The 54,502-nt window shown below is 63.9% G+C and carries 50 protein-coding genes and 2 pseudogenes; 31 read left to right on the top strand and 21 right to left on the bottom strand.

What is annotated here, in order from left to right:
* Position 1 precedes the first annotated feature (1 nt).
* A pseudogene (locus JWQ24_RS16460) lies at positions 2 to 520 on the top strand (DDE-type integrase/transposase/recombinase); the annotation flags it as partial.
* A gap of 63 nt (positions 521 to 583) precedes the next feature.
* On the opposite strand, the gene JWQ24_RS16455 reads toward JWQ24_RS16460, so the two are convergent.
* The gene (locus tag JWQ24_RS16455) at positions 584 to 835 is read right to left on the bottom strand and encodes a hypothetical protein (RefSeq protein ID WP_299810098.1); all 252 of its coding nucleotides are present in this window, start codon (positions 833 to 835) and stop codon (positions 584 to 586) included.
* A 332-nt stretch (positions 836 to 1,167) separates the two neighbouring features.
* Between JWQ24_RS16455 and JWQ24_RS16450 the strand changes: the two genes are divergently transcribed.
* A complete protein-coding gene (locus JWQ24_RS16450; protein ID WP_299810096.1) occupies positions 1,168 to 1,359 on the top strand; it encodes a hypothetical protein in 192 nt (63 codons plus the stop codon).
* Positions 1,360 to 1,784: 425 nt separating this feature from the next.
* Here JWQ24_RS16450 and JWQ24_RS16445 read toward each other — a convergent pair whose 3' ends face one another.
* The gene (locus tag JWQ24_RS16445) at positions 1,785 to 2,222 is read right to left on the bottom strand and encodes a PaaI family thioesterase (RefSeq protein ID WP_299810094.1); all 438 of its coding nucleotides are present in this window, start codon (positions 2,220 to 2,222) and stop codon (positions 1,785 to 1,787) included.
* A 187-nt stretch (positions 2,223 to 2,409) separates the two neighbouring features.
* Here JWQ24_RS16445 and recA point away from each other — a divergent pair, with 187 nt between their 5' ends.
* Positions 2,410 to 3,504 carry a recombinase RecA gene (gene recA / locus JWQ24_RS16440; RefSeq protein ID WP_299810091.1) on the top strand — a complete coding sequence of 365 codons (1,095 nt, stop codon included), beginning with the start codon at positions 2,410 to 2,412 and terminating at the stop codon, positions 3,502 to 3,504.
* Positions 3,505 to 3,650: 146 nt separating this feature from the next.
* Here the strand turns inward: recA and JWQ24_RS16435 are convergent, their stop codons facing one another.
* The 5 genes from JWQ24_RS16435 to JWQ24_RS16415 form a co-directional block, all read right to left on the bottom strand.
* The gene (locus JWQ24_RS16435; protein WP_299810089.1) at positions 3,651 to 4,634 is read right to left on the bottom strand and encodes an oligopeptide/dipeptide ABC transporter ATP-binding protein; all 984 of its coding nucleotides are present in this window, start codon (positions 4,632 to 4,634) and stop codon (positions 3,651 to 3,653) included.
* On the bottom strand, positions 4,631 to 5,620 hold the full coding sequence (locus tag JWQ24_RS16430) for an ABC transporter ATP-binding protein (protein ID WP_299810086.1): 990 nt from the start codon (positions 5,618 to 5,620) through the stop codon (positions 4,631 to 4,633). The genes JWQ24_RS16435 and JWQ24_RS16430 overlap by 4 nt, the downstream gene beginning before the upstream one ends.
* Complete coding sequence (locus JWQ24_RS16425; RefSeq protein ID WP_299810082.1) at positions 5,617 to 6,561, bottom strand: ABC transporter permease; 945 nt, start codon at positions 6,559 to 6,561, stop codon at positions 5,617 to 5,619. The genes JWQ24_RS16430 and JWQ24_RS16425 overlap by 4 nt, the downstream gene beginning before the upstream one ends.
* Positions 6,558 to 7,538: an ABC transporter permease gene (locus tag JWQ24_RS16420; RefSeq protein WP_299810079.1), complete on the bottom strand. Its 981-nt coding sequence runs from the start codon at positions 7,536 to 7,538 to the stop codon at positions 6,558 to 6,560. Before JWQ24_RS16420 ends, JWQ24_RS16425 begins: the two co-directional genes overlap by 4 nt.
* Before the next feature lie 233 nt (positions 7,539 to 7,771).
* On the bottom strand, positions 7,772 to 9,376 hold the full coding sequence (locus JWQ24_RS16415) for an ABC transporter substrate-binding protein (protein ID WP_299810076.1): 1,605 nt from the start codon (positions 9,374 to 9,376) through the stop codon (positions 7,772 to 7,774).
* 248 nt (positions 9,377 to 9,624) lie between these two features.
* On the opposite strand from JWQ24_RS16415, the gene JWQ24_RS16410 reads away from it, so the two are divergent.
* From JWQ24_RS16410 to JWQ24_RS16400, 3 genes are all read left to right on the top strand, one after another.
* Positions 9,625 to 10,878, top strand: a complete 1,254-nt coding sequence (locus tag JWQ24_RS16410; protein WP_299810074.1) for an FAD-dependent oxidoreductase — start codon at positions 9,625 to 9,627, stop codon at positions 10,876 to 10,878.
* Between the two features lie 108 nt (positions 10,879 to 10,986).
* On the top strand, positions 10,987 to 11,238 hold the full coding sequence (locus JWQ24_RS16405) for a DUF6489 family protein (RefSeq protein ID WP_299810071.1): 252 nt from the start codon (positions 10,987 to 10,989) through the stop codon (positions 11,236 to 11,238).
* 66 nt (positions 11,239 to 11,304) lie between these two features.
* Positions 11,305 to 12,267, top strand: coding sequence for an alpha/beta hydrolase (locus JWQ24_RS16400; RefSeq protein ID WP_299810068.1), 963 nt, complete (start codon positions 11,305 to 11,307; stop codon positions 12,265 to 12,267).
* Here the strand turns inward: JWQ24_RS16400 and JWQ24_RS16395 are convergent.
* The 3 genes from JWQ24_RS16395 to JWQ24_RS16385 form a co-directional block, all read right to left on the bottom strand.
* Positions 12,224 to 13,171: an alpha/beta hydrolase gene (locus JWQ24_RS16395; RefSeq protein WP_299810104.1), complete on the bottom strand. Its 948-nt coding sequence runs from the start codon at positions 13,169 to 13,171 to the stop codon at positions 12,224 to 12,226. The two genes, JWQ24_RS16400 and JWQ24_RS16395, sit on opposite strands and share 44 nt — an antisense overlap.
* A 361-nt stretch (positions 13,172 to 13,532) precedes the next feature.
* Positions 13,533 to 15,107: a fatty acid--CoA ligase gene (locus tag JWQ24_RS16390; RefSeq protein WP_299810065.1), complete on the bottom strand. Its 1,575-nt coding sequence runs from the start codon at positions 15,105 to 15,107 to the stop codon at positions 13,533 to 13,535.
* 140 nt (positions 15,108 to 15,247) lie between these two features.
* The gene (locus JWQ24_RS16385) at positions 15,248 to 16,120 is read right to left on the bottom strand and encodes an SDR family oxidoreductase (protein WP_299810063.1); all 873 of its coding nucleotides are present in this window, start codon (positions 16,118 to 16,120) and stop codon (positions 15,248 to 15,250) included.
* Between the two features lie 127 nt (positions 16,121 to 16,247).
* Here JWQ24_RS16385 and JWQ24_RS16380 point away from each other — a divergent pair, with 127 nt between their 5' ends.
* The 3 genes from JWQ24_RS16380 (at position 16,248) to ppc (ending at position 21,734) form a co-directional block, all read left to right on the top strand.
* Positions 16,248 to 17,060 (top strand): crotonase/enoyl-CoA hydratase family protein, encoded by an 813-nt coding sequence (locus JWQ24_RS16380; protein WP_299810102.1) that lies wholly within the window; start codon positions 16,248 to 16,250, stop codon positions 17,058 to 17,060.
* A 167-nt stretch (positions 17,061 to 17,227) separates the two neighbouring features.
* Entirely contained in the window at positions 17,228 to 18,769 is a 1,542-nt protein-coding gene (locus JWQ24_RS16375; RefSeq protein WP_299810061.1) for an acyl-CoA synthetase, read from the top strand.
* A gap of 166 nt (positions 18,770 to 18,935) precedes the next feature.
* Positions 18,936 to 21,734 carry a phosphoenolpyruvate carboxylase gene (gene ppc / locus JWQ24_RS16370; protein ID WP_299810059.1) on the top strand — a complete coding sequence of 933 codons (2,799 nt, stop codon included), beginning with the start codon at positions 18,936 to 18,938 and terminating at the stop codon, positions 21,732 to 21,734.
* Positions 21,735 to 21,906: 172 nt separating this feature from the next.
* Here ppc and JWQ24_RS16365 read toward each other — a convergent pair whose 3' ends face one another.
* The 3 genes from JWQ24_RS16365 to JWQ24_RS16355 form a co-directional block, all read right to left on the bottom strand.
* Entirely contained in the window at positions 21,907 to 22,830 is a 924-nt protein-coding gene (locus JWQ24_RS16365; RefSeq protein WP_299810056.1) for an SDR family NAD(P)-dependent oxidoreductase, read from the bottom strand.
* Between the two features lie 179 nt (positions 22,831 to 23,009).
* On the bottom strand, positions 23,010 to 24,149 hold the full coding sequence (locus tag JWQ24_RS16360) for a thiolase (RefSeq protein ID WP_299810054.1): 1,140 nt from the start codon (positions 24,147 to 24,149) through the stop codon (positions 23,010 to 23,012).
* 4 nt (positions 24,150 to 24,153) lie between these two features.
* Complete coding sequence (locus tag JWQ24_RS16355) at positions 24,154 to 24,567, bottom strand: Zn-ribbon domain-containing OB-fold protein (RefSeq protein ID WP_299810100.1); 414 nt, start codon at positions 24,565 to 24,567, stop codon at positions 24,154 to 24,156.
* A 201-nt stretch (positions 24,568 to 24,768) separates the two neighbouring features.
* On the opposite strand from JWQ24_RS16355, the gene JWQ24_RS16350 reads away from it, so the two are divergent.
* The 6 genes from JWQ24_RS16350 to JWQ24_RS16325 all read left to right on the top strand — a co-directional run bounded on the left by JWQ24_RS16350 (position 24,769) and on the right by JWQ24_RS16325 (position 30,701).
* Positions 24,769 to 26,112, top strand: a complete 1,344-nt coding sequence (locus tag JWQ24_RS16350; protein ID WP_299810051.1) for an acyclic terpene utilization AtuA family protein — start codon at positions 24,769 to 24,771, stop codon at positions 26,110 to 26,112.
* Positions 26,109 to 26,441 carry a hypothetical protein gene (locus JWQ24_RS16345; protein ID WP_299810048.1) on the top strand — a complete coding sequence of 111 codons (333 nt, stop codon included), beginning with the start codon at positions 26,109 to 26,111 and terminating at the stop codon, positions 26,439 to 26,441. The genes JWQ24_RS16350 and JWQ24_RS16345 overlap by 4 nt, the downstream gene beginning before the upstream one ends.
* 39 nt (positions 26,442 to 26,480) lie before the next feature.
* Entirely contained in the window at positions 26,481 to 27,830 is a 1,350-nt protein-coding gene (locus tag JWQ24_RS16340; protein WP_299810045.1) for an amidase, read from the top strand.
* Between the two features lie 148 nt (positions 27,831 to 27,978).
* Positions 27,979 to 28,668, top strand: coding sequence for a DUF2848 domain-containing protein (locus JWQ24_RS16335; RefSeq protein WP_299810042.1), 690 nt, complete (start codon positions 27,979 to 27,981; stop codon positions 28,666 to 28,668).
* A 7-nt stretch (positions 28,669 to 28,675) separates the two neighbouring features.
* A complete protein-coding gene (gene alkB, locus JWQ24_RS16330; protein ID WP_299810040.1) occupies positions 28,676 to 29,326 on the top strand; it encodes a DNA oxidative demethylase AlkB in 651 nt (216 codons plus the stop codon).
* A 124-nt stretch (positions 29,327 to 29,450) separates the two neighbouring features.
* Positions 29,451 to 30,701 (top strand): MFS transporter, encoded by a 1,251-nt coding sequence (locus JWQ24_RS16325; protein WP_299810038.1) that lies wholly within the window; start codon positions 29,451 to 29,453, stop codon positions 30,699 to 30,701.
* Between the two features lie 71 nt (positions 30,702 to 30,772).
* Here the strand turns inward: JWQ24_RS16325 and JWQ24_RS16320 are convergent, their stop codons facing one another.
* Positions 30,773 to 31,582, bottom strand: a complete 810-nt coding sequence (locus JWQ24_RS16320) for a class I SAM-dependent methyltransferase (protein WP_299810036.1) — start codon at positions 31,580 to 31,582, stop codon at positions 30,773 to 30,775.
* Positions 31,583 to 31,846: 264 nt separating this feature from the next.
* Here JWQ24_RS16320 and JWQ24_RS16315 point away from each other — a divergent pair, with 264 nt between their 5' ends.
* Positions 31,847 to 33,067, top strand: a complete 1,221-nt coding sequence (locus tag JWQ24_RS16315; protein WP_299810034.1) for an ABC transporter substrate-binding protein — start codon at positions 31,847 to 31,849, stop codon at positions 33,065 to 33,067.
* Between the two features lie 154 nt (positions 33,068 to 33,221).
* Here the strand turns inward: JWQ24_RS16315 and JWQ24_RS16310 are convergent, their stop codons facing one another.
* The 6 genes from JWQ24_RS16310 to hpaH all read right to left on the bottom strand — a co-directional run bounded on the left by JWQ24_RS16310 (position 33,222) and on the right by hpaH (position 39,763).
* Positions 33,222 to 34,847: a thiamine pyrophosphate-dependent enzyme gene (locus JWQ24_RS16310; protein WP_299810032.1), complete on the bottom strand. Its 1,626-nt coding sequence runs from the start codon at positions 34,845 to 34,847 to the stop codon at positions 33,222 to 33,224.
* A gap of 28 nt (positions 34,848 to 34,875) precedes the next feature.
* Positions 34,876 to 35,745, bottom strand: a complete 870-nt coding sequence (locus JWQ24_RS16305; RefSeq protein WP_299810029.1) for a fumarylacetoacetate hydrolase family protein — start codon at positions 35,743 to 35,745, stop codon at positions 34,876 to 34,878.
* 135 nt (positions 35,746 to 35,880) lie between these two features.
* Entirely contained in the window at positions 35,881 to 36,864 is a 984-nt protein-coding gene (gene hpaD / locus JWQ24_RS16300; RefSeq protein WP_299810026.1) for a 3,4-dihydroxyphenylacetate 2,3-dioxygenase, read from the bottom strand.
* A gap of 141 nt (positions 36,865 to 37,005) precedes the next feature.
* Positions 37,006 to 38,547 (bottom strand): 5-carboxymethyl-2-hydroxymuconate semialdehyde dehydrogenase, encoded by a 1,542-nt coding sequence (hpaE, locus tag JWQ24_RS16295; protein ID WP_299810023.1) that lies wholly within the window; start codon positions 38,545 to 38,547, stop codon positions 37,006 to 37,008.
* Positions 38,540 to 38,938: a 5-carboxymethyl-2-hydroxymuconate Delta-isomerase gene (locus JWQ24_RS16290; protein WP_299810020.1), complete on the bottom strand. Its 399-nt coding sequence runs from the start codon at positions 38,936 to 38,938 to the stop codon at positions 38,540 to 38,542. The genes hpaE and JWQ24_RS16290 overlap by 8 nt, the downstream gene beginning before the upstream one ends.
* A gap of 18 nt (positions 38,939 to 38,956) precedes the next feature.
* Positions 38,957 to 39,763, bottom strand: coding sequence for a 2-oxo-hept-4-ene-1,7-dioate hydratase (gene hpaH, locus JWQ24_RS16285; protein WP_299810017.1), 807 nt, complete (start codon positions 39,761 to 39,763; stop codon positions 38,957 to 38,959).
* Between the two features lie 123 nt (positions 39,764 to 39,886).
* On the opposite strand from hpaH, the gene hpaR reads away from it, so the two are divergent.
* From hpaR to JWQ24_RS16225, 12 genes and pseudogenes are all read left to right on the top strand, one after another.
* Positions 39,887 to 40,390 carry a homoprotocatechuate degradation operon regulator HpaR gene (gene hpaR / locus JWQ24_RS16280; protein WP_299810015.1) on the top strand — a complete coding sequence of 168 codons (504 nt, stop codon included), beginning with the start codon at positions 39,887 to 39,889 and terminating at the stop codon, positions 40,388 to 40,390.
* A 151-nt stretch (positions 40,391 to 40,541) separates the two neighbouring features.
* The gene (locus tag JWQ24_RS16275) at positions 40,542 to 41,687 is read left to right on the top strand and encodes an ABC transporter substrate-binding protein (RefSeq protein ID WP_299810012.1); all 1,146 of its coding nucleotides are present in this window, start codon (positions 40,542 to 40,544) and stop codon (positions 41,685 to 41,687) included.
* 92 nt (positions 41,688 to 41,779) lie between these two features.
* Positions 41,780 to 42,655, top strand: coding sequence for a branched-chain amino acid ABC transporter permease (locus JWQ24_RS16270; RefSeq protein WP_299810009.1), 876 nt, complete (start codon positions 41,780 to 41,782; stop codon positions 42,653 to 42,655).
* Entirely contained in the window at positions 42,652 to 44,430 is a 1,779-nt protein-coding gene (locus tag JWQ24_RS16265) for a branched-chain amino acid ABC transporter ATP-binding protein/permease (protein ID WP_299810006.1), read from the top strand. The genes JWQ24_RS16270 and JWQ24_RS16265 overlap by 4 nt, the downstream gene beginning before the upstream one ends.
* Positions 44,430 to 45,167, top strand: coding sequence for an ABC transporter ATP-binding protein (locus tag JWQ24_RS16260; RefSeq protein WP_299810003.1), 738 nt, complete (start codon positions 44,430 to 44,432; stop codon positions 45,165 to 45,167). Before JWQ24_RS16265 ends, JWQ24_RS16260 begins: the two co-directional genes overlap by 1 nt.
* A 16-nt stretch (positions 45,168 to 45,183) precedes the next feature.
* Positions 45,184 to 46,269: a malate/lactate/ureidoglycolate dehydrogenase gene (locus tag JWQ24_RS16255; protein WP_299810000.1), complete on the top strand. Its 1,086-nt coding sequence runs from the start codon at positions 45,184 to 45,186 to the stop codon at positions 46,267 to 46,269.
* A gap of 172 nt (positions 46,270 to 46,441) precedes the next feature.
* Positions 46,442 to 47,218: an aldolase/citrate lyase family protein gene (locus tag JWQ24_RS16250; protein ID WP_299809997.1), complete on the top strand. Its 777-nt coding sequence runs from the start codon at positions 46,442 to 46,444 to the stop codon at positions 47,216 to 47,218.
* 176 nt (positions 47,219 to 47,394) lie between these two features.
* Complete coding sequence (locus tag JWQ24_RS16245; protein ID WP_299809995.1) at positions 47,395 to 48,393, top strand: tripartite tricarboxylate transporter substrate binding protein; 999 nt, start codon at positions 47,395 to 47,397, stop codon at positions 48,391 to 48,393.
* Positions 48,394 to 48,519: 126 nt separating this feature from the next.
* A complete protein-coding gene (locus JWQ24_RS16240) occupies positions 48,520 to 49,197 on the top strand; it encodes a nitroreductase (RefSeq protein ID WP_299809992.1) in 678 nt (225 codons plus the stop codon).
* 152 nt (positions 49,198 to 49,349) lie between these two features.
* On the top strand, positions 49,350 to 49,958 hold the full coding sequence (locus JWQ24_RS16235) for a TetR/AcrR family transcriptional regulator (protein WP_299809989.1): 609 nt from the start codon (positions 49,350 to 49,352) through the stop codon (positions 49,956 to 49,958).
* A 70-nt stretch (positions 49,959 to 50,028) separates the two neighbouring features.
* Positions 50,029 to 50,895 carry an EamA family transporter gene (locus JWQ24_RS16230; protein ID WP_299809986.1) on the top strand — a complete coding sequence of 289 codons (867 nt, stop codon included), beginning with the start codon at positions 50,029 to 50,031 and terminating at the stop codon, positions 50,893 to 50,895.
* A 75-nt stretch (positions 50,896 to 50,970) separates the two neighbouring features.
* A pseudogene (locus JWQ24_RS16225) lies at positions 50,971 to 51,162 on the top strand (nitroreductase); the annotation flags it as partial.
* Positions 51,163 to 51,238: 76 nt separating this feature from the next.
* Here the strand turns inward: JWQ24_RS16225 and JWQ24_RS16220 are convergent.
* On the bottom strand, positions 51,239 to 51,703 hold the full coding sequence (locus JWQ24_RS16220) for a hypothetical protein (protein ID WP_299809983.1): 465 nt from the start codon (positions 51,701 to 51,703) through the stop codon (positions 51,239 to 51,241).
* 256 nt (positions 51,704 to 51,959) lie between these two features.
* Between JWQ24_RS16220 and JWQ24_RS16215 the strand changes: the two genes are divergently transcribed.
* The 3 genes from JWQ24_RS16215 to JWQ24_RS16205 form a co-directional block, all read left to right on the top strand.
* Positions 51,960 to 52,535: a GNAT family N-acetyltransferase gene (locus JWQ24_RS16215; protein ID WP_299809981.1), complete on the top strand. Its 576-nt coding sequence runs from the start codon at positions 51,960 to 51,962 to the stop codon at positions 52,533 to 52,535.
* A gap of 51 nt (positions 52,536 to 52,586) precedes the next feature.
* Positions 52,587 to 53,060 carry a GNAT family N-acetyltransferase gene (locus JWQ24_RS16210; RefSeq protein WP_299809978.1) on the top strand — a complete coding sequence of 158 codons (474 nt, stop codon included), beginning with the start codon at positions 52,587 to 52,589 and terminating at the stop codon, positions 53,058 to 53,060.
* A 689-nt stretch (positions 53,061 to 53,749) separates the two neighbouring features.
* Positions 53,750 to 54,502 (top strand): UxaA family hydrolase (locus JWQ24_RS16205; protein WP_299809975.1); only part of this gene is annotated, 753 nt, incomplete at its 3' end.

The following is a 54,502-nucleotide window of genomic DNA, read 5'->3' as shown; positions in this document are numbered from 1 at the left end:
GATGGAGAGACGGAAGTTCACGCGAGAGTTCAAGCTTGAGCCGGTCAAGCTGATCACGGATCGTGGCGTATCGTACGCCAGTGCCGTAGAGGATCCAGGCGGTCATCCGACGCAGCTGCGTGAGTGGATGAAGAAGCTTGCCGACGATCCGCAACATGCATTTCCCGGCCAGGGTCAGATGAAGCCGGAGCAGCAGGAGATCACGCGTCTCAAGCGCGAGGTTGCCAGGCTGAAGGCTGAACGAGGACATCCTAAAAAAAGCCGCGGCCTACTTCGCGAAGGAATCGATGTGAAGTTCGGTTTTATTACCGCAAATGGATCGCCGACTTCACTTATGTCCGGACGGCGGAAGGCTGGCTCTATGTGGCAGCCGTCCGCCGTCCTGTTCTCTCGGCGCGCGGTCGGCTGGTCGATGCAAACCGCGATGGCGGCGCAATTCGTTGCCGGCGCCCTCGTGATGGCAATCTGGCGACGAGGCAAACCTGATGCGCTGCTACACCATTCCGACCGGGGCAGCCAGCCAGCGCGGCCATGACGGACAAGCGAAATGAAAGAGGCCGCCAACTGAGGCGACCTTACTTCCTTAGAGCCGCTCCGCCTTAAATGAAAACCGGTAGATCACTTTGCCGGTTTCGTCCGCGACCTCCAAGCACCAGTCCAAATCGGATTCGATCCGCCCGTGCATGCCGCGGATGATCTCGCATGCCGACATTGCTCCCTCGTGCCAAACCTCTTCAAGGTTGTCAAAGTCGAGCGCGTCGGATTCGTGGGGCTGCTCGCCGTCAGTAAAAATTCGGAAATGAAATTTAGATGTATGCGATTGGGATCCGTGCATCAAATACCACCGACGATCAGGCGGAGGCACAATAGCCCCCTGTCACCGACTGTTCCCGAGGTCCACGCGGCTATGCCAAATCATAGCGATTAGTCACGTCTCGGCTGTCCAATATTGACCATGTTCAAAGTAGGCCACTGCCTAAATCAAACCAGGCCACTGCGCTCGGAAACAGGCCATGGAAGACCATTCTCGCGCTTATCGACGCGCGAGACGAGCGCAAGGTGCGCCGGATTAAATGAAAGAGGCCGCCAACTGAGGCGGCTCACTTTTTTGGGATGTTGAGACTTTGAGCCGGCTCCGTGTTACGGTTGCGCTTACTGGAGCCATCTATGTCAACCTGGGTGATCTTCCAACTTTTCGCGATGGCGACCATGCCGGCCGCTTTTGACATGGCTCGTAGCCGCGGCAGATCAACTTATCTGTGGCTCAATGCGGCGATGATTTTTGGACCGTTTGCGCTCCTCGCGCTCCTCATTCTCGGCGAGCGGCACGCCAGCAAAACCAGCCCGACCTCAAACTAGGCCACTGCGCTCGGAAACAGGCGAGTACCCAGGTCCGGATGATGAAGACATCACGGACGCCAGCGAGCGCGGCCATGACGGACAGACAAAATGAAAGAGGCCGCCCACTGAGGCGGCCTTACTTCCTGATGTCCGAAATTCCATCGATCCAGCCGCGCCAAATGGGCGACTTCATCGGGTCTTCTAAAGCGCAGGCTTTTATGACCGTTGATTTGGGGCAGTCTTCGCACCAGGGAAATTCAAAAGCGCAAAGCTCTTCACCGGGCAGACATCCCCCTACGGTCGTCTTAAATCGGCATGTGAATGGTGCGGGAACCTGTTCCATAGAACTTTGTGGCACGTCCGATATCGGACATGGTGGTCAATCAAGCTCATTAATGAGAAATTCACAAACCAGGCCACTAAGGCCGGAAACAGGGCAGTACCTACTCGTCCATGCCCTCTCGGCCAGCGATAGACATCATCGTAGCGGTGAGGAGGGCAATCAGTTTTTCCTGACCGCCCGTCTCCGCGAAGACGTCGGTTTGCGTTAAGGTGAGGGTTCGGCCAGCTTTTACCACGCGCCCGCGCGCGATGATCCGCTCGCCTGCCGCGGGCGCAACAAAATTGATTTTGAACTCGGTGGTCAAAACACTGATGCCGACTGACATCAGACTCATGGCTGCATAGCCAGCCGCGCTGTCTGCGATTGCGCTTACCGCGCCGCCATGAACGAAACCATGCTGCTGAGAAATGGCAGGATTGGGCCGAAGGACAATCTCCACCGCGCCCGGCGAGATATCGCCAAGCGTTGCTCCTAATGTCGCCATCAGCCCTTGCTTCGAAAAACTCACACGGACGCGCGCTAAGGGGTCTGCATTCATGCGCCAAATCTAAATTAGGCCACTGCAAGAATCAAACTAGGCCACTGCGGTTGGAAACAGGCCAGTACCTGAATTTTAAAAAGAACATATTGCGAACATAGAACGAATGGTGTACGGTTGGTTTCAACAGATCGCCTGACTGCCTTTGTTTGTCCGCCGCGCGAATCCCGTTCATAAGGAGCTTGATATGGCCTCGACCCCGACTGCCCTGCGTATCGTTGAAGGATCCTCCATGGACAAGACCAAGGCCCTTTCCGCCGCGCTGTCGCAGATCGAGCGTCAGTTCGGCAAGGGCTCGGTGATGAAGCTCGGCAAGAACGATCGTTCGATGGATATCGAGACGATCTCGTCGGGTTCGCTGGGTCTGGATATCGCGCTCGGCGTCGGCGGCCTGCCGCGCGGCCGCGTGGTGGAAATCTACGGGCCGGAATCCTCGGGGAAGACCACTCTGGCGCTGCATACGGTGGCCGAAGGCCAGAAGAAGGGCGGCATCTGCGCCTTCATCGACGCCGAACACGCGCTCGACCCCGTCTATGCCCGCAAGCTCGGCGTCAACATCGATGAACTGCTGATCTCGCAGCCGGATACCGGCGAGCAGGCGCTGGAAATCTGCGACACGCTGGTGCGTTCCGGCGCGGTCGACGTGCTGGTGATCGACTCGGTGGCCGCCTTGGTGCCGCGCGCCGAGCTGGAAGGCGAGATGGGCGATGCGCTGCCCGGCCTGCAGGCCCGCCTGATGAGCCAGGCGCTGCGCAAGCTGACCGCATCGATCAACAAGTCGAATACGATGGTGATCTTCATCAACCAGATCCGCATGAAGATCGGCGTGATGTACGGCTCGCCGGAGACCACCACCGGCGGTAACGCGCTGAAGTTCTACGCCTCGGTCCGCCTCGACATCCGCCGCATCGGCGCGATCAAGGAGCGCGACGAGGTGGTCGGCAACCAGACCCGCGTCAAGGTCGTCAAGAACAAGCTGGCGCCGCCGTTCAAGCAGGTCGAATTCGACATCATGTATGGCGAAGGCGTCTCCAAGATGGGCGAGATCCTCGATCTCGGCGTCAAGGCCGGCATCATCGAGAAGTCCGGCGCATGGTTCTCCTATGACAGCCAGCGCCTCGGCCAGGGTCGCGAAAATTCGAAAGCCTTCCTGAAGGCCAATCCGGACATGACTGCCAAGATCGAAGCCTCGATCCGGCAGAATTCCGGCCTGATCGCCGAACAGATCCTGGCCGGTTCGCCGGAGCGCGATGCCGACGGCGAAGAGCCGATCGAGGAATAGAGCCACGCGGCGGCTACAGGCTGGGTCCCTTCTTCGCTTGCGGGGGAGGAGGGAGCCGTCTGGGCCGCGCAGCGAAGGCGACCCCCGCGTCGCCAGCGACGCGCACTGGCCATTGCCGTTGATAGTAACGGTAGCGCTGCTTTGGATTATCCCCGCGGTGGCCCGTTGACCGCGTGGCACGCCACGCCGTCGATCAGCGCCGGCGCCAGGCTTCGGCACGGCGCGAACACTTCCGGGCAGCGCGGATGAAATGCGCAGCCGGACGGCGGATCGATCGGATTGGGAATTTCGCCGGTGACCGCGACCCGCGCGCGACCGGACATGGCCAGATCCGGCACCGCGCCGAGCAGCATCCTTGTATAGGGCATGCGCGGCTGGCTGAACAATTCACGGCCCTCCGCGATTTCCACGATACGGCCGAGATACATCACGCCGATCCGGTCCGCCATGTGCCGGACGACCGCGAGGTTGTGGCTGATGAACAGATAGGTCAGACCGAACCTGTCCTGCAGGTCGCGCATCAGATTGAGGATCTGCGCCTGCACCGAGACGTCGAGCGCCGACGTCGGCTCGTCGCAGACGATGAAGTCGGCCTCCGACGCCAGCGCCCGCGCAATCGCGATGCGCTGACGCTGGCCGCCAGAGAACTGGTGTGGAAATTTTTCGCCGTCATCGGGGTGCAACCCGACCAGTGTCAGCAATTCTCCAACCCGGCCGCGGATCTCGCGCTCGCCGCGCAACAGTTCGAACGCGCGGATCGGTTCGGCGACGATGGCGTCGACCCGCATCCGCGGATTGAGGCTGGCATAGGGGTCCTGGAAGATCATCTGGATGCGCCGCCGCAGCGCCTGCCGCGCGCTGGCCTGCCGGGGATCGCTCATCGAGACGCCGTCGATCAGCACATCGCCGGACGACGGCGGCAGCAGCCCGACCACCATCCGCGCCACCGTGGTCTTGCCGGAGCCGGATTCACCGACCAGCGCAAAGGTCTCGCCGCGGGCAATCTTGAATGACACGCCGTCGACCGCGCGCAGAAATTCCATTGGCGCGCGCTCCAGCACGCGGTTCAGCCACGGCTTCGAGACATCAAAGGCGCGGCGAAGATCGCGCACCTGCACCAGCGCGCTCATCTCGGGCTCTCCGCGTGGGCGGTGTCGTAGAGATGGCAGGCGACGCGCTGCGCGCCGACCGCGATCGGCTGCGGCCGCTCGATCCGGCATCGATCGAAAGCGAACGCGCAGCGCGGGTTGAAGGCGCAGCCCGGCGGAATCGCCGACAGTCGCGGCATCGAACCCTCGATCTGCACCAGACGTTTCGAGGCATCACCTGACAGCGTCGGGATCGCGCCCATCAATCCCTTGGCATAGGGATGCAGCGGGTTCTGCACCACGTCGCGCACGGGGCCGATCTCGGCGATGCGCCCGGAATACATCACCGCGACGCGGTCCGACGTCTCCGCAATCACGCCCATGTCGTGGGTCACCAGCATCACCGCGGTGCCGTGATCGCGGCCGAGCCTTCGCAGCAGCGCGATGATCTGCGCCTGCACGGAGACGTCCAGCGCGGTGGTCGGCTCGTCGGCGATGATCAGTTCGGGCTCGGCCGAAATCGCCAGCGCGATCACCACGCGCTGCCGCATCCCGCCGGAAAATTCATGCGGATAAGCCTCCATGCGCTTGTCGGGCGCGGGAATGCCGACTTCGGCGAGCAGCTCGATGGCGCGTTTGCGCGCCGTGCTTTCCGACAAATCGAGATGGGTGCGGATGGTCTCGATCAGCTGGTCGCCGATCCGGTACAGCGGGTTGAGGCTGGTCAGCGGGTCCTGAAAGATCATGCCGATCCGCTTGCCGCGGATTTTCCGCATCTCTTCGGGCGGAAGGTTGTCGATGCGCAACCCGGACAACAGGATCTCGCCGCCGCTGATGCGGCCGGGCGGATCGATCAGCCCGATGGCCGCCAGCCCGGTCACCGATTTGCCGGCGCCGGACTCCCCGACCACGCCCAGCACTTCGCCGCGCGCGATATCGAACGAGACGCCGTCGATCGCCCGCAGCACGCCGCGCCGGCCGGCGAATTCGACGCGCAGATCGCGCACGGAGAGCACGGGTTCGCTCATTGCAGTTTCGGATTCAGCGCGTCGCGCAACCAGTCGCCGAGCAGGTTGATCGACAGGATCAGCGACGCCAGCGCAAGGCCCGGGAAGGCGATGACCCACCATTCGCCGGAGAACAGATAGTTGTTGCCGATCCGGATCAGCGTGCCCAGCGACGGCATGGTGTCGGGCATCCCGGAGCCGAGGAACGACAATGTCGCCTCGGTGATGATCGCGAGCGCGAGGTTGATGGTGGCGATCACCAGGATCGGCCCCATCGTGTTCGGCAGCACGTGGCGCATCATGATGATGCGCGCCGGCAGCCCGATCAATTGCGCGGCCGCGACATAGTCCTTGTTCTTCTCGACCATCACCGAGCCCCTGACCGTGCGGGCATATTGCACCCAGAAGCTCAGGCCGATCGCAACCACCAGCACCAAGGGCGTGCCCATCGAATCCAGACGGTTGCTGAACACGGACTTGGCGACGCCGTCAATCAGCAGCGCAATCAGGATCGCCGGGAAGGTGAGCTGCACATCGGCGATGCGCATGATCAGGCTGTCGACCGCGCCGCCGACATAGCCGGCGACGAGCCCGAGCCCGATGCCGAGCACCGCGGCGAACGACACGCCGAGAACGCCGACCGCAAGCGAAATCCGCATGCCGTAGAGGATCGCCGAGAAGATGTCGCGGCCCTGCTCATCGGTGCCGAACAGGTAGGGCCGCTGGCCATCCGCCGTCCACAGCGGCGGGATGCGCGAATTGATCAGTTCGAGCTGGCGCGGGTCGAACGGGTCCTGCACGGAAAGCAATGGCGCAAACAGCGCCATCACGATCAGCAGCAGCGCGATGAAGGCCGCAGCCATCGTCAGCTTCGAGCGCCGAAACGAATAGAAGATATCGCTGTCGATCGCACGCGCGATCAGGGACGACTTGGAGCTTGTTGTTTCTAAAATCTGGCTCATGCGGTGCGGTTCAAGCTGGCGCGCAGGCGCGGATCGACGACCGTGTAAAGGATATCGACGATCAGGTTGATGGTGACGAAGATCAGCGAAACCACCAGCAGATAGGCGGCCATGATCGGGATATCGACATTCTGCACGGCCTGCACGAACAGCAGCCCCATGCCCGGCCACTGGAACACCGTTTCGGTGATGATGGCGAAGGCGATCACCGAGCCGAACTGCAGCCCGGCGACGGTGATCACCGGCACCAAAGTATTTTTCAACGCATGGCCGAAATGGATCGCGCGGGTGGTGAGGCCGCGCGCCCGGGCAAAGCGGATATAGTCGGTGCGCAGCACTTCAAGCATTTCGGCGCGCACCAGCCGCATGATCAGCGTCATCTGGAACAGGCCAAGCGTGATCGAGGGCAGGACAAGCGCCTTCAACCCGGACAGCGTGAGCAACCCGGTCGACCACCAGCCGAATTTCACCACGTCGCCGCGGCCGAAGGACGGCAGCCAGCCGAGCGTCACGGAAAACAGATAGATCAGCAGGATGCCAATCAGGAAGGTCGGCAGCGAGATGCCGACCAGCGACACCGCCTGCAGCACCTTGGCGAGAAACGAATCGCGTCGCAGCGCCGAGTAGATGCCCATCAGAATGCCGAAGCCCATCGCCAGCACGGTGGCGCAGGTGGCGAGTTCGAGCGTTGCCGGCATGCGCTCCTGCAGCAGCGCCGAGACCGGCTGGCGAAACTGGTAGGACACGCCGAATTTGAACTTGATGGCATTGCCGAAATAGCGCGCGAACTGCACCACCACGGGATCGTCGAGCCCGAGCGACGCGCGGATTTCCGCGCGTTGCGCCGGCGAGGTGTCGAGCGCCACCATCTGGTTCACGGGGTCGCCGGCGAAGCGGAACATCGTAAACGAGATGATGCCGACGGCGATCATCACGCCGATCGACTGCAGCGCGCGGCGCAGGATGAAAGCGAGCATGGGATCCTTTCGCTTTCGTTATTGGTTCAGCGTTCAACTCGTGCGGGTGTCGTCGGACCTGTCGCCGTCCTCATGGTGAGGAGCGCGCCGTTGCGCGCGTCTCGAACCATGCGGCGCTTGCGGCCGATCCTTCGAGACGCCGCGCGAAACGCGCGGCTCCTCAGGATGAGGGGAGTGTGCGTGGCGCGCGAGGCTCCTTGCCATGACGCTGATGCCTTCAAGGTAACGACGTCCTAATCCTGCTTGACGACCCAGTAGGGCAGCACCTGGTTGTCCGGGCGTTGTACCAGCTTGACCTTCTTTGACACGCCCCAGGCCAGCGCCTGCTGGTGCAGCGGGATGTAGGCAAAATCCTTGTTGGCGATCTCGTAGGCGGCCTTGATCAGCAGGTCGCGCTTCGTCGTGTCAGTCTCTTGCAGCACCTTGTCGGTCAGCGCGTCGAAATCCTTGTTGCAGTAGCCGGCGACATTGGTGGCGCCGCGCGAGCTGGCCGGATTGTCGCGGCAGCCCATGATGTCGAACATCACGTTGTGGGAATCCTGCGTGCCGGGCGTCCAGCCGAGCAGATAGAACGAGGTCTGGTAGCCGCCCGACTTGAATATCTTGCCGAAGAACAGCGCCTTGGGCTGCGCGTTCAGCGTCACCTTGACGCCGATCCGCGAGAGCATGCCGACCACGGCCTGGCAGATCGCGGCGTCGTTGACGTAGCGGTCGTTCGGGCAGTCCATGCCGAGTTCGAAGCCGTCGGGATAGCCGGCTTCGGCGAGCAGTTTCCTGGCGCCCTCGGCGTCATATTTCGGCCGCGTGAAGTCGCCCGACAGCTTGAACAGAGGCGGCGCGATCATCAGCGCCGACGGCGTCGACAGCCCGCGCATCACGCGGGTCTTGATCAGCTCGATGTCGATGGCCTTGTAGAAAGCTTCGCGGACGCGGATATCCTTGAACGGGTTCTTGCCCTTGACGTTGGAGACCAGAAGCTCGTCGCGGATCTGGTCCATGCCGAGAAAGATGGTGCGCAGTTCCGGCCCCGCCAGTACGGTGGCGTTGGCGCTGCCGTTGACGCGCGCGATGTCCTGCACCGGCACCGGTTCGATGATATCGACCTCGCCGGACAACAGCGCCGCGACGCGGGTGGCGTCCGAGGAGATCGGCGTGAAGACGATTTCCTTGAGATTGTGCTCGGGCTTGCCCCACCAGTTCGGATTGACCTTGAACACGGTCTTGACGCCGGGCTGGTGGCTTTCGATCGTGAAAGGCCCGGTGCCGTTGGCATTCAGTGAGGCGAAGCTCGGCGAGGTCGCCGCGGCCGGCGTGGGCGACACGGCGTTGTTCGCCTCGGCCCACTTCCTGTCCATGATGTACCAGACATCCCACTGCGAGGTGAGGATGGGATTGGGCTGGGTGAGCACGAAATCGACCGTGTACTCGTCGATCTTGATCGCCTTGGCATCGGCGGGCACCACGGTCTGGAAGTCGGAGCCCTTGGCGCGGACGCGGTCGGCGGAGAACACCACGTCGTCGGCGGTGAAGGGATCGCCATTGGCGAATTTGACGTTCTTGCGCAGGTGAAAGCGCCAGCGCGTCGGCTCCGGGGTCTCCCAGCTTTCGGCGAGCGCGGGAATGATCTCGAGATTCTTGCCGCGACCCACGAGGCCTTCATAGACTTGGCCGTGATGCGCGATCGTGGTGGTCTCGCGCAGCGTATAGGGGTCGAGAGATTTGAGGTCGCCCTGGTTGGCGTAGCGCAAGGTCTGCGCGGAGGCGGGCACGAACGCGGTTGCGATGAGTGCGGCGACCGCTGCAAGATGAAGCTTGATGCAAACCTGGCGTATGGACATCTGGCGAGGCTTTCCTGCAGCTGCCGGCGAGGGGTACCCGCGCCGTGGTTGCATTGTTGGCAGAGTTCGTACTCTGCGCAAGCGTGATTTACCGGCGCTGGCCGCCGCAAATCAGGGCAGCTGGCGCGATCCTTGCTTCGATGCAGGGTCGGCATCTCGCTATGCATGGTGGCTTCACGGTGTTGCCATCACCCCGCGCTAAGAGATCGCCAAGGCGGTCGATCTGACAATCAATCTTCGGGGTACGGATGGCGGAATTGAAGGCGGACGTGCTGGTGCTCGGCGCCGGCATGGTGGGCGTGTCGGCGGCGCTGCATTTGCAGGCGCGCGGCCGCAACGTGGTGCTGGTCGACAGACACGAGCGCGCTGGCGAGGAGACCAGCTACGGCAATGCCGGCCTGATCGAATGCACCTCGGTATTCCCCTATATGTTCCCGCGCGATTTCGGCCAGATCCTGAAATATGCGCTGAACCGTTCGGCCGATGTGCATTACCATTTCGGCGCGCTGCCGGACTTTCTGCCGTGGATCACGCGCTATTTCCTCAATTCGTCGCCGGCCGGAACGCTGCGCAGCGCGCTGGCTGCGCTGCCGCTGATCCAGCGCAGCCTCGGAGAGCACGAGGCGCTGATCGTGGAAGCCGGCGTGCCCGAACTGCTGCGCCGCACCGGCTGGATCAAGCTGTTTCGCTCGCAGGCGACGATGGACAAGAGCCTCGGAGAACTCGCGCGCGATCGCGACTATGGCATCAATGGCGACGTGCTCGACGCCGATGCCATCGCGGCCCGGGAGCCGAACCTGTCCGGCGGGTTTGTCGGCGCGATTCACTGGCCGGCGCCCGGCTTCATCTCTGATCCCGGCGCGCTGGCCAAGGCCTATGCCAAACTGTTCATTCGCAAGGGCGGCCGCTTCCTTGCGGCTGACGCGCGGACTTTGACGCAAGGCGACGGCGGCTGGCGCGTCGCCGGCCCCAATGGCGCGCTGGTGGCGCGCGATGCGGTCGTGGCGCTCGGGCCGTGGTCGGACGAGGTGTACCGGCCGCTCGGCTACAACATCCCGATGAAGACCAAGCGCGGCTATCACATTCACCTCGCGCCATCCGGCAATGCCGTGCTGCATCACCCCGTGCTCGACACCGACCGCGGCTATCTGCTGGCGCCGATGAACCGCGGCATTCGCCTCACCACCGGCGCCGAATTTGCCCGCCGCGACGCGCCGCCGACGCCGGTGCAGATCGCGCGCACGCTGCCGGTCGCGCGCACGCTATTTCCGCTGGGCTTGCCGATCGAGCCGCAGCCGTGGATGGGCTCGCGGCCATGCCTGCCGGACATGCTGCCGGTGATCGGCCGCGCGCCGCGCCACAAGGGGCTGTGGTTCGATTTCGGCCACCAGCATCACGGCCTGACGCTCGGCCCGGTCAGCGGCCGTCTGCTCGCGGATATGGTGACGGGCGTGGCGCCGTTCACCGATCCCACGGCCTTCGCGGTCGAACGCTTCGGCTGATCCTTCGCACTGCACTCTATATTTCACTCGGCTTGCATCGCAGCGCTGACCGTGGCGATACTGCGGATGCTTCGCCATGCGCGGGGCGAGTTGATTAAGGAGCGTTCGATGAAAGTAACCGTTGTCATGGACTGCACGCCCGAAGAGGCGCGGGCGTTCCTGGGGCTTCCCGACGTGCAGCCGATGCAGGCCGCGATGATGGATCAGCTGCAGGGAAAGATGATGGCCAACATCGACAAGTTCTCGCCGGAATCGCTGATGCAGAGCTGGTTCACGTTTGATCCGAAGATGGGCGAACGTTTCCAGGAGATGTTTTTGAACATGGCCAATCTCGGCACGCGGCCGAAGGAGAAGAAGTAGGCGGCGCCAGCGTCCTGCTGCACGCGGCTTCGCCGCGCAGGGGGAGGGAAGAGACGGAGATCCCCGATGATTGACATGCCGCCGCTGCATTTTGCCGAGGTCAACGGCATCCGGATGGGCTACTACGATTCCGGGCCGATGAGCGACGCGCCGCCGATGGTGCTGTGCCACGGCTGGCCGGAACTGGCGTTCTCCTGGCGGCATCAGATCAAGGCGCTCGCGGCCGCCGGCATCCGCGTTATCGCGCCGGACCAGCGTGGTTTCGGCGCGACTGACCGGCCGGACGCCGTCGAGGACTACGACATCGAACACCTGACCGGCGATCTCGTCGGACTGCTCGATCATCTCAAGATCGATCAGGCGATCTTCGTCGGCCACGACTGGGGCGGCTTTGTCGTCTGGCAAATGCCCCTGCGCCATATCGACCGCGTTGCCGGCGTGGTCGGCATCAACACGCCGCATCTGCCGCGCGCGCCGGCTGATCCGATCGCAATTCTTCGCAAGCGGCTCGGCGACCAGATGTATGTCGTCCAGTTTCAGGACTCGCAGGAACCGGACCAGATTTTTGCCGAGGATGTCGGGCGTACCTTCGACGTCTTCATGCGCAAGCCGCTGCCGCCGAAGCCGGGCGCCGAAGGCGGCAGGCCCAACCTGGCGTTTCCGCAGATCGTCGCGTCCTATGAGGCCAGCAAGGATCGCCGGCCGGCGATCCTGTCGGATGAAGAGAAGCAGGTGTTCGTCGAGGCCTATACGGCCTCGGGCTTCACGGGTGGCATCAACTGGTATCGCAACATCACGCGGAACTGGGAGCGCTCCGCCGATCTCGACCCCGTGGTGCGGGTGCCGGCGCTGATGATCATGGCCGAGAACGATGCGGTGCTGCCGCCGTCATCCGCCGATGGTATGGAGAAGCTGGTGCCGGATCTGGAGAAACATCTGGTCCGCGACAGCGGTCACTGGACCCAGCAGGAAAAGCCCGACGAAGTCAGCGCGAGACTGATCGAATGGCGACGGCGGCGCTTCGGGTGATCGCAGTCGCGCCATGCGCGTGGCGCGCGATGGCGTCGATCACCTCCGTCCACATCGAGATCGGCAGTGCGTGGCCCATACCGTCGATCATCATCAGCCTGGCGCCGGGGATCGATGCCGCGGTCTCGCGGCCGCCGGCGGGGTGTACCAGCGGATCGACCTTGCCGTGGATCACCAAAGTCGGCGCAGTGACGGAGGCGAGACGTTCCTTGCGGCTGCCGGAGGCGAGGATGGCGCGCAGCTGGCGGCCGACGCCATCGGGATCGAGGCCGCGGGCGTAGGTGCGTTCGGCGCGGTCGAGATCGCGCGCTTCGTCTTGCGGGAAGCTTCCGACGCGCAGGAACAGCCAGGTCTGCTTGAAGCGCGCCAGGAACTCGTCATAGGTCGTCGGCTGCTTCTGCAGCAGTTGGGCCGCGACCGAGCGGCCCGGCTGCGGCAGCCGCGGATTGCCGGTGGTCGACATGATCGAGGTCAGCGAGCGCACCCGCGTTGGATGCGCGATGGCGATCTCCTGCGCGATCATGCCGCCCATCGAGGCGCCGACGATATGCGCCGAGGCGATGCCGAGTGCATCAAGCAGCGCGACGGTGTCGGCCGCCATGTCGGAGAGCTTGTAAGGCGCGGCGACCGGCGTGCCGAGATAACGCAGCTTCGCCAGCTCGAACAGCGTCAGCGGCTTGCCGCCGGCCATCTTGGAGGAGAGGCCGATGTCGCGGTTGTCGAAGCGGATGACGCGAAAGCCGTGGGCGGCGATCTCCCGGCAGAACTCGTCGTCCCAATGGATCATCTGGGCGCCGAGTCCCATGATCATCACCATCGGTTCTGCATCGACATCGCCGAAGATGTCGTAGCAGAGTTCGATACCATTGGCGTGGACCAGCCGGGGCGGCTGATATGCACAAATCGATTCAACGGGTTTTGCGGATGTCTGGGCCATGTCAATCATATGACATGAAGTATCATCGTGACGAAAGTGACAACCGCGTCATCATCCGAGCAAATCGCCGCAGCACTAACAGGATGTTTTTAACTGCCGAATGTGACATCGGGTTTGTGACAATGGAACTGCCGTAGAGATCTTGGGGAACGGGCTCAGGCACCCATAGCCGTCATTGCGAGGAGCCGTTGCGACGAAGCAATCCAGTCTTCGCTCTCGGCCTTCCGGATTGCCGCGTCGTGGAGTTTATCATCGGGCCGGCGAAGCCGGACCCGTTGGCTCCTCGCAATGACGGCTGGGGGGTAGCTTCACTTCTAGCGCAAGTGCTTCAATTCACCTGCCGCTCCCTTCCTTCCCAATAGGGATCGCGCAGGTGCCGGCGCAGGATCTTGCCCGATGCATTGCGCGGCAAGGCGCTGATGAAGTCGATCGTCTTCGGCGATTTGAATCCCGCGATGCGCTCCCGCGTGAACCGCATCAGGTCGGTCGCGCTCAATTCCTTGCCGGGCTTCAGCACCACCACAGCCTTGACCGCTTCGCCCCAGGTATCGTCGGGCACGCCGACAACAGCGACTTCAGCGACATCGGGGTGGTCGCAAATCGCGCTCTCGACTTCGGCGGGATAGATGTTCTCGCCGCCGGAGATGATCATGTCCTTGATGCGGTCGTGGATATAGAGGTAGCCGTCTTCGTCGAGATAGCCGGCATCGCCGGTGCGCAACCAGTTGTCGGCATCGAGCGTGCGGGCGGTGGCTTCGGGCAGATTCCAGTAGCCGGCCATGTTGGATCCCGAGCGCGTGGCGATCTCGCCGACTTCGCCTGTCGGCAGCGACGCGCCATTGGCGTCGAGGATCGCGATCTCGACACCGGCCAGGGCCTTGCCGGCCGAGCGCATGCAGGCGCGGCCCTCGACATGGTCCTCCGGCGCCAGCACCACGATGGTGCCGGTCGTCTCGGTCATGCCGTACATCTGCACGAAGCCGCATTTGAACACGCTGATGCATTCTTTCAGCAAGGCGGCGGGGATAGGCGAGGCGCCGTACAGGATGTAGCGCAGCTTCGAGAAGTCCATGTCGCGGGCGCGCGGTTGCCGGACGATGAACTGCATCGCCGCCGGCACCAGGAACAGCTTGCTGATGCCGTATTGCGCGAAGTCGTCGAGCACCTTGTTGGGGTCGAACTCCCTTGCGATCACGCTCTTGGCGCCGTGGTACAATCCGTACACCGCCCAGCCGATGCCGCCGATATGAAACACTGGCATCGCCACCAGCGAGACGTCGTCGGCGGTCCATCTGTTCCAGTCCGGCGTGTCGTGTTCGGCGATGCGCAGCAGCGACAGGAAATTGTGGTGCGTCAGCATCGCGCCCTTCGGCTTGCCGGTGGTGCCCGAGGTGTAAAGCTGGATCGCGATGTCGTCCTTGGTCAGCGGCGTCATCGGATCAACGTCGCTCTGCGCATCGCGCCAGCTGCGGAAGTCCTGCCACTCGGAAGCGCCGCCCTCGGTGGTCATCACGACGCGCACGTCTGCCAGCTGTGCGGCGAGGTCGCGAACCTGTTCGACGAATTCCGGGCCGACGAACAGAATCTGCGCCTGGCAATCCCTGACGATGAAGGCGATCTCGGGCGCAGCCAGGCGCCAGTTCACCGGCGCCATCACGACATTGACCTTGATGGCGCCGAGCAGCAGTTCGATGAAGATGTCGCTATTCTTGCCGAGATAGGCGACGCGCTGGCACGGTTTGACGCCGAGCGCGATCAGCCCGTTGGCGACTTGGCTGGCGTGCTGGTCGAGTGTGGCGAAGCTGGTTGAGCGGCCCTCGAACACCAGCGCCGTCGACTCGCCGCGCAACTGCGCCTGCAGCCGGATGACCTCGGCCAACGTGGCCGCCTGCGATATCGACATGGCATCCCCCTGCAACTTTTATAGTTGTGGAGAGTGTGGGGGTGATATCGGGCGATGACAAGTTTTGGCTGTGCTGCGCTGCGGCGTTGCCTCTTACCCTCCCCCTTGAGAGGGGAGGGTGAAGCAAGCGAGCTCCGCTCTCACCCCCTTGCCGCCTTGTCCTTGTCGTTCTGCGCCTTGATGGCGTCGCGGGCCTGGATCCAGTCGGCGTCGGACCAGTTGCGCAATTGGTAGAAGTTTCCACCCATCGCCAGCGCCTGGCCGCCGTCCATGGCGATGGTCTCGCCGTTGATCCAGTCGCAGCCGCCCGAGATCAGGAACACCGCGAGGTTCTGCAACTCCTCCATCTTGCCGACGCGGCCCATGGGGTTCTGCGCCTTGGTATTGGCGCCGGCCTCGTCGCCGGGCTTGATGCGCTTGCTCATGCCTTCGGTAGGGATTTCGCCGGGCGCAATCGTGTTGAGGCGGATGCCGTAGCGGCCCCATTCGGTGGCCAGCGACATCGTCATGGCGTGGATAGCCGACTTGCTCATGGTCGAGGGCACCACGTAGGGGCTGCCGTTGCGCACCCACGTCACCGTGATCGACACCACGTTGCCCGGCGTCTTGCCGGCGATCCAGCGTTTGCCGACGGCGTGGGTCACATAGAACGTGCCGTGCATGACGATGTTGGCGATGGCGTCGAAGCCGCGCGGCGTCAGGTCCTGTGTCCGCGCGATGAAATTGCCGGCGGCGTTGTTGATCAGGTCGGTGAGCGCCTTCTCGGCAAAGATACCCTCGATCATGGCGTCGACCGCGGCAGCGTCGGCGATGTTGACGCCGTGGCTGGTCACCTTGCCGCCGTAGAGGTCCATCAGTTCGGTGGCGGTCTCGTCGCAGACGCTCTTGCGGCGGCCGCAAATGTGGACGTCGGCGCCGAGTTGCAGGAAGCGCGCCGCCATCGACTTGCCGAGGCCGGTACCTCCGCCCGTCACCAGAATGTTTCGCCCTGCCAGAAGCTGCGGATTGAACATGGGAGAGTCCTGCTTTAAGGGGATGACGTCAGGTTAATTAGTTGATTGATTAAACCCGGACAACGCTTTTCGGTAAAGCGGATAACAAAAACAAGTCTCGGGAGGAAGCGCCCCAATGGCAGCTCGTGTGGAAGACCGCGTCTCGGTGTCGATGTCGGACGGCGTGGCCGATGTCCGGCTGGTCCGCGCCGACAAGATGAATGCGCTGGATGCCGCGATGTTCGAGGCGCTGGTCGCCACCTCCGAGCGTCTGAGCCGCGAAAAGGGCCTGCGCGCCGTGGTTTTGTCCGGCGAGGGCCGGGCGTTCTGCGCCGGGCTCGACATGGGGCGATTTGCCGCCATGAAGGAGCACGGCGGCGAGGGCTTGGGCGGCGGCCAGAAGCGTGACCTCGCCGCGCGCACCCACGGCCTCGCCAATCACTCGCAGCAGGCGGTGTGGGGCTTCCGGCAACTGCCGGTTCCGGTGATTGCCGCAGTCCACGGCGTTGCGCTTGGCGGCGGCTTCCAGCTCGCGCTTGGCGCCGATATGCGTTTCCTCGCCCCGGATACCCGGATGTCGATCATGGAGATCAAATGGGGCCTGGTGCCGGACATGGCGGGCACGCCGATCCTGGCGTCACTGGTGCGCGACGATATCCTTCGCGAACTGACTTATACCGGCCGCATGTTTTCGGCGCAGGAAGCGCTGAGCTACGGCCTCGCCACCCGGATCGTTGATGATCCCTACGCGGCCGCGATGGAAGTCGCGCGCGAGATTGCCGGCAAGAGCCCGGACGCGATCCGCGCCGCCAAGCGGATGCTCAACAATCTCTCCGTCGATCCCGGTCCGGCGCTGCTCGCCGAATCGGTGGAGCAGGCCGCGCTGATGGGCCAGCCGAACCAGACCGAAGCGGTTCGCGCCAATATCGAGAAGCGCGCGCCGAAATTTGCGGATAGCTGAGAGCCGCGGGGTACGTCCTCATCCTGAGGAGCGGCCCCTTGGCCGCGTCTCCTGCGAATGGCGTAGCCATTCGTACGGGATGAGCGTCACATCCCTCATGGTTCGAGATGCGCGAAGCCGCGCTCCTCACCATGAGGGCATCCGAAATTACCGAGAGATAGATTGTCATGTCCTCCACCCTCTTCAAAGGCGTCATCAGCGGTGATCGCCAGCGCGGGTTTGACGCGATTAACGAGCGTGCGGCGCGCATCGCCGGCGGGTTGTATCGGATGGGCGTCAAGCCCGGCGACAGCGTCTGCATCCTGATGCGCAACGACGTTGCGTTTCTCGAAGCTGCTTACGCGGTGATGCAACTCGGCGCCTATGCTGTGCCGGTGAACTGGCATTTCAAGCCGGAGGAGATCACCTATGTCATCAAGGATTCCGGCACCAGGATCCTGATCGGTCACGCCGACATGCTGCATCAGCTGCGCGAGGCCATCCCCTTGGGCATCATCGCGCTCAGCGTGACGCCGCCGCCGGAAATTCTTGCCAATTACAAGATTGATCCCGCTCATATCGGCACGCCCGATGGCGCGATCGATCTGGAATCCTGGCTCGCCGAGCAGGCGCCCTATGACGGCCCAAGGCAGCCGCAGCCGCACAACATGATCTATACCTCGGGCACGACCGGCCATCCCAAGGGCGTCAGGCGTTTCGCGCCGACGCCGGAGCAGGCGGCTTCGACGGACCAGATGCGTGCCCGCATCTACGGCCTGATACCGGGCTCGCGCGCGCTGTTGCCAGGGCCGCTGTATCACTCCGCGCCAAACGCGTTTGGTCTGAGGGCCGGCCGGCTCGGCGGCGCGCTGGTGCTGATGCCGCGCTTTGAACCGGAAGAATTCTTGCGGGTTATCGACGAGCAGAAGATCGATACCGTCTTCATGGTGCCGACGATGTTCATCCGGCTGATGAAGCTGTCCCCGGAAGTTCGCGCTAAATATGACATTTCGTCGCTGCGCCACATCATCCATGCCGCGGCGCCTTGTCCGCCGGATGTGAAGCGCGCGATGATCGAATGGTGGGGGCCGGTGATCTACGAGTTCTATGGCTCGACCGAATCCGGCGCCGTTACCTTCGCCAGTTCCGCGGATGCGTTGAACAAGCCCGGCACGGTCGGCAAGGTCGCCCCGGGCGCCGAATTGCGCTTCCTCGGGGACGATGGCGAGATATTGCCGCAGGGTGAAATCGGCGAGATCTATTCGCGTATCGCGGGCAATCCGGATTTCACCTATCACAACAAGCCAGAGAAGCGCGGCGAGATCGATCGCGACGGCTTCATCACCTCCGGCGATGTCGGCTATATCGACGAAGACGGCTACGTCTTTATCTGCGACCGCAAGCGCGACATGGTGATCTCCGGCGGCGTCAACATCTACCCCGCCGAGATCGAAGCCGCGCTGCATGCCGTTGCCGGCGTGCATGACTGTGCGGTGTTCGGCATCCCCGACGAGGAATTCGGCGAGGCGTTGATGGCGGTGATCGAGCCGCAACCCGGTGTGGTCCTTGATCTTACCGCGGTGCGCAGCGAACTGAAGAAGGCGCTGGCGGACTACAAGGTGCCCCGGAAGATGGAGATCCAGGCGAATCTGCCGCGCGAAGATTCCGGCAAGATCTTCAAGCGCCGGCTGCGCGATCCCTATTGGGCGAAGGCCGGGCGGGTGATTTAAGCTCCGGCCTCTCCACGTCGTCGCTGCGAAGGCGGGGACGACTCGCGGAGGGGCCGTAGGTACCAAAGCTGATCATCCTGCAGCCACCTCTCGCCTGCAACTTGGCCTTGCGTGCAGCGCAAAAACTTGCGACTCAGGGGAGCCGGCAACTTCCTGGAGCATTCGCGTGTCATCCAAGACCATGCCATCCGACCACGAGACGCCCGTCAACCGCGGCGAGGATGCCGCTGCACTGGAAGCCGATACGCGGCTGCGCGAGGACATCCGGCTGCTGGGCCGCATCCTCGGCGATACCGTGCGCGACCAGGAGGGCGAGGGGGTATTCGATCTCGTCGAGCGCATCCGCCAGACCTCGATCCGCTTCCACCGCGACGAGGACCGCCTGGCGCGGCGCGAGCTGGAAACCATCCTCGACGGCATGTCGACGCCGGAGACCGTGCGCATCGTCCGCGCCTTCAGCTATTTCTCGCACCTCGCCAATATCGCCGAGGACCAGAACAACATCCGCCGGATGCGCGCGCAGCGCTCCGGCGACACGGGATCGTCGGCGGCGACCCTGGGCGGCGCATTGATGCGCGCCCGCGACGCCGGCATCGACAGCGCCAAGCTGCGCGCGTTTTTCGGGCAGGCGCTGGTCAGCCCGGTGCTGACCGCGCATCCGACCGAAGTCCGCCGCAAGAGCACGATCGATCGCGAGATGGAGATCGCAGCATTGCTCGACCGGCGCGAGCGGATGCAGCTCACCGCCGAAGAGATCGAGGCGTCCGAGGAGCAGTTGCGCCGCGAAGTGCTGACGTTGTGGCAGACCAACCTGCTGCGCCGGACCAAGCTGACCGTGCTCGACGAAGTCGCCAACGGGCTGTCGTTCTACGACTACACTTTTTTGCGCGAGGTGCCGCGACTGCATTGCGGGCTGGAGGATCGCTTGCAGGCCGAAGACGTCGTCGGCGGCGGCGAGATGGGCTCGTTCCTCAAAATGGGATCCTGGATCGGCGGCGACCGCGACGGCAATCCTTTCGTGACCGCCGAGGTGATGCGCGGCACGCTGGCGCTGCAATCGACGCGCGTGATGCGGTTCTATCTCGACGAACTGCACGTGCTGGGCTCCGAATTGTCGCTCGCCGCTCACCTTGCGGACGTCTCGGCGGAAGTTCGCGCGCTGGCGGAGCGCTCGCCCGATCCGTCGCCGCACCGCGCCGGCGAACCCTATCGGCTCGCGGTATCCGGCATCTATGCGCGGCTCGCCGCGACCGCGGTAAGACTGGACGTGCAGACCAGCCGGCCGCCGGTCGGCGCCGCTCCGCCCTATGCCGGCGCGCAAGAGTTCAAGGCCGATCTCGACATGATCGACCGCTCGCTGGTCGCCAACCATTCCGGCGTGATCGCGCGCGGCCGGCTGCGCCAGTTGCGCCGCGCCGCCGATTGCTTCGGCTTTCATCTTGCCAGCCTCGACATTCGGCAAAATTCCGCGGTGCACGAGCGCACCATCGCCGAGCTGATGGACGCTGCGATTCCCGGCACCTCCTATCAGGCGCTCGGCGAGGACGCGCGGATTGCGCTGCTGCTCGGCGAACTCCGCAGCATGCGGCCGCTGGCCTCTCCGTTCGTCAAGTACAGCGACGAGACCGTGGGCGAGTTGGCGCTGTTCCGCGAGGCCGCCGAAGTGCACCACAAGTTCGGCGCGGCGGCGATCCCCCAATGCATTATCTCGATGTGCAAGGGCGTCTCCGACATGCTCGAAGTCGCCGTGCTGCTGAAGCAAGTCGGCCTCGTCGGTGCCGCCGGCCGCAGCGCCATCAACATCGTGCCGCTGTTCGAGACCATCGAGGATTTGCAGGCCTCCGCCGCGATCATGGATCGGCTGTTCTCGCTGCACGAATACCGCAAGCTGGTCGACAGCCGCAGCGGTGTGCAGGAAGTCATGCTCGGCTATTCCGACAGCAACAAGGATGGCGGCTTCGTTACCTCGGGCTGGGAATTGTACAAGGCCGAAATCGGCCTGGTGCAGGTGTTCGAACGCCACGACATTCGTCTCAGGCTGTTTCACGGTCGCGGCGGCTCGGTCGGTCGCGGCGGCGGGCCGAGCTATGACGCGATCCTGGCGCAGCCCGGCGGCGCGGTGGACGGCCAGATCCGCATCACCGAACAGGGCGAGATCATCTTCAGTAAATATTCCAATGCCGAGGTCGGCCGCAACAATCTGGAGATCCTGGCTGCGGCAACGCTGGAAGCAAGCCTGCTGGCGCCCAGGCACAGCGCGCCGCGTGCCGAATATCTCGAGGCTATGGAGCAGCTTTCCGCGCTGGCCTTCGCAGCCTATCGCCATCTCGTCTACGAGACCGACGGCTTTGTCGACTACTTCTGGGAATCGACTGTTATCACCGAGATTGCGACGCTGAACATCGGCAGCCGTCCGGCGTCACGCAAGAAGACCCGTGCGATCGAGGATTTGCGCGCGATTCCCTGGGTGTTCTCCTGGGCGCAATGCCGCCTGATGCTGCCGGGCTGGTACGGTTTTGGCAGTGCAGTGGAAACCTGGCTGAAGGATCATCCCGACAAGGGCATGGCGTTCCTGCAGGAAATGCACCGCGAATGGCCGTTCTTCCGCACGTTGCTGTCGAACATGGACATGGTGCTGGCGAAAAGTTCGATCGCGATCGCCTCGCGCTATGCCGAGCTGGTGCAGGACGTGACGTTGCGCGAGACCATCTTCGGCCGTATCCGCAGGGAATGGCACCTGTCGATCGAGACGCTGCTGGACATCATGGAGCAGGACCGGCTGCTTCAGGGAAATCCGTTGCTCGAACGCTCGATCCGCAACCGCTTCCCCTATCTCGATCCGCTCAACCATGTGCAGGTCGAACTCTTGAAAGCGCATCGCGGTGAGGCGGAAGACGAGCAGGTGCTGCGGGGGATTCAGCTCACGATTAACGGGATTTCGGCGGGGCTAAGGAATAGCGGATAGGTGCGCGTCTCTTGTCGTTCCGGGATGCAGCAGGCGGCGGAGCCGGCTGATGCAGACCCGGAACCCCGCGATGTTCATCGCCTCATCTCGAGATTCCCCGCCGCTCCAATTGGAGCGGCTGAGGTTCGCACGCGGCTCGCGCCGCATGCGCCCCGGAATGACAGAGAGAGTTTTACACCGGATCCCAGCTGAAGATGTCGGCCGAGCGGTCGAGCTTGTAGAACGACGACTTCAGCGCCGGCATGCCGTGTTCGGCCAGCGTCTGCGGCGTCCAGCCTTCGCTGCGATGGATCGAGCGCAGCGGGCGCGACTGGCCCATCAGGAAGATCTCGTTCATGCGCGCGGCGAAGATCTGCCCGCTGACTTCCTTGGCGGCGTCGGAGAGCAGGAACGCGACCAAAGGCGCGATCTTTTCCGGGCCCATGCGCTGCATGCGCTCGACGCGGGCCTTCTCTTCCTCGGTCTCGGTCGGGATGCTGCCGATCATGCGGCTCCAGGCGAACGGCGAGACGCAGTTCGAGTTGACGCCGAAACGCTGCATGTCCAGCGCGATCGACTTCGACAGGCCGACGATGCCGAGCTTGGCCGCCGAATAGTTCGCCTGGCCGAAGTTGCCGATCAGGCCGGAGGTCGAGGTGAAGTGCACGAACGAGCCGGAGTTCTGTTCGCGGAAGTAACGCGCGGCGGCGTGCGAGGTGTAGAACGAGCCCATCAGGTGGACCTTGATGACCATCTCGAACGCATCGATCGACATTTTGTGGAAGATCGCATCGCGCAGGATGCCGGCATTGTTCACCACGCCGTCGATGCGGCCATAGGTGTCCACCGCCTGCTTGATGATCTTGCTGGCGGGGATCGCTTCGGCGACGGATTCGAAATTGGCGACGGCGGTGCCGCCGGCCTTCTTGATTTCCTCGACGACCTGTTCGGCCGGTGCTGCGCCATCGCCGCCCGAACCGTCGGTGCCGACGCCGGGATCGTTGACGACGACCTTGGCGCCCTCGGCGGCGCACAGCAGCGCGATGCCGCGGCCGATGCCGCGACCGGCGCCGGTGACGACGATGACTTTTCCGTCGAGTGATTTGGTTTGTGCCATTTGGTTTTCCCTTGGTGATGGTGGTGAGTGCAAGTGAAGTGTTCTGTCGTTCCGGGGCGTGAGCAGCGCAAGCTGCGAGCGAACCCGGAATCCGGAGATGTTCAAAACATCTCGAGGTTCCGGGTCTGCGCTCCAGCCGGCTGCGCCGACTGGATCACATCCCGGAATGACAACAGCCGCTAATTTTCGTTCGTAAAGATGACCGTCCCTGACGCGGCGAACATGCCGCCGACGCCGTGGCAGACGGAGATCTTTGCGCCGGGCACTTGCGCCGGCGCAATGCCGCGCATCTGCCGCACGCTTTCCTGCAGGGCATACATCCCGTACATGCCGGAATGCATGTAGCTGAGGCCGCCGCCGTTGGTGTTCATCGGCAACCGGCCGCCCGGGCGGGTGTTGCCGTCGGCGATGAACTTTCCGGTCTCCTCGTGCGGCATGAAGCCGAGATCGCCGAGGCCGTACAAAGGCAGATGCGCAAAGGCGTCGTAGATCATCAGGTGATCGACGTCGCTATGCTGAATGCCGGCCTCGCGAAACGCCGTCGGGCCTGCGACGCGAAACGCAGCCGATGAATCGAACGTCTTCATCTGGCTGACCATCGGCGTCTCCACGCTCTCGCCGGTGCCGAGGATATAGACAGGCTTGTTCGGGAAATCCTTCGCGCGCTCGGCCGAAGTCAGGATCAGCGCGCCGCCGCCGTCGGTGACGAGGCAGCATTGCAGGATGCGGAACGGGTAGGCGATCATTCGCGAGTTCAGCACGTCCTCGACGGTGATCGGCGCTTTCATGGTGGCGCGCGGATTCATCGCCGCCCATTCGCGCTGCACGACCGCGACCGAGGCGATCTGCTCATGGGTGATGCCGTGCGTCTTCATGTAGCGCAGCACCGGGATCGGAAACATGCTCGGTGGCCCGTAGACGCCGAACGGCGCCTCGAACTGGCCCTGCAGGCTGTCGGCGGGAATCGAGCGCGGCTGTTTTCCGATCATCGACTTGCCGCTTTCGGCGTGCGTGATCAGCACGGTCTTGCACAGGCCGGCCTCGATCGCCGCGGCGGCGTGGCGGACATGCAGCATGAACGAACAGCCGCCAACCGAGGTGCCATCGACCCAGGTGGGCGTGATGCCGAGGTAATGCGCGATCTGCTGCGGCGTCTCGACGGCGGTGGCGATGCCGTCGATGTCCGACAGCTTCAGGCCGGCGTTCGCAATGGCGTTCAAGGCAGCGTCGGCATGGAGCTGCAATTGCGACATGTGGGGGATAACGCCGAGCTCGGTGGTTTCGGCGGCGCCGACGACGGCGACTGCGTTTCTGCGCATGATGTCAGCCCTTGGCCGGACGGAATTGAGCGAGTGTGATCTGGTCGTCGAGCTTCTCGAAAGCGACTTCCAGTTTCATGTCGAGCACCAGCGCCTCGGGCGTCTGCGCGCAATCGACGATGTTGCTCATCAGCCGCGGACCTTCCTCGAGTTCGACGACGGCGATGGCGTAAGGCGGCGTGAAGCCCGGAGCGGCGGGGCGGTGGTTGATCACGTAGCTGTACAGCGTGCCGCGGCCGGAGGCCTTGAAGGTCGAGACCTTGCGCGAGGCACAGGACGGGCAGAACGGACGCGGCGGAAAATACACGTTGGCGCAGGCGTCGCAGCGCTGCAGGCGGAGTTCGCCGGCCTTTGTGCCGTCCCAGAAATGCTGGGTTTCCGGCGTGGGTTTCGGGCGCGCGCGCGCGGCTTCGGCCATCTCGGTGTTCTCCCTCATGCGGATCGTTTGCCCGCTTGTCGATCCATTGGACATGCCACGTTCCGGCCTCCAGGGTCCAGCGCTGCGGCTGCATGGCCGTATCCGCTCACAGCGCAGCGGCGCAAGCCAGCCTTGTGCGGCCGCCACCCGGCAGAGTAGGTTTCGCCGGTAATAACGGGAAGCCAACATGTTGAGACTATTTTGCGTCGCATAAGGATAGGCTCCGGCGCCGGCTATTCCGGCGATCGCATCGAGCCCGCGGTTGAAGTCGCCGAGCATGGCGACATCCAGTACCTGGTATTCGAATGCCTGGGCGAGCGCACCGTTGCGCTGGCGCAGCAGGCGCGGATGAAAAATCCCGACGGCGGATACGATCCGCTGCTCGAAGATCGGATGCGCGCGGTGCTGCCGGTCTGCGCGGCGAAGGGCATCAAGATCGTCACCAACATGGGTGCGGCCAATCCGCTGGCTGCGGCGCGCAAGACGGCGGAGATTGCCCGGGCGCTCGGGCTGTCGCTGAAGGTCGCCGCGGTGATCGGCGACGACGTGTTTGACGCCTGCAAGCAAGGCGATCTTCCGTTCATGGAGATCGACGGCAGCATGAAACAGCTTGGCAACCGCGTGCTGTCGGCCAATGCCTATCTCGGCGCAGCGCCGATGGCGGAAGCGCTCAGCGCTGGCGCGGATGTCGTGATCACCGGTCGCGCTTCCGATCCCGCCTTGTTTATGGCGCCGATGATTCATGCCTTCGGCTGGCCAATGGACGATTGGAACCTGCTCGGGCAGGGCACCGTCGCCGGCCATCTGCTCGAATGCGCCGGGCAGATCACCGGCGGCTATTTCGCCGATCCCGGCTTCAAGGACGTGGCGGGACTGGCGCGGCTCGGTTTTCCGATCGGCGAAGTCGGCGAGGATGGCTCGCTGGTGATCACCAAGGTCACAGGCTCCGGCGGCCAGGTGACGGCCGCGACCTGCAAGGAGCAGTTGCTCTATGAGGTGCATGATCCCGAGCGTTACATCCAGCCTGATGTGGTCGCGGATTTCTCGCAGGTGGTCATCGAGCAGATCGCGCCGGATTGCGTGCGCGTCAGTGGCGGCCGCGGCACGCCGCGCCCCGACACGCTGAAGGTCTCGGTCGGCTACCTCGATGGCTTCATCGGCGAGGGGCAGATCTCCTATGCCGGCCCGGGCGTGGTGGCGCGTGGACGGCTCGCGCTGGAGATTGTTCGCGAGCGCATGCAACTCACCGGCATTGCCGCCAGCGAGACACGGTTCGACCTGATCGGCATCGATTCGCTGCATGGCGCGGCACTGTCCGCCGGAGCCGGCGATCCCTACGAGGTCCGTGTCCGCGTCACCGGCCGTACCGACAGCCTGCGCGAAGCCGTCCGGATCGGCAACGAGGTCGAGACGCTGTACACTAACGGCCCTGCGGGCGGCGGCGGCGTCACCAAATCGGCCCGCGAAGTGGTGGCGGTGGCTTCGGTGCTGCTGCCGCGCGAGCTGGCCGCGCCGCGGGTCCAGTTCGTGGAGGCCGCAACATGAAGCTGCGTGACATCGCCCACTCCCGCACCGGGGACAAGGGCAACATCTCCAACATCTCCGTAATTGCCTTTGACGCAAAGCTTTATCCGCTGTTATTGTCGCAGGTGACCAGCGAGCGCGTGCAGGCGTTGTTCGCCGGCATCGTCGCGGGGACGGTGGTTCGCTATGAACTGCCCAATCTGGCGGCATTGAACTTCGTGATGGATCAGGCGCTTGGCGGCGGCGTGACGCGGTCGCTGGCGCTCGATGCGCATGGTAAATCGCTGAGCTCCGCGCTGCTCGATCTGGAAATTGACGCAGGTTTCGGCGATACCGATCCGGCGCCGTGACCGACAGGGTCGGTCCGAACTGAACAGGACAACGTGCTTATGACCACGCAGCCGACACTCGCCAGCCTGGCCGACGACCTCAAAGCCGGCCGTACCACCTCCCGCCAACTGGTCGAGGCCTGTCTGGCGAAAATCGCCGATCCCAAGGGCGAAGGCGAGCGCACCTTCATCCATGTCGACAAGGACGCCGCACTGGCCGCCGCCGACGCGATGGACAAGCTCCGCGCCGCCAACGCGGCCCCTTCCGCGTTCGCCGGCATTCCGGTCTCGATCAAGGACTTGTTCGACATCAAGGGCCAGATCAGCCGCGCCGGCTCGCGCGCGCTGGACGATTCCGCGCCGGCCGAGCAGGACGCGCCCGCCGTGGCGCGTCTGCGCGCTGCCGGCTTCGTGGTGATCGGCCGTACCAACATGGTCGAATTCGCTTATTCGGGCATCGGCACCAATCCGCATTACGGCACGCCGAAGAGCGCCTGGCAGCGCGAGATCGGCCATGTGCCGGGCGGCTCGTCCTCGGGCGCGGCAGTGTCCGTGGTCGATGGCATGGCGCATGGCGCGCTGGGCACCGACACCGGCGGCTCGTGCCGTATCCCCGCGGCGTTCAACGGCATCGTCGGCTTCAAGCCGACGCAGCGCCGCGTGCCGCTGGACGGCGCGGTGCCGCTGTCGTTCACGCTCGACAGCATCGGCCCGCTGGCCCGCACCGTCCAATGCTGCGCGACAATGGATGCGGTGCTGGCCGGCGAGCCGGTCAGGCCGCTGGCGAAGCGTTCGGTCAAGGGCATGCGGCTGGCGGTGCCCACCACGATCGCGATGGACGATCTTGAGCCGATCGTGGCGGAGACCTTTGAGCGTGCCTTGAAGCAGCTTGCCGAGCAGGGCGCGCTGATCGAGTACATCGAGGTGCCGGAATTCCTCGACATCGGCCCGATGAGCGTCAAGGGCGGTTTCACCGCAGCCGAGAGCTATGCCTGGCATCGCTATCTGATCGCCAGCAAGGGCGATGTGTACGATCCCCGCGTCTCGGTCCGCATCCTGCGCGGCGAGGCCATCACCGCTGCCGACTATATCGAGCTGCTGCCGGCGCGCCGCTCGATGATCGCGCGGATCGAAGCCCGCCTCGCGCCCTATGACGCGCTGGTGTTGCCGACCGCCGCCATCACGCCGCCCGTCATCGACGACATGAAGGACGACAAGGTGTTTGCGAAAGCCAACATCATGGCGCTGCGCAACTGCACGCTGATCAACATGATCGACGGCTGCGCCATCTCGCTGCCGATCCACCGAGACGGCGAGGCCCCGGTCGGCCTGATGCTGGCCGGAACCGGCGGATCCGACCGCCGCATCTTCGAACTCGCCGCCGGCATGGAAAAATCCATCCGCGGCTGATCCAGCCGACCTCATCCTGAGGAGCGCGCCCTTCGCGCGCGTCTCGAAGGATGGGCCACGAACTCCCTCATGGTTCGAGACGGCGCTGCAGAAGCGCCTCCTCACCATGAGGGCATCGCCATTCCATCTCGTACCAAAGGAACACCACATGACCACGACTATCGCGTTCACGCTGGACGCCAAGGGCACCACGACGCCGCTCAATCTGACCATCACGCAGGGCGTGATCGCCGGCTGGACCGGCCGCGATCCGGTCGCGCGCGACCACCACATCGCCGAACTCGCCGCCATCGGCATCGCGCCGCCGGCCTCAACGCCGATCTACTATCGCTGCTCGGCCAACCGCTTCACCACCGACGGCGCCATCGAATGCACCGGCGAGGAATCCTCCGGCGAAGTCGAGTTCTTCCTGGTCAGTGCGAACGGCCGGATCTATGTCGGCGTCGGCTCCGACCACACCGACCGCAAGGTCGAGACCTACAACATCACCGTCTCCAAACAGATGTGCGACAAGCCCGTCGCCCCGGTGGTGTGGGACTTCGCTGAACTCGAAGGTCACTGGGACCAGATCATCCTGCGTTCCTGGGCCACGATCGGCGGCACCCGCGTGCTGTACCAGGAAGGCACGTTGAGCGGCATGCTGCCGGTCGCCGAGCTGATCCAGAAGGGCTTTGGCGGCACGACGCTGCCCGAGGGCACCGCGATGTTCGGCGGCACCTTCGCGGCCAAGGGCGGCATCCGCCCGGCGACGCGCTTCGATTACGAGATCGAGGACCCCGTGCTGAAGCGCAAGATCGCGTCGGGCTACGACGTGGTGACGCTGCCGGTTCTCGGCTGAAGTCGCTATGGCGGACCTGTTCGCAGGACTTGATGACCAGCGTCCGCCACGCGAAGACATGGCGGAAGGCGCCGTGCTGTTGCACGGCTTCTTCCGCGACATCGAGACCGAACTGATCGCGGATCTGCGCGCGATCGTGAAGGCGGCGCCGTTCCGCCACATGGTGACGCCCGGCGGCCATATGATGTCAGTGGCGATGACCAATTGCGGCAGCAAGGGTTGGGTGACGGATCAAGGAGGCTACCGCTACGACGCGATCGACCCCGACAGCGGCCGGCCGTGGCCCGCCATGCCGGCGTCGTTCCGCGATCTCGCTGCCCGCGCCGCGGAGCAAAGCGGCTTTCATCACTTCGCGCCGCAGGCCTGCCTGATCAACCGCTACCGACCCCGCGCCAAAATGTCGCTGCACCAGGACAGGGACGAACTCGATCTCGGCGCGCCGATCGTTTCCGTCTCGCTCGGCCTGCCGGCCACCTTCCTGTTCGGCGGTCTGGCGCGCAATGACAAGACGCAGAAATTCCGCCTCGAACACGGCGACATCGCCGTCTGGGGCGGCCCCGCGCGGCTGGCCTATCACGGCATCGCGCCGCTGGCCGATGGCGAGCATCCGGTGATGGGCCCACAACGCATCAACCTGACCTTTCGGAAAGTGCAGTAACGCGTAGCGCTCTTTCTTCTCCCTTCTCCGACAAGGGGAGAAGGAAGTGAGAAGAGGGGAGAAGTAAGCCCCCATCATCTTGCCACACGCTATTGCTGCTCTATGCTTGCCGCGGAGCAGCCATATGACCGATGTCGAACTGGCCGACGACACGACGAACACCACCACCGCTTCGCACGCCGGCGTCTGGCTCGCGGTGCTGCAACTGGTGTTCACGCTGCTGTGGACCGTCTACGTCATCTATCTGCCGAAGCTCGCGGCCGATGTCGGCATTGCGCCGTCCGCCGTCATCTTCATCCTGATGCTGGACCAGTTGATCTTCACCGTCACCGACACCGCGATGGGCATCGTCGCCGACCGCATCTCGCGCGTGGTGGGCCGGCTCGGCCTCATCGTGGGATTGCTCACCGCGATCTCCTGCGCGGCGTTCGTCGCGCTGCCGTTCGTCGCACGCCAGGGGCCAACGTCGCAGGCGGCGCTGATCGCTCTGATCGTGGTCTGGGCGATCACCTCGTCGGCGCTGCGCGCGCCGCCGCTGACCCTGCTCGGCAAGTATGCTGCGAAGCCATCGCGGCCGTTCCTCGCCGGCCTCGCGATGCTCGGCTACGGCGTCGCCGGCGCGGTGTCGCCCTATCTCGGCGTCGTGCTGCGCGACACCGATGCGCGGCTGCCTTTCATCCTGTCCAGCGCAGTGCTGCTGTTGGTGGCGCTGATGCTGACGCGGGTCGAGCGCGGGCTGGTTTCGGCTGCAGAGAACACCGGCCGCCTGCGGAAGCCCGGTAAAGCATTGCGGCGGGTTCCGATGCTGTTCATCGCCGCGATGGTGCTGCTGGCGCTCGGCTATCAACTACATTTCAGCATCAACAGTGCGCCGTTCTTCCTGCGCTTCGCCAAGCCCAGCGAGCTGCAATGGCTGCTGCCGGTGTTCTGGATCGGCTTCAACATCGCGAGGTTTCCGGCCAGCGTCCTCACCAAACGGCGCGGCGGGCTGGTGGTGATGGGCATCGCCGGCCTGTTCGGCGCAGCCGCCATGATCGGCGCGGAAATGGCCGGCAGCCTCAACATGCTGATCGTCACGCAGTTCATTGCGGGGGCGGCCTGGGGCTGCATGCTGATGTCGGCGGTGGCCGCCGCGCTTGCGATCGGCGAGACCGGCGCCGAGGGCAAAGTGGTCGGCCTCGTGTTCTCCGCGCTGGCGCTGGCGACCTTCGCGCGGATGGCGGCGGTGGCGGGCGGCCTGCAACGGTTGCCGGAATACGCGCCGATGCTGCGCTGGGCGCCGGTGGCGTGCTGGTCGGTGGCCGGCGCAGGGCTGCTCGTTCTGGCGGCGTCGCGGCTGCAGCGACGCGAGGCGGGCTTGCGAAGTTCCGACTAGGTAACGAACTGTTGCCGGCGGTGGTCGCCCTTACACGACCGTCACCGGGGATAGCCGCTGCCATTCGGCGTTCAACGCGCCTTGGCCCGTGTCAGCAGGTACTCCTGACGCACTATATTGTTGAAGTAGTAGGGCGCGGCGAGCGCCTCGAACTCGGTACGCAAGGCAGCAAGCCTCTTCGGATCGCCGGCGGAAGCCTCGATCAACTTCTGCATCGGGCCGATCGAGCGCTCCATAAATTCCCGGACATGCGGCACGCTGAGAGCCGGCAACTGCATGATACCGCGAGAAAAGAACGGGGCTTCGAACCTGGCACCGAGGCGCTCGGCGACAATGCCGGGGTTGCCCCATTGTGGAGGTGGTGCGGCGCCTGGCGGCGGTGGCGGCGAATTTCTGGCAACGAAAGCAAACAGGCGACCGACGAAATGCTCCGGCGGCCATGTCGCAAACGCGATGCGACCGCCGGGCTTCATCACACGGCGCATTTCCGAGACGACGACATCAGGCCGGGGCGCAAACATGTGACCGAACTGGCTGACAACGACATCAAACCGGCCATCGGGGAATGGCAGGTTTTCAGCGTCCCCCTCGATCCATTGCGTGGCAGGCAGCCCCGCTATTCGCGCATTCTCGCGCGCAACCTCAAGCAAAGCCGGCGTCAGATCGAGCGCCGTCACCGATGCGCCCGCCCGCGCTGCCGTGACCGCAACGACACCTGTGCCAGTTCCGATGTCGAGCACCGCTTCCCCGGGTTTGATTTCCGCGAACTCGACGAGATGCGCCGCGACCACGGTGGTGAAAGCCGCAGTCGGCGCAAATGACGCCCACATTTCGCGCTGGCGTGTCTTGAGATCTGCGAAGGGATCAGGGGTCGATGACATGGAGTCTCTCCACGGCCAAGGAACAGTCTGCGATCCCAGACTATCCCTCCCGCGAGCAATTGGAAGCGGGTAAATCCGGTGACCGTCGGTGCTGTATTCCGCCGTTAGCGCGTCGCGTCATCTGGCTGCGCGGAATTTGCGCGCGATTGGTGCATGGCGGAAACGGCAAGCCGTTCGCGCGGCAAATTTATCGGTTCATGGCCTAGCCAACCGCCTTCGCCCGCACTAGCCTTGTGCGCAAGAAAAAACAAAACGAGGAAACGAATGACATACCGCACAGGCGTCATGGCTGTCGCCGTGGCATGCAGCTTCGCCATGCCCGCGATCGCTGAACCCATCACCAAGCCCGTCACCATCGCCGTGCTGAACGACAAGAGTTCGGTATTCTCCGATGCCGGCGGCGTCGGCGGGGTGATCGCCGCGCAACTGGCGATCGACGATATCGGCGGCAAGGTGCGTGGCCAGCCGGTGGTGCTGCTCGGCCCCGATCACCAGAACAAGACCGACATCGGCGTCAACCTCGCGCGCAATGCCTATGACCAGCAGGGCGTCGACGCGATCTTCGACATCGGCAATTCCGCGATCTCGCTGGCGGTGCAGGATCTCGCGCGCGAGCGCGGCAAGGTGCTGGTCCATGTCGGCTCCGCCACCGCCGATATTTTCGGCAAGGCCTGTTCGCCGACCGGCGCGATGTGGCTGTACGACACCTATTCGCTGGCGCAAGGTATCGCCAAGGCCGTGGTGCAGCAGGGCGGCGACACCTGGTTCTTCATCACTGCGGATTACGCTTTCGGAATCGCGATGCAGGCCGAAGTCTCCAAGGTCGTCACCGCTGCGGGTGGCAAGGTGCTCGGCGCCGTGCGGCACCCGGTAGGCACGATGGACTTCTCCTCGTTCCTGCTGCAGGCGCAATCCTCCGGCGCCAAGGTGATCGCGCTCGCCAATGCTTCCGGCGATACCGTCACCAACATCAAGCAGGCCCGCGAATTCCAGATCGGCGAGGGCAAGCAGAAGCTGGCGGTGCTGATCTTCTATCTCACCTCGGTGCACGCGCTTGGCGCCGAAGCGACGCAGGGCGTGCAATATCTCGAGGGCTACTACTGGGACAATGACGACGCCAGCCGCGCCTTCGGCAAGCGCTTCGCGGCGAAGAACGGTGGCAAGATGCCGACGCATTCGCAGGCCGGCGTCTATAGCGCCGTGTTGCATTATCTGCGCGCGGTGGAAGCCAGCAACGACAATGACGGCCTCACCGTGATGCGCAAGATGAAGGCGACGCCGGTAGATGACTTCTACGCGCCGGGCGCCCGCATCCGCGAGGACGGACGGCTGATGAACGACATGCTGCTCGCCGAGGTGAAGAAGCCGTCCGAGGTGAAGGGCGAATGGGACCTGCTCAAGATCACCGGCAAGGTGAAAGCCGCCGACATCATGCGCCCGATCGCGGATGGCGGCTGCACCAGGCTCGATCCGCCGTTGAAGTAAATTGTTGTCATTCCGGGGCGCGAACGCCGTCAGGCGGTCGCGAACCCGGAACCCAGAGATGTAAGCCACTTCTGGGTTCCCCACCACTCCAATTGGAGTGGCTGAGGTTCGCGCGCGCAAGGATGCGCGCGCGCGCCGGAACGACAGAGAAATCCTACGGCTTCGCCGGGTGAATGAATGCCCACGGGCTGACTTCGGAATCCCGGGGCACGTCGATGGCGATCAGATACGGGCCGCCATCGGCCAGCGCCTTCTCCAGCGCGGGGCGAAAGCCTTCGGGGGAGCCGACGCGCGCCGCGTTGACGCCGAAGGATTCGGCAAGCCTGACAAAATCCGGATTGACCAGATCGGCGGCGGTGACGCGGCCGTCGAACGCGCGCAACTGATCGCGCCGCACATTGCCATAGGCGTTGTTGTCGAACACCAGTACGACGACGCCGATTTTGAACTGCACGGCGGTGGCCAGTTCCTGCACCGCGAACATGAAGCCGCCGTCGCCGGTGATCGCCACCACCGCACGGTCGGGATGCGCGACCTTGGCGCCGAGCGCGGTGGGGAACCCGGAACCGAGCGTGCCCTGATAGCCCGACGTGAGGAAGGTGCGCGGCTGGTACACCGGAAAGCCGAACCATGAGGCGAAGCCGACCTGCGACAGTTCGTCGGTGACGATGGCGTCGTCCGGCAGCACGTCGCGCAGGATATCGAGATAGGCCATCTGTGGCTGCACCGACTGGATGTCGCGCAGCGCCTTGGCGGACGCCTCGCGGATGATGTCGCGACGGCCGTGCGTTTTGGTGAAGCCGGCCTTGCGCACCGCAGCCAACAGCGCGCGCGTGCCTTCCTTGGCGTCGGCGATAACAGGTGCATCCACCGTCAGCCGCCGCATCTCCACGGGATCGATGTCGATGCGAATGGATTTCAGGCCGTCCGGCCGGAACGGCCAGCGGAAGGTGGTCGGCAATTCCATCCGCGATCCCACGCCGATCATCAAATCGGTGTGCGGCCACAGATTATAGGCAGCCGCCATCGTCAGGCCGAGTTCGTGGGCGTTGCTGACGATGCCACGCCCGGAGCGGAACGCGACCACCGGTGCATCGAGCAATTCGGCGAGTTCGAGGATTTCATCGCCGGCATCCATGGCGCCGGCGCCGACAAAGATCATCGGCGACTTGCTGGCCTTGATGAGCGCTGCCGCCGCCTTGGTGCGGTCGCTGTCGGGCAGTGGGGCTGCGAAAGGCGCGAACGGCCGGGACGGGCCAACGTCGGCGCGCTGCGAAAACACATCCCACGGCATTTCCAGCGCCGCCGGTCCACGCCGCCCGGACATCATTTCCTGGAACGCGCGCGACACTTTGGTCGGCGCATCGCCGGGATATTCGATGCGGTCGGCCCATTTCACGAAGCTTCTGATAGTGCCGAGCTGGTCCGGCATCTCGTGCAAGTGGCCGCGACCTTTACCAAGATAGTCCGTCGGCACCTGGCCGGTCAGGCACAGCACCGGCTCGTTGCAGCCGAACGCGGTGAGCATCGCCGCCCCCGCATTGAGCACGCCCGGGCCGGGCACCACGCTGAACACGCCGGGTCTTCCCGAAGCGCGGGCATAGCCGAACGCCATGTAGCCACAGGCCTGCTCATGCCGCGCGCCGATCACGCGCAGCTCCGCCTGATGGAAGGCGTCGAACAGTCCGTAGATTTGCGCGCCGGGCAGGCCGAACACGGTGTCGACGCCGTGCGCCTTGAGCCCTTCGACGATCGCTTCGCCGCCGGTGAGATTTGTCATGCGGGACGTCCCGTGTGTGCGAGAAAATTCATGCCTCGTCGACCACGCCGTTGCGCAGCGTGCCGATGCCATCGGCGGCGATCTCGATGATATCGCCGGGCACGAGGTAACGTGGCGGATCGAAGCGGGCTCCGGCGCCGGTCGGCGTGCCCGTCACGATGACGTCGCCGGGCACCAAAGTGGTGAAGGTCGAGATGTAGTGGATGAGGTAGCGGAATCCGAACATCAGCCTGATGGTGCGGTCGTCCTGCCGCAAATCGCCGTTGACGTGGGTCGTGAGACGGATATCGGCGAGCTGGGCTTCATCGCGATAGGGCACGATCCACGGCCCCAGACTACCGGTCGAATCGAAGTTCTTGCCCTGCGTGACGTTGAACTTGGCGTGCCGCACCCAGTCGCGGATGGTGCCCTCGTTGCACAAAGTGAGTGCTGCGATGTGATCGAGCGCGTCGCGCTCGGCGATGTGGCGGCCGGGTTTGCCGATGACGAGGACGACCTCGCCCTCGTAATCCAGCTGCGTCGAGGCGCGCGGACGCACCAAGGGCTGCAGGTGCCCGACAAAAGAGCGCGGCGTGCGCATGAACATCGAGGGGAATTTAGGCGCGTCCTGACCGTCCTTGTATTCGGCGTTGCGGTCCGGATAGTTCACACCGATGCAGATGATCTTTTCGGGCGCGGGGATCGGCGGCTGCCACGTGACGTCGTCGAGGGCGAAATCCGCCGGCAGGTTTTCCGCCGCATCCGTAAGTCTGTGCAGGGCGCCGTGGGCGATCGCCTCGCGCAGCGTCGGGTAATCGCCTGCATAGCGCGCCGAGAGATCGACGATGCCGAGTTCGGTCACAGCGCCGTATTTTGTCGCGCCATTGACGGAGAAGGTGGCGAGGCGGGGATGGGGCATGATGGCTCCAGATTAGCCCTCATGCTGAGGAGGCCGAAGGCCGTCTCGAAGCACGAGGGCGGAAAACACGCATCCTTCGAGACACCCGCCTTTGCCCTTCGGGCTGCGGCGGGCTCCTCAGGATGAGGATAGAGTTTAGTCCGCAATCCTCACATCCGCCGAGAATAAAGCCGGCCGTACCTCCTGCTCCGGAAACACGGAGCCCTGCTCGAACCACGAGCGCGGCGCGGGCGCGCCCCACAGGGTCTGGCGGCGCGGGTCGCGCAGAGACCAGCGCAGCGGTTCGTGGTCGGCGTCCATCGTCTGGTAGTCGCTGGAATAGAGTTCGAGGCGGTGGCCGTCGGGGTCGCGGACGTAGAGGAAAAAGGCGTTGGAGATGCCGTGGCGACCGGGGCCGCGCTCCATGTTGGCGAGATAGCCTGACGAGGCCATCACGTCGCACAGGTGCAGGATGTTCATCGGGTTCGGCACCCAATAGGCGAAGTGATGCAGCCGCGGGCCGGCGCCGTTGGTGATCGCGAAGTCATGCACATTGCCCTTGCGGTGCATCCATGCCGCGGCGATGCGGCCGTTCTCGCCGTCTTCCTCGGCATATTCGGTGAGACGAAAACCGAGCCGGGCGTAGAAGTTGATAGTGTCCTGCACCTCGGGGGCGAACACGTTGAAATGATCGAGCCGCTGCGGATGGCAGCCTTTGTACAAATCGAAGCGGCGCAGCAGATGCGGCCGCTTGTCCATCTGCGCGACAAGTTCGATACGAAAACCGAACGGGTCGGTGGCGTGCAGCGTACGGCCCTGAAACGGGCGTTCGACGAAGCCGTGCACGATGCCGTGGGCGGCAAAGAAGGACGCGGCCCTGTCGAGATCGCTATCGCTGCCGACGCGGAAGCCGAGCCGCGCACAGGCGGCCGTTGTCGCCTTGTGCAGCACCAGCGAGTGATGCTGGTGTTCTTCGCTGCCGCGCAGATAGACCGTGTTGGCGTCGGCGTCCTCGACATGCAGCCCGATCGTGGTCTCGTAGAAGGCCCGGCTGGCGTCGAGGTCGACGACATCGAGTACCGCGTGGCTGGCGCGCACAATGTTGAATGGCGGATCAAAGGTATGCTGCGGTACCGGCATGGCGTTTCCTGTTGGTTTGTTTTGTCATTCCGGGGCGCGCGCAGCACTAGCTGTGCGCGAACCCGGAATCTCGATGTGGTCACCACTCCTGGATTCCGGGGTCGCGGCCGCCTCGCGGCGTTCGCGCCCCGGAACGACAGCTCAAATTCCGAGTTTTTGAATCTTGTGCGTCCCCTTCGCCAGCGAGACGTGTTTCGTCTCCATGTAAAAGTCGAACGAGTAATCCCCGCCGTCGCGGCCGATGCCGGAGGACTTCATGCCGCCGAACGGCGTCGGCAGGTGGCGGACGTTTTCCGAATTCAGCCAGATCATGCCGGCCTCCAGAGCATCGGCAACGCGCAGCGCGCGGCCGACATCGGCGGTCCAGACATAGCCGGTGAGGCCGTAAGGCACCGCATTGGCGATCTCGATGGCTTCGTCCTCGCCATGAAACTGAATGACGGTCAGGAATGGTCCGAACACTTCCTCCTGCGCCACGCGCATCTGCGCGTGCGCGCCGGTAACCAGGGTTGGCTGCACGTAATGGCCCCCGCCGGGACCAGCGTGGGGCTTGCCGCCGACGGCGATGGTGGCGCCGTCCTGGCGCGCGATCTCGAAATAGGAACAGACCTTTTCGTGGTGCCGCGCATGGATCAACGGACCCACTTCGGTCCTGGGATCGAGCGGATGGCCAATTTTCAGCGCCTTCACCCGCGCGGTGAGCTTGGCGATGAACTTGTCCGCGATCGTGTCCTGGATCAGCAGCCGGCTCGACGAGGTGCAGCGCTCGCCGTTCAGCGAGTAGATCATGAACACCACGGCATCGAGCGCGCGGTCCATGTCGGCGTCGTCGAACACGATCACCGGATTTTTTCCGCCGAGTTCGAAATGCACGCGCTTCAGGGTTGGCGCACCCTGCGCCATGATCGCGGATCCCGTCGAGGTCTCGCCGACAAAGGCGATCGCCTTGATCGCCGGGTGCTCGGTCAGTGCCTTGCCGGCCTCTTCGCCAAACCCATGTACGGTGTTGAGGACGCCGTCGGGTACGCCCGCCTGCCTGACGATCTGCGACAGGAGATCGGCGGTCACAGGCGACCATTCTGCCGGTTTGTGCACGACGGTGCAGCCCGCGGCCAGAGCCGGCGCAATCTTCCAGGTCGACAGCATGAACGGCGTGTTCCACGGTGTGATCACGCCGACCGGACCGATCGGCACGCGCGTCGATACATTCCAGTGTTCGTCTGCCGGCATGTTGAGGCCGTCACGCGCGTCCGTGCAGCGGTCGGCGAAGAAGCGGAAGTTCTCCGCGCCGCGCACCGCCGCCTTGGCCATGAAGCGATGCGCCTGGCCGGTATCGATGCATTCCAGCACCGCGATGTCGTCGGCGCGATCCTCGATGGCATCGGCGACCCGGTGCAGCAATTTCTTGCGCATGGCGGCGGGCATGTCGCGCCAGTCCTTGAAGGCGCGTTGTGCCGCCTTGGCGGCGAGATCGATGTCGGCGGCAGTGCCGCGCGCGACCTGCGCCAGCACGGTGCCGTCGATTGGCGACGTGGTTTCAAACACCTCGCCGGACGAGGAGGGCACGATCTGGCCGTCGATGATGTGGCCGATGCCGTCGTGTTTCAGTTTTTTCAGCAATGGCGCAGCGCGATCACTGTTGGCCTTGAACACGGCGGCGGAATCGACGGGAGATTTAGCCATTGGCGGCCTCGGCTTTCAGCAGGTCGTGGATATTGTTGCGCTTCCAGCTGGTCTCCTTGTCATTGATCTGCATGTCGAACGACAAAGCGAACTTTGAATGCGTGAACACGGGATCGAGAAAGGCCGACAGCGCCTTGAATATATGCTCGCCTGCCGCCTGGCGGGTGGCGAGGTAGCGGCCTTCGCCGATCCGCAGCAGCACGTCGAGGAAGCCGAGATCGTTGCGGCCATCGGCAATGGCGTAATGGTCGCAACGGATGGCGCGGACGCGGATCCCGCCGAGCGGAAAGATCCCGGTTTCTACCGCGGCCTTGCGCACCACTTCGCACATCGCGGCGATGTCGACTTGCGGTTCGATGTTGGCGGAATATTCGATGGTGAAATGCGGCATGTCGGACTCGCGATCTGATCAGGCGAAATAGCAGCTCACCGTGCCCCACGGTCCGTAGTCGGCCTGAATGGTGTCGCCCTTTTTCACTTCGATCGGGCGGATGAACGAGCCGGCCAGTACCACCTGACCGGGCTCCAGCGCGAGGCCGTGCGGGGCGATCTTGTTGGCGAGCCAGGCGACGCTGGTGGCGGGATGGTTGAGCACGCCGGCGGCAAGCCCGGTCTCCTCCAGCTGGCCGTTGCGATGAACCATCGCGCCGACCCAGCGCAAATCGGTGTCCAGCGGCCGCATCGGCCGGCCGCCGAGCACGATTCCGGCATTTGCGGCATTGTCGGCGATGGTATCGAATATCTTGCGCGCTGCTTTCGTGGCGGGATCGACGCGCTCGATCCGGGTATCGAGAATTTCCAGCGCCGGCGTCACGAAGTCGGTGGCGTTGAGGACATCGAACATGGTGCAGGACGGGCCGCTCAAGCGGTGCTTCATGACGAAGGCCAGCTCGGCTTCGATGCGCAGGCCGATGAAACGATCCGTTGGCACCAGCCCGCCATCGGCGAAGAACATGTCGTCGAGCAGCACGCCGGAATCCGGTTCGTCGATGTTCAGCGCGCTCTGCATCGCCTTCGAGGTCAGGCCGATCTTGTGGCCGCGGACGATGCGGCCCCCGGCGACCTTGATCCCGATCCATGCCTTCTGGATCGCATAGGCATCCGCGATGCTGATGCCCGGATAATCCTGCGAAAGCTGGCGGATCTGTACGCGGGTCTTTTCGGCCTGATGCAGGCGGGCGGCGGCGGCGTCAATCTCCGATGTCGTCAGTGCCATGTCGCGTCCTGTTTCGTCTTGTCGCAAAATTCCGCGCGGAAATCCGATTAACATGTTAAATGAATTCCAGCAAAACAAAATGCGCCGCTAAGTATGGTGCGTTGCACCAATGAAGTCCGGAAAATGCCGACACCCAAATCGAGCAAGACTGCAACGGTTCCGATCCGCGACTTCTCGCGGTCGTTGCCGATGTCGCTGCTGCGCGCCCGCGAATCCGTGATGCGCCATTTTCGCCCCAGCCTGCGCGCGCATGGGCTGACCGAGCAGCAATGGCGCATCCTGCGCGCGCTGACGTCGCATGGCGAGGTTGAGGTCACCGAGCTGGCCGGCATCGCGTATCTGTTGGGGCCGAGCCTGTCGCGTATCCTGCGCGATCTGGAAACGCGCCGGCTGATCAAGCGCCGGCTGGTGAAATCCGATTTGCGCCGCAGCATGGTGATGATCACCGCGAAAGGTCTGCAACTGATCGACGCCGTGGCACCATCGTCGGAAGCGATCTATGCCGAAATTGCCCGGCGCTTTGGCGCAAGCAAACTCGGTGATTTGCAGGAGATGCTGCATTTGCTGGAGAGCAGCCTGCTGACCATGCCGGTGGCTACGGAAATCATCGACGAGTCGGAAGCATAGGGCAGGCCGCGGATATGCATGTTGTTTGTGCAAGTTTTTTGGATCAATCCGTGGCGTTGCCGAAGGGAGAGTAGACAGCGCAGATAATTTTCGCTCAACTCGCCGGATCATGAAGGCTGGCGCTCAAGTCCGGCCTCTGAGGGAGGATCGAATGAAGCTCACGCGACGTGAATTCGCGGCTGGTCTCGCCGCTGGTGTGACGGCCCCTTATCTGATCGGCAGCGCGCGGGCGCAGGGCGCCACCATCAAGATCGGCATGGTTCTGCCAGTGACGGGATCGGCGGCCGAGCAGGGCAAGTTCGCCTTGAATGGCGCCAAGCTGGCGCTGGAAGCCGTCAACAAGGCCGGCGGCGTGCTTGGCAAGCAGCTCGAACTCGTCACGGAGGACGACCAGACCACCAATCCCGGCGTCGTACTGGCGTTCTCCAAGCTCGCTGCACAATCCGATATCGTGGCTTTCCTCGGTTCGATCCGCTCCACCCAGGTGCATGCCATGGCGCCCGATGTGCTAAAGCTGGGCAAGCCGATGGCGATCGGCGGCACCGATCCTAACCTGACCCACATGAGCAACAAGTGGCTGTTTCGCTTCCGCCCCAATGACAGTTATTCCGGCAGCGTGATCGCCGATTATGGCGTCAACACGCTCGGCAAAAAGAAGTGGGCGATCCTGCATTCCACCGACGCGTTCGGCACGGCCGGTGGCAAGGCGCTGACCGAAGGGCTGAGCAAGCTCGGCATCACGCCGGTGCTCGACCAGGGCTACGCCAACCAGAGCCAGGACTTCACCCCTGTGGTGCTGGCGATCAAGCAGTCGGGCGCCGACGTCCTGGGTTCGTATTTCACTTTCGAGAACGATCTCGGCATCTTCGCCCGGCAGCTGCGTCAGCTCGGCGTCAACATTCCCTGGGTCGGCTCGCCCTCGATTGTCGGCGTATCCTCAATCCGGCTGGCTGGCGCCACGCTGCACGGCACTTACGGCGTCGCCGACTATGCCGAGGACTCCAGCGACACCGCCAAGGCCTACGGCAAGGCCTATCGCGACGCCTACAAGCTGGCGCCCGACAACCAGAGCGCCTGGACCTTCGACGCGATCACTGTACTGGCGAGGGCGATGAACGAGGCCAAATCGACCGCGCCGGAAAAAATCCGTGAGGCAATTCTCGCGATCAAGAAATATCCGGGTGCGGAAGGCGAATACAATTTCGACGCCAATGGCGACGGCCTTCACGGCTACAACATCGTGAAGAACGAAAAGGGCAACATCGTCTTCGAGAAGCACATCGAAGCCGCCAACTGAGTGTTGCGGCGGCCCGGTTCGGGGCCGCCGCGCATTCGCCGGTCGCCGCGCGCTGCCGTGTCTTGCCGTGACAAAATCCCGAAAGTCGATTTATGGATCAGGCTCTTCAGTTGCTCTTTACGGGCATTGGCATCGGATCGGTCTATGCGCTGGTTGCGCTCGGTTTCGTGCTGATCTTTCGCGCCACCAACGTCGTCAATTTCGCGCAAGGCGAATTCTCGATGGTCGCGGCCTATCTGATGGTGGTGTTCGCGGTCGATCTGGCGCTGCCGTACTGGCTGTCCTTTCTGCTGGCGCTGGGCGGCATGGCGGTGCTGGGCGCGGTGTTCAATCTCGGCGTCTATTACCCGCTGCGCCATCGCACCTACCTCCCGGTGATCATCGCCACCATCGGCGCCTCGATCCTGATGGCCAACGGCGTGCTGGCGATCTACGGGCCGGCGCCGCAGGTGCTGGAAGGCTGGTTTGAGACGCCCGGCATCCAGCTCGGCCCGGTCTATCTCGACAGCCAGTATCTGCTCATCATCGCCGTCACCATCGCGCTGGTGTTCTTCAATTACTGGTTCTTCGAGCGCACCATGATCGGCAAGAAGCTGCAGGCGACGTCGCAGGACAAGGAGATGGCGTCGCTGCTCGGCATCTCCGTTTCCACCATGATCATGATCACCTTCATCTATTCGGCGGTGCTGGGCGGCCTCGCCGGCATTCTGGTGGCGCCGATCCTGTTCGTCTCGATCCAGATGGGCTCGACCATCGCGCTGAAAGCCTTTGCCGCCACCATCATCGGTGGCTTCGGCGACGTCACCGGCGCGATCATAGGCGGCATCGCGCTCGGCATTATCGAGACGTTCGGCGCTTCCTACATTTCGGTGCCCTACAAGGATGCCTTCGCCTTCATGGTGCTGATCCTGTTTCTGGTGTTCCGCCCACAGGGCATCTTCGGCGAACGCGTGGCGGAAAAAGCATGAGCGCGCCCAGCGAAAATCTCGCCATCCCCGCGGCGCTGCGCCCGAAGCCGTTGCTGCTGCGCCATCTGCCGTATTTCATCGCGGCCGCGATCGTGGTGTTCGCCGCGGCGACGATGCGGTTCGACGGCTACGTGCTCAACATCCTGATGCAGGCCACGACCTTTGCCGTCGCGGTCTTCGGGCTCACGGTGGTGCTCGGCCTGTGCGGCCAGATCAACCTGGCGCAGGCGGCATTCTTCGGCTTCGGCGCCTATGTGGTTGGCATCGGCACGACGGACTACCAGCTCAGCTTCTGGCTCTGCCTGGTCGCCGGCGCGCTGCTGGCGCTGGCCGCAGGCGCGCTGCTCGGCATGAGCACGCTGAAGCTCGGTGGTCACTACCTGGCGATGGTGACGATCTCGTTCCAGCAGATCGTGACGCTGGTGATGATCAACGCGATCTGGCTCACCCACGGCCCCGACGGCGTGTCGCGGATCGGGCGGCCGGCGCTGCTGCAATCGCAGCAGTCCTTCCTCGCTTTCTGCGTCGCGGCGCTGGCGGTGATCGGCTATCTGGTCTGGCACCTGCCGGACACAAGGCTCGGCCGCGCCATGCGCGCGGTGCGCGACAACGAACTGGCGGCCGGCGTTGTCGGCGTCGATGTGGTGCGGGTCAAGGTCGCGGCCTTCGCGCTGTCGGCGTTGCTCGGCGGCATCGGCGGCGGATTGTTCGCCGGCGGTTTCGCCTATGTCAGCCCGGACCAGTTCTCCTTCGCGGAGTCGATCGTGTTCCTGACCATGGCGCTGCTCGGCGGCGTGGCGTCGCCGATCGGCGCGGCGATCGGCACCGGCCTCTTGATCCTGATCCCGGAATGGCTGCGCTTTCTGAAGAGCGTGCCCGGCCTGTATCTGGCGATCTACGGCCTCTCGGTGATCCTGATCATCCGCTATATGCCCGATGGCATCTGGGGCTTCGTCACCGCGGGGCTCGATCGCTTCCGCCGCAAGGTAAAGATGCCCGCCGCCGGCCTGCCGCTGGTGCTGGCCCCGGCGATGACCGGCGGCGAGATGGTGCTTGAGGTGACCGGCCTCGCCAAGCACTTCGGCGGCCTCAAGGCGGTCGACAATGTCGACATCGCCGTGCGGCGCGGCGGCGTGCATGCGCTGATCGGGCCGAACGGCTCAGGCAAGACCACCACGCTGAACGTGCTGTCCGGGCTCTACAACGCCACCGCGGGCAAAGTCATGCTCGACGGCACCGACGTCACCACGATGCCGCCGCATCTGCGCGCCGCGGCGGGGCTGGGGCGCACCTTCCAGAACATCCGGCTGTTCCGATCCATGACCGCGCTGGAAAACGTCATCATCGGCGCCGAGCGGCCGGGCAATACGCTGATAGGTAGGGGCGACGAAGCCGCCCTGACGCAGCGGGCGATGGCGGCATTGGCTTTCGTCGGGCTCGGGCCGCGCGCCAATGAACTGATCTCCAGCTTCTCCTATGGCCACCAGCGGCTGATCGAGATTGCCCGCGCACTCGCCGCCAATCCGACGCTGCTGCTGCTGGATGAGCCCGCCGCCGGCCTGAACTCCAGCGAGAAGCTCGAACTGCACGAACTGCTGAAACGCATCGCGGCGCAGGGCCTGACCATCCTGATCATCGATCACGACATGACGCTGGTGTCGGAAGCCGCCCAGCACATTACCGTGCTCAACTTCGGACGCCGCATCGCGGACGGCGAATCGATGGCGGTGCTGCGGCATCCCGACGTCGTCTCCGCCTATCTGGGTACAGACTGATGGCGCTGCTGGAAATCAACGACCTCCACGTGCGCTACGGCGAGATCGTGGCATTGCGTGGTGTCTCCTTCGCGGTCGAGGAAGGGCAGGTGGTGACGCTGCTCGGCGCCAACGGTGCAGGCAAGTCCACCACGCTGCGTGCGATCTCCGGCCTCGCCAAGCCGGCGTCGGGCGATATTCTGTTCGACGGGAAATCCATCGCAGGCCTCGGGCCGGAGGCGATCGTGCGGATGGGCATCAGCCATGTGCCGGAGGGCAGGCGGGTGTTTCCCGGATTGACCGTCAAGGAGAACATCATGCTCGGCGGCTCCAACCGCCGTGCCTCCAAGGCGGAGCTATCGAAAGAAGCCGATGCGATGTTCGACCTGTTTCCGGACATCCGGAAATTCTCGAATGCGCTGGGCTGGACGCTGTCGGGCGGCCAGCTACAGATGGTCGCAGTGGCAAGGGGCCTGATGGCCAAGCCGCGGCTGCTGCTGCTCGACGAGCCGTCGCTGGGGCTGGCGCCGGTGATCGTGCAGGCGGTGTTTCGCATCATCTCGGAAATCCGGCGCCACACCACCGTCTTGCTTGTGGAGCAAAACGCGCGCATGGGACTATCCGTTGCCGACCAAGGCTACGTGCTGGAAACCGGCCGCATCGTGCTGGGCGGCAAGCCTGACGAGCTGTGGGGCAACGAAGCCATCGCGGCCGCCTATCTCGGCGGCCACGCCAAGCCACTCGCAACCAACGTATAAGGGCGAATGTCCAACCATGGTTACACTGCAGGTCAACAAGCTCATCGACTTTGTCGCCGACGTATTCGTGCATGCCGACTCCTCCCCCGAAGAAGCCAGGCGTATCGCGACCTACCTCACCACCGCCAACCTCACCGGACATGACAGCCACGGCGTGATCCGCGTGCCGGTCTATGTGCGCTGGCGCAACAGCGGCATGATCATTCCGAACCAGACCATCGAAGTCCCCGTCGATACGCCGTCATTGGCGGTGGTCGATGGCCGCTTCGGCTATGGCCAGACGGTCGGTCCGCAGGCGGTGAAAATCGGCATCGAGAAGTGCAAGGCGACGGGTTTGGCGGCCGTTTCGACGCGCAATTCCGGGCATATCGGCCGGATCGGCGACTGGGCCGAGATGGCGGCCGCCGAAGGCTTGATCTCGATCCACTTCGTCAACGCTGCCGGTTCCGTGCTGGTCGCGCCCTATGGCGGCGTCGAGCGCAGGCTTTCCACCGCGCCGTATTGCGTCGGCATTCCGCGCCCGGGGCTGCCGCCGGTGGTGCTGGATTTCGCGACCTCGATCGTCGCCGAAGGCAAGGTGCTGGTCGCCAGTCGCGGCGGCAAGAAGCTGCCGGAGGGCGCGCTGATCGATCTCGACGGCACGCTGAGCGAAGACCCCGCGGTATTGTACGGCCCGCATGAAGCCAATGGACCGCGCGATCATTCCAAGGGCAGTGGCGCGATCCGTGCTTTCGGCGAGCACAAGGGCTCCGGCCTGGCCCTGATGTGCGAACTGCTTGGCGGCGCGCTGACCGGCAACGGCGCCACCAAGCCGAACAGGCCCTTCGCTAACGGCATGTTCGCGATCTATGTCGATCCCAAGCGCATCGATCCCGCGAACTTCTTCGACGGCGAGGTGACGCGCTACATCGACTACTTCAAGGACACCAAGCCGGCCGCCGGCGTCGATTCCGTGCTGATCCCCGGCGACAAGGAAGCGATGACCCGCGCCGATCGGACGAAAAACGGTGTGCCGCTGCCGGACGAAACCTGGAGCGCCATCGTGCAGACCGCGCGCGAAGTCGGCGTGAGCGAGGCGGCGATCACGAAGGCGACTGCATGACGGCGTCGCCGCGGGGAATCCTCATCCTGAGGGGGCGCCACTTGGCGCCGTCTCGAAGGATGGGCCACATCAATCATGGTTCGAGACGGCGCATCGACAGTGCAACAGCACTGTCGATGCGCCTCCTCACCATGAGAGCGTAGATTGCTAACTGGAAAAAAGGACCATCAAAATGGCAAATCGAGTCAAGGAAATCTGGGCGTCGGGCAAGGTCGTCGTCAATGCGTGGCTGGCGATACCCTCCGGCTTCTCCGCCGAGGTGATGGCGCAATGCGGCTTCGACAGCGTGACCGTCGATATCCAGCACGGCGTGCAGGACTATCAATCGATGGTGACCTGCTTTCAGGCGATGAGCGGTCAGCCGGTGACGCCGATGGTCCGCGTGCCGTGGAACGAGCCCGGCATCATCGGCAAGGTGCTCGACGGCGGCGCGTATGGCGTGATCTGCCCGATGGTGAATACCAAGGAAGAAGCCCAGAACTTCGTGCAATACGCCAAGTACCCGCCGCTCGGCACGCGTAGCAACGGTCCGATCCGCTCGGGGCTTTACGGCGCCGCCGGCGACTACCAGACCACGGCCAATGACGAGACCCTGTGCATTCCGATGCTGGAGACGCGCACCGCGGTCGAGAACATGGAATCGATCCTCGACGTTGAAGGCATCGCCGGCGTCTACGTCGGCCCGTCCGATCTCGGCTTCTCTTACGGCCTGGTGCCGAAGCTCGACCGCGAGGAGCCGGAGATCATGAAGATCTACGAGAAGCTGATCAAGGAATGCGGCACCCGCGGCATCTATCCCGGCATTCACTGCTCCGGCCCCGCCGGCGCCAAGCGCGCTATCGATATGGGCTTCAAGCTGGTGACCCTGCTCAACGACAGCGGATGCCTCGCGATCGCCGCGAAAAGCTGGGTCGCCGAGACCCGCAGCGGATCAGGCGGCAAGGCGTAACTCACTGTCGTTCCGGGGCGCGAGAGCGAAGCTCGAGCGAACCCGGAACCTCGACATGAGACGATGAACAATTCGAGATTCCGGGTTCGCGACCGCCTCGCGGCGTTCGCGCCCCGGAATGACAAGCTGCGCGACGCACTTGTCCGAAGAGACAGGGCGAATATCGGGAGGACGACATGCGAAACAGATCGCTTCCACTCAACCGACGCCAGTTCATCGCTGCAGGCGCCGGCGCCGCAGCGCTGCTCAGCGCGCCCGCACTCGTCAGAGCCAGCACATGGCCCAACAAACCGATCAGGATGCTGGCAGGCTCCGCGGCGGGCGGCCAGACCGATCAGTTCGCGCGTGTTTACGGCGAATATCTGTCGCGTGAACTTGGACAGACGGTGGTGGTCGAGAACAAGGCCGGTGCCGGTGGCGCGGTGGCGGCGACGGAGCTGAAGCGCGCCGATCCCGACGGCCACACCTTGATGATCTGCAACACCACGGCCTACATGCTCAATCCGGTGCTCATCAAGGACATCAAGTATAATGTCCCGCAGGACTTCGCCTGGATCGCAGTCATGCCGGGCGGCAGTCTGCCGTTCGTGGTGAACGAGAAGGTCGGCGCGAAAACGCTGCAGGACTTCATCGACTATGCGCGCAAGACCGAGAAGGTGAATGTCGGCACCTACGCCGCCGGTTCCTTCGCGCATATGGTTATTGTCGAGCTTAACAAGCAGTACGGCCTGAAGATGGAAGCGGTGCATTATCGTGGCGAGGCGCCGATGTGGACCGATCTCGCCGGCGGATCCATCGATGCCGGCATCGGCAGTTACGCCGCAGCGCTGCCTATGCTGCAGACCGGCAAAGCCCGCGCCGTCGCGGTGTCGCGCCGCCGCATCGACGCACTTCCCGACGTCGCAACCTTCCGTGAACAGGGTGCTACCTCGCGCGCGCACAGCCTGTTGACCTTTCAGGGATGCGTGGCCCCGGCGAAGACTCCGCCGGAGATCGTCGCGAAACTCTCCGCGCTCTGTGTCGCTGCCGGCAAGAGCGATCGCGTGCGTGAGTTGCTGAAGAGCCAGGGCATCGATGAAGGGCCGATGACGCAGGAAGCCAGTCAGGCGTTCTACAAGGAAGAGGCGCCGGTCTGGGCCGAGCTTGCAGCGAGCCTGGGACCGCAGGCGCAATAATGCTCTGTCGTCCCGGGGCAAGCGCAGCGCAAGCTGCAAGCGAACCCCAGCCGCTCCAGTTGGAGCGGCGAATGACAACAGCTACTATCAAAGCAAACCCAAATGCTACTCAGGAATCCCGCACCCATGAAGTTCGATGACGTGATCCTCGGTCGCCGGAGCATCCGCGGCTACAAGCCCGATCCGGTCCCCAAAGCGCTGATCGAGGAAATCATCGCTCTGGCGATGCGCGCACCGTCGTCGATGAACACCCAGCCTTGGAATTTCTACGTCCTTACCGGCGAACCGCTAAACCGGATTCGCGCCGGCAACACCGAACGCATGGTTGCCGGCGTGCCGCAGTCGCGCGAGTTTCGCACCGGGCAGGCCTTTGCCGGCCCGCACCGCGACAGGCAGGTCGGCGTCGCCAAGCAGTTGTTCTCCGCGATGGGCATCGCGCGCGACGACAAGGACATGCGCCAGGACTGGGTGCTGCGCGGCTTTCGCCAGTTCGACGCGCCGGTCTGCGTGATCGTGACCTACGACCGCGTGCTGGACGGCAGCGACGACACGCCGTTCGATTGCGGCGCGGTGGCGACCGCGCTGGTCAATGCCGCCTGGTCGCGCGGGCTGGGTGCGGTGATCAACAGCCAGGGCATCATGCAGTCGCCGGTGGTGCGCGAGCACGCGGGGATCGCCGACGATCAGGTCATCATGAAAAGTATCGCGCTGGGCTGGCCGGACGAAAGCTTCCCGGCCAATGCGGTGGTGTCCGAACGAAAGTCGGTCGAGGAAGCCACGGTGTTCGTCGGGTTCGGGGATTAGCCGCTCGCAGCGAATGTAATCCGCATGAGCGAAGCGACATGCGGGTCCTGACCCGGATGCCCCGCATGTCGCTACGCTCATGCGGGCTACTCGCTGTTCCTCGAGGATGAACCTCCGCTTGTGTTCTGGACCGAATGGTCTATATTTAAACCATGAGCACACCAGCCCCCTTGCGCCGTGGTCGCCCGCGGAGTTTCGACGAGGAAGCCGCCGTCGAACGCGCAATGGGCGTGTTCTGGTCGCGCGGCTATCACGCCACGGCGCTTCCGGACCTTCTTGTGGCGACGAAGCTGTCCCGTGGCAGCCTGTATGCGGCTTTCGGTGACAAGCACTCGCTGTTCTTGCGTGCGCTTGATCGCTATATCGTCGATGCGCTGACACGGATGGATGTGGAGCTGGCCCCTCGCCGAGAGCCCGTAGACGGCCTGCGGGCCTACCTTGCCGGCTACGTTGACCGCACGAGCGGCGCCAGGGGGCGGCGCGGATGCCTGCTGGTGGCCACAACCATGGAACTGGCCGGCCGTGATGCTGAAGTCGATCGTCGCATCGCGGGCTTTTTCAACGCCATGGAAACCCGGGTCGCCGATGTACTTGTTCGTGCGAAGGCGGCAGGCCAGTTGGCTCACGGTGTCGAGCCCTCAAGCGCCGCCCGGATTCTCGTCTGTTTTGTTGAGGGGCTGCGGGTGGTCGGCAAGACGGCGCCGACACGCAACACATCGCAAGCCACCGTTGACGCGCTTCTCGACCGCTTCATCACCTGAACAACCAACGACGCCTCCGCGTTCGGCGCGTCTAAATTTGGACCAATTGGTCTAGAAATGGAGGAGTATCTTGTCTCCTGTCCAGATCGTCTGCGCGGTGCTCCTTCCCTTGCTCTGGGGTTATCAGTTCGTGGCCATCAAGGTGGGCCTGACGGAGTTTCCGCCACTCTTCTTCCTCGCACTGCGCTTCGTGTTCATCGCGCTGCTGCTCGTTCCGTTCGTCAAACGGCCGACGCGTCAACAGTTGGGTCCTGTCGCAGCGATTTCGGTTTTCCTGGGTGGACTGAACTTCGGGCTGTTCTACGTCGGCCTTGGGCTCGGCACGGGAAGCATGTCGGCCGTTGCCTATCAGCTCGCCACTCCATTCGCCGTGCTGCTGGCGTGGCCGCTGCTCGGGGAGAGGCCGACGCTCATGACGTCCGCAGGGGTGGTGCTTGCCTTCGGCGGCGTCGTTGTTCTGGCGGCGGGGCCCGGCCTGTCGACAGACGTACTTCCGCTGCTGCTTGTGGTCGGAGCCGCTTTTGCATTCGCGGTGTCCAACGTCCTGACGAAACGCTATGGCCCGTTTGACCCATTGATGTTGATGGCATGGTCGTCGGCATTCACAGTGCCGCAGGTCCTGTTGATGTCGTTGTTCCTTGAACATGGACAGCTGGCCAGCGTTGTCACGGCGGACGCGCACGGTTGGATCGCCCTTGCCTACACCGTTTTCATCGGAGGAATCGTCGGGTTTGGTCTGTGGTTCTGGCTGATAGCCCGTTGCTCGATGAACCGCGTCGCTCCTTTCGGCCTGCTGCTTCCGGTCTTCGCCTTGATGTCGAGCGTGCTGTTTCTTGGCGAGCGAATGACTCCAAAGTTGATCGCAGGTGGGCTGCTCGCGGTCGCCGGTGTCGCCGTTACACAGATAGGACCCCGCGCTAGAGCCATCCCAACCTGAGAGAAAATGTAGCAGGCGTCACCCGCGTGAGCGAAGCGAGATGCGGGCTACGGACTGAACCGGATCCGCGCCGGCGGTGCGGTGATCAACAGCCAGGGCATCATGCAGTCGCCGGTGGTGCGCGAGCACGCCGGCATCGCCAACGATCAGGTCACCATGAAGAGCATCGCGCTGGGATGGCCCGGCGAAAGCTTCCCGGCCAATGCAGTGGTGTCGGAGCGAAAGTCCGTCGAGGAGGCCACCGTGTTCGTCGGGTTCGGGGATTGACTGAAGGCGCGGTCCGGCCGGGTGCAACAGGCGACACGACAGAGGACGTGCCCGGCGGCACGACCATGGCGGGGCGTCAGCGGCAGGCGGCATATCCGAAGCGTCGCACCATCTCGTCGCCTGGAATGGTGTGAAATTCGAACGTTTCCATGTAGTGATTGCTGGTCAAGTACTTCCGCAGCGCGGGTTTGTAAGTATTGAGCATCTGCCCGGTATAATAGGGGTCGATTCCTCGTCGCGGGCTGCCGCCGGCGTGGAACGCGAGGCCGGCGTTCGGCGCGATACAGACATTTCGGACGGCCAGAAACATCGTGCAGGCGGATGGGCAGTGCGTATCAATGCGGAGTCGTTCGCCCGAAGCGTTGTACTGACGCACCGCGGCCTGAAACTGCTTGAACGCCTCGGCGCTCGGCGCGCCGTGCCCCATCCCGATGCCGGAAAGTGAAACGTCCGCAAAGGCGGGCCCCGCTGCAATCCCGCCAAACGCAGCCATAACAGCAAAAGCGCCCAGCGCCTGCAATCTTCCTCGCTGCATCGGCATGATCCTCCGTCAAACTGAGTGATAGGTCCCTTCATGTCATAGTATTCTCGCTAGTAGTTGATTGGTCAACCCGAGAGGAATGCCATGATGAAGCTCCGCGATGGTCGTCCCGCTGCGGCTGCCTGTGTAGAGTCGTCGATCGTGCTGAAGCCTGTCGCTCAATTATGTCTTCTGGATCTGCACTGTCCGTGCTCGACTTCTCCTGCGACTCGCCTTGCCCTGCATGGGTGCGTTAATTGACTGCCCGATCGAAGGGATGGCCCTGGTGCAATTGCCTCCTATACCAACGCTGGAAACCAGGCGGCTCATCCTCCGGCCGTTAGAGGAGCGGGATGCGTCCGCCATCCAGCAGCTTTTCCCGCAATGGCAGATTGTGCGCTGGCTGACGGCTTCCGTCCCTTGGCCTTACCCTTCCGACGGCGCGACCAGGAACATGGGCGAGACGCTGGAACAGCTCAGGCGGGGCGAGAAGTATTTTTGGGCGATCACGTTGAAAGGCTCTGATGAGTTGCGCGGCAGAATCGATCTGTGGCCCTTCGATGGCCAGACCCGCGACATGCGCGGCTTCTGGCTCGATCCGAAGCTGCAAGGTCTAGGTCTGATGACGGAAGCCGCCAACGCGGTGACAGCCTACGCCTTCGAAGAACTGAAGTGGCCGTTCCTGTACCTGACGAACGCCGCCGCAAACCGCGCGTCTGCCCGGGTGAAGGAAAAGCAGGGCGCCGTTGAAATCGCACGCGAACCGTTCTCGTATGTCTCCGGGGACGGCAGCCGGCAAATCTGGCTGCTCACCCATGAGGCCTGGCTCACGCGCAAAGCCGCTGACGAATGACACATCGGCTGGAATAATCAGGCACGGTCGACAGCCCCCGGAAGGCCATCCATGATTGTTGCGTCGTTGCCGGCGTTGGAGCCGGATTTGTCTTTTGTATACCTGCCGCATTCGGAGCAGGCCTTCGAGTTCACCTTTGCGGCCAAGAAAGAAGCGCTTGGACCGCACATCCGCTCCCGCTGGGCCTGGGAAGAAAACTATCAACGCGATGTCCATCGCGCTCGGTTCTCCGAAAAAGTCTTCTTCTCCATCTTGCAGGACGGCGTACCCATCGGCACGCTCTCGTGGATGATTTTCGCCGATCACGCGCGCTTTGGAGAGTTTTATTTGCTGAATGCCTATCAGCAAAAGGGGATTGGAACGCGCGTGCTGAAACATATCGTGGAACAGGCCGACAGGCATCGCCTTGGGATTCGTCTCGAATATCTGAAATGGAATCCCGTGGGGCGTCTTTACCTCAGGCATGACTTTCGCCCGACGCAGGAGACTGAGAACCACGTATTTCTGGAGCGTGCCGCTAGATAGAAGTCGTCGCCCGCATGAGCGAAGCGACATGCGGGCTACGGCTACGGACGCGACTCCTTGACAATATCCCTAACAGGACTATTATCCAGTCTGTCCCGCTCCACTGGGAGGGGCGGCTCGCGATCGTCACGATACGCGGGGCGGGATGCGGTGACGCGGCAGCGTCAGGCGCGGAAGTTGGTGGCTGGGCGGTACTTCGTACAGAGGGCCGTGAACCATCGACCGAAGCGCTGACGACGAGGCTGTCGCGCCGGCCCAAGTCGTGTGGTTTCTCGATGCCAAACGGGGCATCGCGGATCGGAGAGTTCGCACCGCCAACCGGCCTGCGAAACACATCCTCAGATCCGGGCATCGACCAATCCGCCGGAAAGAGCACGAAGCAAGCCGGAAGCTCATCGTGTGCGGAACGCCGGGTGAAACCGGTTGCTCCGGAAGGCCTTCGCGCACTTGTTTTGCCGACTACGGCATCGCGCGCAGGCAAAGGGGGGCATCGGGCACCCGGCGTTCCGCGCGCCCTCTCAAGAGAGGGCAGGGAATGCAGCAAGCTACGGCGCCCCCGCGCCGCCAACAACAGGGGCGATCCCGCATGTCTGCTGCATGAGAAAGCAGGGGTGACGCCGTCGCGGGATATCCGCTAGACTCATTCCAAATGGCGGTTCAGCCACATAAAATCTCACGAGGAAACGTTCATGGCCGCATCCCCCGTTATTCGCCTGCATGCCGACGACGCCGTGCTGATCGCGCGCGCCAGCCTGCTGCCCGGCGTCGAGGTCACTGCGGGCGTGGTGACGTCGGAGCGTATTCCGGCCGGCCACAAGGTCGCGATCCGGCCGATCGCGGTGGGCGAGGAAGTCCGCCGCTACGGCCAGATCATCGGCTTCGCGACGCAGCCGATCGCGCCCGGCCAGCATGTCCATACGCAAAACTTGGGCATGGGCGAATTCTCGCGCGACTACGCCTACGGCGTCGACGTCAAGCCGACGCCTAACTTCGACCTGCCGGCGTCGTTCATGGGCATCCGCCGCGACGACGGCCGCGTTGCCACGCGAAACTATATCGGCATTCTCACGAGCGTGAACTGCAGCGCCCATGTCGCCAGCATGGTCGCCGACGTGTTCAAGAAGAACCCGTTCACCGGCCACAATCCGCTGGCGGATTTTCCCAATGTCGATGGCGTCGTGGCGCTGACCCACAAGACCGGCTGCGGCATGACCCAGGACGAGCCGCTGAAGTTGCTGCGCCGTACGCTCGGCGGCTATGCGCGCCACGTGAACTTTTCGCATGTGGTGGTGCTGGGCCTCGGCTGCGAGGTCAACCAGATCGGCGGCTTGATGCAGGAGCAGAAGCTTGCCGGCCGGCTGCGCGAGATGCAGATCCAGGAGATTGGCGGGACCCGCAAGACCACCGAGGCGGGCGTCGCCTTCGTGCGCGAGGTGCTCGCC

The sequence above is a fragment of the Tardiphaga sp. genome, from assembly GCF_028290495.1.
GTDB lineage: Bacteria > Pseudomonadota > Alphaproteobacteria > Rhizobiales > Xanthobacteraceae > Tardiphaga.
Note: the sequence above shows the minus strand (reverse complement) of the source record. Positions and strands in the feature narration are given on the sequence as shown.

Bases quoted from the DNA above. Each gene is read 5' to 3' on its own strand.
- JWQ24_RS16455 (WP_299810098.1), bottom strand. From the start codon at position 835: ATGCACGGATCCCAATCGCATACATCTAAATTTCATTTCCGAATTTTT.
- JWQ24_RS16450 (WP_299810096.1), top strand. From the start codon at position 1,168: ATGTCAACCTGGGTGATCTTCCAACTTTTCGCGATGGCGACCATGCCG.
- JWQ24_RS16445 (WP_299810094.1), bottom strand. From the start codon at position 2,222: ATGAATGCAGACCCCTTAGCGCGCGTCCGTGTGAGTTTTTCGAAGCAA.
- recA (WP_299810091.1), top strand. From the start codon at position 2,410: ATGGCCTCGACCCCGACTGCCCTGCGTATCGTTGAAGGATCCTCCATG.
- JWQ24_RS16435 (WP_299810089.1), bottom strand. From the start codon at position 4,634: ATGAGCGCGCTGGTGCAGGTGCGCGATCTTCGCCGCGCCTTTGATGTC.
- JWQ24_RS16430 (WP_299810086.1), bottom strand. From the start codon at position 5,620: ATGAGCGAACCCGTGCTCTCCGTGCGCGATCTGCGCGTCGAATTCGCC.
- JWQ24_RS16425 (WP_299810082.1), bottom strand. From the start codon at position 6,561: ATGAGCCAGATTTTAGAAACAACAAGCTCCAAGTCGTCCCTGATCGCG.
- JWQ24_RS16420 (WP_299810079.1), bottom strand. From the start codon at position 7,538: ATGCTCGCTTTCATCCTGCGCCGCGCGCTGCAGTCGATCGGCGTGATG.
- JWQ24_RS16415 (WP_299810076.1), bottom strand. From the start codon at position 9,376: ATGTCCATACGCCAGGTTTGCATCAAGCTTCATCTTGCAGCGGTCGCC.
- JWQ24_RS16410 (WP_299810074.1), top strand. From the start codon at position 9,625: ATGGCGGAATTGAAGGCGGACGTGCTGGTGCTCGGCGCCGGCATGGTG.
- JWQ24_RS16405 (WP_299810071.1), top strand. From the start codon at position 10,987: ATGAAAGTAACCGTTGTCATGGACTGCACGCCCGAAGAGGCGCGGGCG.
- JWQ24_RS16400 (WP_299810068.1), top strand. From the start codon at position 11,305: ATGATTGACATGCCGCCGCTGCATTTTGCCGAGGTCAACGGCATCCGG.
- JWQ24_RS16390 (WP_299810065.1), bottom strand. From the start codon at position 15,107: ATGTCGATATCGCAGGCGGCCACGTTGGCCGAGGTCATCCGGCTGCAG.
- JWQ24_RS16385 (WP_299810063.1), bottom strand. From the start codon at position 16,120: ATGTTCAATCCGCAGCTTCTGGCAGGGCGAAACATTCTGGTGACGGGC.
- JWQ24_RS16375 (WP_299810061.1), top strand. From the start codon at position 17,228: ATGTCCTCCACCCTCTTCAAAGGCGTCATCAGCGGTGATCGCCAGCGC.
- JWQ24_RS16365 (WP_299810056.1), bottom strand. From the start codon at position 22,830: ATGGCACAAACCAAATCACTCGACGGAAAAGTCATCGTCGTCACCGGC.
- JWQ24_RS16360 (WP_299810054.1), bottom strand. From the start codon at position 24,149: ATGCGCAGAAACGCAGTCGCCGTCGTCGGCGCCGCCGAAACCACCGAG.
- JWQ24_RS16355 (WP_299810100.1), bottom strand. From the start codon at position 24,567: ATGGCCGAAGCCGCGCGCGCGCGCCCGAAACCCACGCCGGAAACCCAG.
- JWQ24_RS16345 (WP_299810048.1), top strand. From the start codon at position 26,109: ATGAAGCTGCGTGACATCGCCCACTCCCGCACCGGGGACAAGGGCAAC.
- JWQ24_RS16340 (WP_299810045.1), top strand. From the start codon at position 26,481: ATGACCACGCAGCCGACACTCGCCAGCCTGGCCGACGACCTCAAAGCC.
- JWQ24_RS16335 (WP_299810042.1), top strand. From the start codon at position 27,979: ATGACCACGACTATCGCGTTCACGCTGGACGCCAAGGGCACCACGACG.
- alkB (WP_299810040.1), top strand. From the start codon at position 28,676: ATGGCGGACCTGTTCGCAGGACTTGATGACCAGCGTCCGCCACGCGAA.
- JWQ24_RS16325 (WP_299810038.1), top strand. From the start codon at position 29,451: ATGACCGATGTCGAACTGGCCGACGACACGACGAACACCACCACCGCT.
- JWQ24_RS16320 (WP_299810036.1), bottom strand. From the start codon at position 31,582: ATGTCATCGACCCCTGATCCCTTCGCAGATCTCAAGACACGCCAGCGC.
- JWQ24_RS16315 (WP_299810034.1), top strand. From the start codon at position 31,847: ATGACATACCGCACAGGCGTCATGGCTGTCGCCGTGGCATGCAGCTTC.
- JWQ24_RS16310 (WP_299810032.1), bottom strand. From the start codon at position 34,847: ATGACAAATCTCACCGGCGGCGAAGCGATCGTCGAAGGGCTCAAGGCG.
- JWQ24_RS16305 (WP_299810029.1), bottom strand. From the start codon at position 35,745: ATGCCCCATCCCCGCCTCGCCACCTTCTCCGTCAATGGCGCGACAAAA.
- hpaD (WP_299810026.1), bottom strand. From the start codon at position 36,864: ATGCCGGTACCGCAGCATACCTTTGATCCGCCATTCAACATTGTGCGC.
- hpaE (WP_299810023.1), bottom strand. From the start codon at position 38,547: ATGGCTAAATCTCCCGTCGATTCCGCCGCCGTGTTCAAGGCCAACAGT.
- JWQ24_RS16290 (WP_299810020.1), bottom strand. From the start codon at position 38,938: ATGCCGCATTTCACCATCGAATATTCCGCCAACATCGAACCGCAAGTC.
- hpaH (WP_299810017.1), bottom strand. From the start codon at position 39,763: ATGGCACTGACGACATCGGAGATTGACGCCGCCGCCGCCCGCCTGCAT.
- hpaR (WP_299810015.1), top strand. From the start codon at position 39,887: ATGCCGACACCCAAATCGAGCAAGACTGCAACGGTTCCGATCCGCGAC.
- JWQ24_RS16275 (WP_299810012.1), top strand. From the start codon at position 40,542: ATGAAGCTCACGCGACGTGAATTCGCGGCTGGTCTCGCCGCTGGTGTG.
- JWQ24_RS16270 (WP_299810009.1), top strand. From the start codon at position 41,780: ATGGATCAGGCTCTTCAGTTGCTCTTTACGGGCATTGGCATCGGATCG.
- JWQ24_RS16265 (WP_299810006.1), top strand. From the start codon at position 42,652: ATGAGCGCGCCCAGCGAAAATCTCGCCATCCCCGCGGCGCTGCGCCCG.
- JWQ24_RS16260 (WP_299810003.1), top strand. From the start codon at position 44,430: ATGGCGCTGCTGGAAATCAACGACCTCCACGTGCGCTACGGCGAGATC.
- JWQ24_RS16255 (WP_299810000.1), top strand. From the start codon at position 45,184: ATGGTTACACTGCAGGTCAACAAGCTCATCGACTTTGTCGCCGACGTA.
- JWQ24_RS16250 (WP_299809997.1), top strand. From the start codon at position 46,442: ATGGCAAATCGAGTCAAGGAAATCTGGGCGTCGGGCAAGGTCGTCGTC.
- JWQ24_RS16245 (WP_299809995.1), top strand. From the start codon at position 47,395: ATGCGAAACAGATCGCTTCCACTCAACCGACGCCAGTTCATCGCTGCA.
- JWQ24_RS16240 (WP_299809992.1), top strand. From the start codon at position 48,520: ATGAAGTTCGATGACGTGATCCTCGGTCGCCGGAGCATCCGCGGCTAC.
- JWQ24_RS16235 (WP_299809989.1), top strand. From the start codon at position 49,350: ATGAGCACACCAGCCCCCTTGCGCCGTGGTCGCCCGCGGAGTTTCGAC.
- JWQ24_RS16220 (WP_299809983.1), bottom strand. From the start codon at position 51,703: ATGCCGATGCAGCGAGGAAGATTGCAGGCGCTGGGCGCTTTTGCTGTT.
- JWQ24_RS16215 (WP_299809981.1), top strand. From the start codon at position 51,960: ATGGCCCTGGTGCAATTGCCTCCTATACCAACGCTGGAAACCAGGCGG.
- JWQ24_RS16210 (WP_299809978.1), top strand. From the start codon at position 52,587: ATGATTGTTGCGTCGTTGCCGGCGTTGGAGCCGGATTTGTCTTTTGTA.